Raw genomic sequence first — 57,671 nt, 5'->3', positions numbered from 1 at the left:
CCGTACAATTCCCCCATCGGCAATTTACGTTCCCATGATTTGCTTTGTTCATTGGACCATAATGATTTCATTTGTTTCACATGCTGCAGCATCATGCCAATTGTGAACTCGGCCATCGGGATTTTGTGGATTCCCCTGACATTCGTCACAAGGATTCCCTGTTCTTTACACGCTTCAAATGGCATTTTATCCAAACCGGCAGACATGACCATGATCCATTTGAGCTTATCTGCTTTCCCGATCAATTCATCTGTCAAATCTTCACCATATGTAAGGAAAACCTCTGCTTCTAAAAACAACTCTTCCTTGATTCCTTTATGGAATTCGAAACTCACTTGAGGGAATTCCTTTTTCACCTCTTCCTGCAATGTTTCAGCCGGAAGAATCGAGGAATAAATTTTCATGAGTACCCACCCCTTCGTTCTAGTGTAGTACTATTAATTGTATTAATTTTCACTTAATTAAACAACTTCCAAGCCTGAAAAAAACCGAACCTGGACTTGAGAGCTTAAATATCAATGTTTTTTTCCATAAAAAAGGCGGGCCAGTTAAGCCCGCTAAAATGTTTGAGGAGGTATGCCCTAATACAATGATATTCACTTACGGCTTAAATGAATGGACAGTAGCCTGTATTGATAAAAATAGGCGGAGAATTTATCCCTTCAGGTCATATTTTTTTACGATTGCTTGACGATACAAATCAAGCGATGGCTCGTCGTTGAGATTTGACAGCATTCCCTGGATTACCGGGATACGGGGTGCATCCCTTTCAATCTCACTTTCAAGTACATCCAGTGTAATGAGCAAGTCATCTCTATTCTTAAGATCTGCAACTGCGTTTTTCATTTTATTGATGACCTTTTTCATGTCCTGGCCATCTGTCAGGAAGTATGCCTTTGTTTTTTTTATCAGCTCATCGACTTTTTCTTCTGTTGCCAACGGCTCCTCTCCCTGCAATCCGTCAACCAATGAATCAACTCTTCTCAGCATGTATCCGACTAATTCATCGATTTTGAATCCATCAGGATTGAAAAGAAGCAGCTTTATATAAGAATTAAAGAATCCTTCAAGCATAAGCGCCATATCCCAGAGATGCGGTTCGGCCCTTTTTCCGTAGATTGCTCGCAAACTCCCTTGATAAAACATTTGCGCTTCGTAATACTTACGGATCATCAATTCCTTTACCTCTTCATTCAAAGGAATTGCCTGTTCTCTCGATTGCATGATGATGAATTCTTTATGCTCAAGCATGGTGTTGAATAAGGCTGTCAGCTGAAGCGCAAACTTTTCCCTTGGAGGCAGGTTCTCGTTTTCAAACACTTCCAGCTTATTTTGGATATAATCAAAATAATATTCAAGGATTGCGATCAATAAAGCTTCTTTGGATTTGAAATAAAGATAAAAAGCGCCCTTGGAAATCCCGCTTTCCGTGACGATTTCCTGGATCGAGGTAGAAGCGAACCCTTTCGTCGCATACAGCTTGATCGCTGCTTCGATGATTGCTTTTTCTTTTTCCTTCACCTTTTGTGCCTCCCCAACATACCTTCAATTGACTGACTGGTCATAGTAATAAGATTTTATCCTATTATATCTTAAAACCAGCATCAAAACAGCAATAAAGACAGCCCACTCTGGCTGCCTCTATATTTACAGGTTTTCTTTAATGAATTCCAGCGCCTCTTCCACATGGCCCTTTACTTTAACTTTTCTCCATTCCTTGGCAAGATTGCCGTCCTTATCAATTATGAAGGTTGACCTTTCGATGCCCATGTATTCTTTGCCGAAGTTTTTCTTCAGCTGCCATACCCCATAATCCTCAGCCGTTTTATGCTCTTCATCCGCAAGAAGAAGGAAAGGCAGACCATGTTTTTCGATAAATTTTTCATGCCGGTTAATCGGATCAGGGCTCACCCCAACAATGACAGCGTTCACTCCCTCAAAGCTTTCATGGTGATCACGGAAATCACATGCTTCTGTTGTACAGCCTGGTGTCATATCTTTCGGGTAAAAATAAAGTACCACATTCTTGCCTGCAAAATCAGAAAGTTTTACTGTTTCTCCATTGCTTGCCGGCAGTTCGAACGCCGGCGCTTTTTCACCTATAGCCAGTGCCATTGTGTATCCCTCCATGTGTTAGATCTAGTACCACTAGCGTATCTAATTTCGGATTGGAATACAAATCTAAGGAACACTTCAGGAACGTTTTTGGTCAAACATTGCTCTCGTTACAAACGCAGCCGGAATCGTATAACCAATTAGCGCTTCCAAAACAGCAATTGCCCTGCCGAACCCGACCGGTGCAATATCACCATACCCAACAGAAAACAAGGTGATGGCACTGAAGTACATGCTTGTGGACATCCTTTGATATGAAGAGGTACTAGGGCGCATGCTTACATCCGACAGCACCCAGATTCCCTTCAGATCAAGCAAATAATACAATAAACCAAACCCAGCCATCACCGTCGCATAAATCAATGCAAGCGTGACGAAATTCTCAAACGAGACCTGCTTGCCTTTAATCTTATGAGGAATGAATAACGTCCGCAAACTCAAAAGAATCGCTAACACAATCAAAAAGATCGAAATGTAAAATTGCATTTTCAAGCCTCATTTCCGTCTCTCTCCCTTCACTATACGCTGCTAAAAATAGGAGTATGACAGCTAGTACACTCGTTCTTTGAGGTTAGGGCTTCAGGCGGTTTTCCTCATTACAATCCAAGATCCTTCCAAAATCATAAAAAGACCGCAGCAAAATTCATTGCTGCGGTAACGTGATTTGGGCTTATTGCTCATTAATGTTGCCCTTATAGAGCGGGGGCGGGCTTCATAAGGGCTTCTTTCCTCTGTAATGGTACCCTTATGGAGCTTCATAAGCGCATCTTTCCGTGTAATGATACCCTTATCATGCTAGGTTGGGCTTCATAAGGGCATCTTTCCACTATAATGGTACCCTTATCGTGCTGTTTCGGACCCCATAAGGGCATCTTTCCACTATAATGATACCCTTATCATGCTGGTTCGGGCTCCATAAGGGCATCTTTCCCCTATAATGATACCCTTATCATGCTGGTTCGGGCTCCATAAGGGCACCTTTCCACTATAATGGTACCCTTATCGTGCTGTTTCGGACTCCATAAGGGTATCTTTCTCCTATTAAACTCAGTTCCCTGCTCCCCGGTATCTTTTAACGCCTTCGTTCCAAACGAATACAGACAGAGTGAAAAAGGCGAGTCCGATTACTGGTGTCAAAAATGAATATCCATACCATTCATCACGTCCGAGGAAATAGGCAGCTGGATATACTCCGACGAAGGCGAACGGCAGAATCCATGTCAGCACAAACCGGATTGCTTTGTTATAGATATCAACAGGATAGCGGCCGTAGTTCCCGATATTGTACATCATCGGCATGATCGATGTGCGCGCGTCTGCCCAGAAGCTGATGCAGGCGATCAAAACGAAGATCCCGGCGTATACAAGGACACCGCCCACAACAAATAAGACAAACAAGAAAGGATCTGACCAACTCACCTCGAGACCGAGACGGCTGCCGGCATAAAACATGACAGCCAGGCCAGTCAGCGCTCCGAACAGGGATTCCAGCTCCATCCGTTCGAGGATGATCTGGAACAGGCTGTGAATCGGCCTCGTCAAAATCCGGTCAAGTTCGCCTTTTACAATATAGCGCTCATTGAAATCCCAGATATTGAAGAATGATGAAAAAAGCGCATATGGCACAAGGAAAAAACCGTATATAAAGATGATCTCATCCCGGCTCCAGCCGTTCAGGAATTCGGTATGGTCGAATACCACCAGGATAAAAATCAGGTTGACGGCCTGGAACAATAAATCCGAAAATATCTCGACAACCAGATCTGCCCGGTATTCGAGCCTTGTTTTCATATACTGGGCGACATACTGAAAAAACATGCTAATGTAAAACACTCGTCACCCTCCCTGTATGATCAATTGTTTTTTTGCGATGACCCATAGGATCTGGGTTGGGATCACCAATATCAACACCCATGCTGCCTGAAGCAAAAGGCCTTCAACTGCCTCGCTCCCTGTGAAGCCATTCGTGAAAATCATGCTTGGGACATAGCTGATTCCCTGGAACGGCAGGAACCTCATGATTTCCTGGGCCCAGCCTGGAAAGAAGCTGATCGGCAGCAGCAATCCTGAAAACAAATCAATCAGGACACGCTTTGCCCTTATCAGGCCTGTATTATTATATAAGAAGAAAGTCGTGATTCCTGTCAGCAGGTTCAATTGTGTGTTGATGAAAAAGCTTAGTACAATCGAGATTGCGAACAATCCCCAGGTCGCAGCATCCGCTGAAAATTCCATAGGGAAAATCAGGGCCACGATGACCATGCCTGGCACCGAGAAGAAGAACAGCCTGAAAATCCCTTCTCCCAAACCCTGCATCGTTTTCATGCCGAGGTAGCTGTATGGCCTGATCAATTCAACGGCTACCTTGCCTTCCTTGATTTCCGTCGCCATTTCCCGGTCGATATTGTTAAAATAAAATGCCCGCGCCATCCAGGCAACCGCTACATATGTGGTCATCTGGACGGCACTCAAGCCCTCAATTTCACTCTTCCCGCCATAAATCGCATTCCAAAGAAAGTAGTAAGCTCCGATATTGATGCTGTAGATTAAGATTCCCGTATAGTAGTTAGTCCTGTACGCCAGCATCATCAGAAACCGGATGCGGATCATTTCAATGTATTTATCCATTGAGCGCCATTCCTTTGTCATAGATATTGCGGATGATCTCCTCTGTGGATGGCTCATTGATTTTCACGTCCCTGACCTTATAGGCTGCCACCGTCTGGGCAATGACCTGTGACACAGTTTCCTCATCGTCTCCCGTCATCGCGGTGAAGGTCTGAGTCTTCTCATCCAGCTCCCATTTGATATCAAGGTCGGCCGTCAACGATTCGAGATGGCTGATATCAGCAGGTTCGAGGAACTCAAAACTGATTTCCTTCCCCTCTCCCCATCTCTCCTTCAGACTTTTCAGTGCGCCATCATAGATGATATTTCCTTCATCAAGCATAACGACCCGCTCACATAATGCCTCAATATCAGTCAGGTCATGCGTCGTGAGCAGAATTGTCGTGTTGTATTTTTCATTGATTTCTTTTAAAAACTCTCTGATCTTCAGCTTAACAAGCACATCCAAACCAATCGTCGGCTCATCAAGGAACAGCAGCGGCGGGTTATGAATCAGCGCGGCCGCAAGCTCGCAGCGCATCCGCTGCCCGAGCGAAAGCTTTCTTACTGGTTTATCGAGCAAGGGTTCCAAATCAAGCGTTTTGATGACATGGTCCATATGCTCGTTATACTGAGCATCCGAAACTTTATATACTTTTTTCAGCAGGCGGAACGATTCCTGGACAGCGATATCCCACCAGAGCTGGGAACGCTGGCCGAACACGACGCCAATCGTCTGGACGAATCTTTCCCTTTCCTTATGAGGATTCATGCCATTAACGATGACACTCCCAGAAGTCGGGGTAAGGATCCCGGTCAGCATCTTGATGGTCGTCGATTTCCCGGCGCCATTTTCGCCGATGTATCCGACCATCTCTCCCTGTTTGACATTAAAGTTGATATCGTTCACTGCAGGAACAACTTTATAATTTCGGGTAAAAAGATCACGGAAGGCTCCCGATAATCCGGCACGGCTGGAATAAGCCTTGAATTCCTTCCGCAACCCGTTCACTTCAATTGCGTTCATCTATATTTCCTCCTTTGGTCACTCAAACAGTTTAGCCAATCCTCCTGGCTAAAACAAATGCTATGCCTGATTGCCATCGTCTTTTCAAGGGTAGTTTAACCCTAATAAGGAGGAAAGTTGTTAGTTCATCGAGAACAAAGAGCCAGGATAAATGAACGAAAAATGAAACAATCGGTAAAAATTAAAATTAATGATAAAATAGTTAGGCAGTCTTATTTAGGAGGTTTAATGATGCAAAGAACGAATTCTGAGCGAATACATAATGAAGCACTTGAACATATCGTCGGAGGCGTTAACAGCCCCTCCCGATCCTACAAGGCAGTCGGCGGCGGCGCCCCTGTTGTGATGGAACGCGCCCAGGGTGCCTACTTCTGGGATGTGGATGGCAATCAATATATCGATTATCTGGCAGCATATGGCCCAATCATAACCGGTCATGCCCACCCGCATATTACCGAAGCGATCAAAAGAGCTGCCGAATCGGGAGTATTATATGGAACGCCAACCCCTCATGAAGTCAAATTCGCAAAAATGCTGAAGGAAGCGATGCCTGCTATGGATAAGGTGCGTTTCGTCAATTCCGGCACAGAAGCAGTCATGACGACGATCCGCGTTGCCCGTGCTTATACAGGCCGCGATAAAATCATCAAGTTTGCCGGCTGCTACCACGGCCACTCTGACCTGGTACTTGTCGCGGCAGGTTCAGGGCCGTCCACCCTTGGAACACCTGACTCGGCTGGCGTGCCTAAGAGCATTGCCCAGGAAGTCATTACAGTCCCATTCAATGATATTGAACCTTTTAAGGAAGCACTTGAAAAATGGGGAGACCAAATTGCGGCAGTTTTGGTGGAGCCGATTGTCGGCAACTTCGGGATCGTCGAGCCTAAGTCAGGCTTCCTTGAGGAAGTGAAGGAGCTTACTCATCAGGCTGGATCCCTGATCATTTTCGATGAGGTCATCACAGCCTTCCGCTTTATGTACGGCGGAGCACAGGACTTACTGGGAATTACGCCTGACCTGACAGCGATGGGAAAAATCATCGGCGGCGGATTGCCAATCGGCGCTTACGGCGGCCGTGCTGAAATCATGGAAAAAGTCGCTCCGCTTGGCCCTGCTTATCAGGCTGGCACAATGGCTGGCAACCCGGCTTCCATCCTTTCCGGAATCGCCTGCCTGGAAGTCCTGAAACAGGATGGTGTATACGAGTACCTCGATCAGCTTGGCGCGATGCTCGAGGAAGGGATCACAGCATCAGCAAACAAGCACGGCATCCCAATCTCGATCAATCGCCTGAAAGGTGCTCTCACGATTTACTTTACAACTGAGAAGATTGAAAACTACGAACAGGCCGAGAACACAGACGGCGAAATGTTTGCACGCTTCTTCAACCTGATGCTGCAGCAGGGAATCAACCTTGCACCATCGAAATATGAAGCATGGTTTGTGACGATTGCACATACACAGGAAGATATCGAAGCTACCCTCCATGCAGTTGATCAGGCTTTTTATTCAATGGCAAGTGAATAAATATACAGTTTTTTATACATAACAGGCATCGCTTCGGTGCCTGTTATTTTTTTACTCCTGAATGAAAACGTTTACATTACAAGTTATTTTCATTACTGTTATAACCCTCTCGTCTTTCCTGTCATCCAAAAATATGTATAATTAATTGATTTCTGAAAATTCTTATGATATAGTTGCTATTAATATTCTTAAAATTCGCCATTTAAGTGGCCGCTTTAAATCCCTGCTTTAAATTCCCGTCTAAGTGTTATACCCTCATGTACCAAGCTATCAAACGACAAGACATAGATAATTTTTCAGGAGGTGAACCGGCTTTAAGGAACACTTTATAAGCCGACTTTTTATGACAACACAATGGAACCCTTCCCAATTCAAAGATTTTTCAAAATTCGAACATGATGCATGCGGAATTGTAGCCAGCATCGAAAAAAAGAAAACCCCTACGCGCGAGAATATTTTCCACTGTATTGATGGCCTCGTCACCATGAACCACCGTGCTGGCTTTATCAATGGCGAAGGTGATGGAGTTGGTGTGCACATTGACATTCCACGAGCGCTTTGGAAGGAAAAGCTCTCTGAAGCTGGTGTGGATGCCAGCGCTGTCGACAAAGAAAACTTCGTCGTCGGACATGTTTTTATCTCGAGGACCGACCAGGCCAAGGCAATCTGCGATGAGCTTGAGGCAAAGCTTGCAGAAAACAACTTGAAACTCATCTTTTCTTCTGTTGAAGTGACAAATCCTGAAGCACTCGGCCCAATTGCCATCCAGGAAAACCCTGTATTCTGGCAGTTCGCATTCCTTGCAGACGAAGTAGGACAGGAACTTTCAGGCAAATTGTTTAATATGATCATAGATTTCGAGAAAAATAATCAGGTGCATGTGGCTTCGCTTAGCCAATATCATGCAGTTTACAAGGTAATGGGTGCAGGCGACATCCTGCCAAAATACTATTATGACCTTGCCAGCCCGGTCGTCGCTTCGACCATGACTCTTGGGCACAATCGTTATTCTACTAATACTCTATCAAGCTTTTTTCGTGTACAGCCATTCAGCGTGCTCGGACATAATGGAGAAATCAATACGATCGCAAGGCTCCGTGACGAAGCGCGCATGGTCAATGTCCCGCTCGTTAAGGACGGCAGTGACTCACAGGATTTAAGCCGTACGCTGGAAACATTCATCTGCCGTGATGGCTACTCATTGTTCGAGGCGATGGATATGATGTTCCCGCCAATCATCAATGAAATCAAAGCTTATCCGGAGCATTTACAAGATTTATATACTTATATCCGCGAAGCATGGGGACATTTCGCACAGGGGCCAGCCGGCATCATTTCACGATTTGCCGACGAAGCAGTATTCAGTGTGGATGCACTTGGACTGCGCCCTCTATGGATGGTTGAAACTGAAAGCTCATACCTGTTCTCATCAGAACCGGGAATCATTTCGTCAACGGAATACACAAATGATCCCAAGCCACTTGCACCGGGCGAGAAGGTCGGCCTGAAATGGAACGGCGACACCATTGAAGTATATGAAATGCAACAGTTCCAGAGTGCGGTTTACCAGCGTTTTTCCGGACGGATTTCCTTCCAGGAAGCCCGTCATCGCCTTGATGGTGCAAAGCTTGCCAAAACGGTAACAATGACATACCCGGATAAAATCCATAACGGACAATATAAAGCATTCGGCTGGGAACGTGACCACGTCCAGCTCGTCGAACAGATGGCTGAAAAAGGGGCAGAGCCAATCCGCTCCCTTGGACATGACGCTCCGCTTGCTTCGATGAATCCAGAGCGCAAAAATATTGCTGATTTTATTAAAGAAAGTGTCGCAGTCGTAACGAATCCTGCCATTGACCGTGACCGCGAGGCAGAACATTTTTCCACGCGAACTGTACTCGGCAAGCGCCCTTCGCTTTTCGGAAAAACAGAAACAGGAAAAGTAGTCGAATTGCTCACTCCTCTTTTGATCGAAGGAAAAGCAGGCTATGAGGCTTCGCTGAAAACAGGCCAGCCAAGCATGGACCAAGTCATCCAATGCTACCAGGATGACAAACTTGCAGCCTACCTGGAAACAGTTTTCCGCAATGATGAAACAGTCAAGGATGCACTTGAGAGACTGGCTGCTGAGGCGATTGCTGCTGTGAAGGATGGCAAAACATTGCTTGTTCTTGATGACGCAATGGCCCACCAGGAAAATGCGCTGTGGCTCGATCCGCATCTGGTCGTATCGGCGATCGACCAGGCTCTTGTAAAAGAAGGATTGCGACGCGACTGCTCACTCCTGTTGCGTTCGGCTTCATTAAGATCGCTTCATGATATCATCGTTGCACTTGGCCTTGGCGCAGACGCAGTCAGCCCATATTATATGTTCATGACAGTACTTGATGAATCAATCACGCCGCTTGTGAATCTGTACAGTGCGCTGACGAAGGGTCTTGAAAAGGTCATTTCCACAATCGGTATCCATGAATTGCGCGGATACGGCCGTCTGTTCTCGGCAATCGGCCTGAATGATGAAGTAGCAGATTATTTAGTGGTCGTGAACTTCTTTGGTTCCAAGGAACTTGCTTACAATTTCGAAGCAATGAAAGAAGATGCATTGAAAAGAGCGGAAGATTTCCTGAACGAAAAAGAACGAATCGGCAAGACATTCCACCTTTTCCCTCGTATCTGGAAGGCGATTGGTGAGGTTGCTTCAACCGGGGACTACAGTGTCTACCGCGAGAAAATTTCCGAACAGGAAGACAGCAACCCGACCACGATCCGCCATTTGACTGGATTGAAGAAGGCTGAGACTGGAGTTTCACCAGAAGAAGTTGAAATTGGTGTCGGTGACCACAGCCTTCCATTTGTCATCGCATCGATGTCATTCGGTTCGCAAAACGAAACCGCATTCCGGGCATACGCTGAAGGTGCCGACCGCTTGAACATGATCAGCATGAACGGCGAGGGCGGCGAGATCAAGGATATGCTTGGCAAGTATCCGCGCACGCGCGGCCAGCAGGTTGCTTCCGGACGTTTCGGTGTGAATGCCGAGCTTCTGAACTCTTCGAATCTTCTTGAAATCAAGATTGGTCAGGGAGCGAAACCTGGTGAGGGCGGACACCTTCCTGGTTCGAAGGTTACCGCTAAAATCGCGGAAGCAAGGAATGCGACGATTGGCTCTGATTTGATTTCACCATCAAACAACCATGATATTTATTCAATCGAAGATCTAGCGCAAATGATCCATGAACTCAAGACAGCCAATGACCAGGCTCGTGTAGCCGTTAAGGTCCCTGTCGTTCCAAATATCGGTACGATTGCAGTCGGTATCGCCAAAGCAGGGGCTGACATCATCACCTTGAGCGGTTTTGATGGCGGTACAGGTGCTGCGCGTATCCACGCACTCCAGTTTGTCGGCTTGCCTGCCGAAATCGGCATTAAGGCCGCACACAATGCCTTGCTTGAAGCAGGATTGCGCGACAATGTCGAGCTTTGGGCTGACGGCGGCGTGAAGAGTGCCCAGGATGTTATTAAATATATGCTACTTGGTGCAAACCGCGTTGGTTTCGGGACGCTGTCAATGCTGGCCATCGGCTGTACAACTTGCCGCGGCTGCCATCTGGATACATGCCATGTCGGCATCGCAACGCAAATCGACTCGGAAGCACAAGCAAAAGAACACGGATTGCGCCGTTTCGTACCGCGCCAGTTCGACCTTGCTGTCCAGGGCATCATGAACCTGTTCACGGCATTCGGAACTGAACTTAAGGCCCTTGCAGCCTCTGCGGGAATTAAGAATCTGCAGGATGCTGTCGGCCGCTCGGATTTGCTGGAACAGATCAAAGGAAAAGACTTGCTTGATTTAACCTACCTGCTGAAGCCTCTGGAAATCAAACAGATCATGCAGCAAAAAGAAGCGGCTGCTGACATGGCATCCGCACAGCTGCAAGTCGCTGCAGGCGCAGAGTATCTTGATGCGGTCGACGAAGAGCTTCATCAGTCACGCGAATTCAAGGCGGTCACTGCCGAACAGCGCGTGCTGGCCAGCAGGGTTTCATGCCACCGCGTCCGAGGACGGCTCGATGGTTCCTACCGTAACCTGCAGCCAGTCTCTCTCCGTTACAAAGGTTCCATTCTCGGAAACGGACTTGGCGCCTATAACACGGATGGCATCAATATCGAGATTGACGGCGGCGGCCAGGACGGAGTCGGCAAGACTTCATTTGGCGGTGCGATTTTAATCGCGAAATCGCCGGGCAAGGATGGCGGTTTCTATAATGGTTCAGTCGGTAAAGGCTTTGGATATGGAGCACAAAAAGGTCTGCTCGTCGCTCAGGGCAATGCAGACGCGCGTGCCGGAATCCGCTTATCAGGAGCCGATATGATCATCGGCGGACTTGTCAAGAAGCCAATCCCTGAAAAGGAATTCGGCAACATCGGCACCAATGCCAATATCAAAGGATTTGCGTTTGAATATATGACAAATGGCCGTGGCCTTGTTCTCGGAGATCCGGGACCATGGATCTGCGCAGGCATGACAGGCGGTGTCGTCTACCTGAGACATCAGCCGGAGATGGGACTGACAACAGAAGCCATCAGCCGCCGAATTGCCAAAGGCGCAAAGGTTTCCATCGAGACACTTTCCGTAAAAGGCATACAGGATGTAAAAGAAATGCTCACAACCTATACTGAAATGCTCGCACGACATGGCCAGGAAAATGAGGCCAAAGAGCTTGCATTATTAATGGAGCATCCGGAAGATCACTTTGTCCAGGTTGTTCCTGTCAAAGAGCAGGCAGACCCGGCAGTTTCAACTGAATGATGTAAGAAAATGATAATGGCCCCGTTACTAAAACGGGGCCATTTATTTTTACCAGAATCCCGAATTAGTCCCATCCAGGAATAAACGATAGATTTTCCGGTATCTATTTTGATTTTCAGGAATCTATTTTGATTTTCAGGATTATAATCCGTATTTAAGGAATATTTCTTCTTGTTCAGGAATATCTCAAAACATTTGCAATAATGTTAGAAAAGTTTAGTCTAAGGAAATCCCTCTCCAATAGATATGTAATCACTTTCATTTAAAAAAAGGCTTGGTTTTCGGAAATTGCTGCTTGAACTTATTCGATATCCGTTGTATAGTACATAATTGTTTAGTTTTGAACGAAATGGTTTAAAGTATAAATACTTTCACTATTTTTGCAGTTAACGAATGAGATTTTTTGTCTCTAATGAAAGGAATTCACTCAATGAAACTTGGTGCCCGCATTCTGAAAACGGGAATTGCCATCACTCTTGCTTTATTTTTATCGCATGTTTTCAATCTGCCATCACCGGTATTTGCCGGGATTGCTGCAATTTTTGCCCTGCAGCCAACTGTATACCGCTCTTATCAATCAATCATTGAACATATCCAGGGCAATCTGATCGGCGCCGCGACCGCTGTCTTGTTCGTAATGGCGTTTGGCAACAGCATTTTCATCATCGGCCTTGCCGCGGTACTCGTTATAACTTTGAACCTTAAGCTTAAGCTGGAAAAGACGATTTCACTCTCGATGGTGACCTTGATTGCGATCATGGAGACGCCAGGCGATGATTTTATCCAGTTTGCCTTGATCCGCTTCTCGACCATCATGCTTGGGGTTGTGTCGGCGTTCATTGTCAATCTGGTATTCCTGCCTCCCAAGTATGAAAACAAACTCTATTACAAGAGTTCGATTTTATCAGAGGAAATTACGAAATGGATCAGGCTGAGCACTCGCCACGCCTCCGAGCACCAGCTCCTTAAGGCGGACATCGAGAACCTGCGCGAGGGCATCATCAAGCTCGATCAGCTATATATGATGTACAAAGAAGAACGTGATTATTTAAAGCACAATACACTTGCCAAATCGCGTAAGCTCGTCGTCTATAGACAGATGATCAGCACAGTGAAAAAATCTTTGGAAACATTGAAGAGGCTCCATCGATATGAGAATGAATTCAACCAGCTTCCCATTGAGTTCCAGGAAGTCATCCAGCAGCAGCTGGATTGCCTGATCAATCACCATGAGCAGGTCATGCTAAAGTATGTAGGGAAGGTCCGTCCTGAAGCATCCTATATCGAGGGTGAGGTGTGCCTGAACAAAAAGCAGCTTTTCGAGCTGTTTTTGGCGCAGAGGAACGAATTGGATCAAACAAACGGCCAGATGCTGTACCATGTCATGCAGCTAGTCTCGATCATCATGGAATATGGCGAGCATGTGGAGCATCTTGATAAACTCGTGACAAGTTTCCAATCTTATCATAAAGAAGACGGCAATATCACGATTGAACAAAATACAGAAATTTAAAAGCAGCTGGGTTATCAGCTGCTTTTTGCTTTACCTATTGAATCAACTCTTCATCCTAGGATCCAGTGCATCCCTCAGGCCATCGCCCATCAGGTTGAAACCAAGTACGGTCAGCATGATGGCAAGCCCTGGGAAAATCATGGTCCACGGTGCCTGGATCATATAATCCTTTGCATCTGCCAGCATCTTTCCCCATTCGGGATTCGGCGCGTCTGCACCAAGGCCAAGGAAGCCAAGCGCGGCCGCTTCAATGATCGCGGTTGCAATCGCCAGTGTGCCCTGGACGATGATTGGCGCCATACTATTTGGCAGTATATGCTGGAACAGGATCCGGCTGTCCTTCATTCCGACCGCCTTCGCTGCCATGATGTATTCCTCTTCCTTAACACTAAGTACCCTCGACCGGATCAGTCTTCCGAAGTTTGGAATATTGATGATCGCAATCGCAATGAGCGCATTTCTAAGTGAAGGTCCTAGAACGGCAACAATGGCAATTGCTAATAGGATGCTCGGGAATGCCAGCATAATATCAAAAGTTCTTGAGATAATCGTATCGACCCATCTTCCATAATAACCTGCAAGGATACCGAGAAGGCAGCCTACGATGATTGAGCCCATGACCGCAAAGGTTCCTACCCATAAAGAAATACGTGCACCAAAGACTACCCTGGATAAAATATCTCGGCCAAAATCATCAGTCCCAAACCAGTGATCAGCTGAAGGAGCCTGGAGACGGACCTCCATTTTCTGGTCATTGATGCCTTCCGGAGCAATCAGCGGGGCAAAGATTGCCAGCAAAATAAAGAATAAAACGATCGCTGTTCCAACCAGAGCCAACTTATTTTTCTTGAAACTATACCATGCTTCTGCCCAGGGAGACGCCACTTTTTCCTCTTCCTGCACGATTGGCGGCTGCATTTGTTTTTGCGTTGAAATCTCCATCTGCTCTCTCCCCTTCCATCAACGGTATTTGATCCGAGGATCAATTGCTGCATATAACAAGTCCACTACTAGATTGATCAGTACAAAGATGAGAGCAATGATCAGGATGCCAGATTGGATCACCGGATAGTCGCGGTAATTGATCGCTTCGTAAATATATCGGCCAATCCCCGGCCAGCTGAAGATCGTCTCGGTCAGGATCGCACCGCCAAGCAGAAGGCCTGTCTGCAAACCGATAATAGTTAATACCGGGATTATTGCATTTTTCAGGGAGTGTTTGTAAACAACCCAGAACATGCTCAATCCCTTCGCTCTTGCAGTTCTGATAAAATCAGACCTCATGACCTCAAGCATAGTCGAGCGTGTGATCCTTGCGATGATGGCCATCGGAATCGTTGCCAGAGCCATAGCAGGCAGGACGAGATGCTTAAGTACCTCGACGAACTGATCAGTCCGCCCCTGTATCAATGTATCAATGATATAAAAATTCGTGATTGCATCGACCGGGTTCCTTACTTCTTCTCGCCCGGAGGTCGGAAGGATATCAAGATTGATGGCGAACATCCATTGTTCCATCAAACCCAGCCAAAAGATCGGCATCGATACACCGACTAGTGCAAATATCATTGCACCGTAATCAAACCAGGAATTCTGGAACCATGCACTGATGATTCCCGCATTCACACCTATGACGATCGCGATCAGCATTGCGACAAACGAAAGTTCCATCGTTGCGGCAAGATATGGCCAGACTTCACTGCTTATTTCTGACTTCGTCCTTAGAGATTGTCCTAAGTCCCCGGTAATCAGCCCTCCAAGATAATTAAAATATTGCACATACCACGGCTGGTCGAGTCCAAGCTCTCTCGTTAAATCCGCAATCGCATCTTTAGTCGCTAACTGTCCGAGAATGACTTGGGCGGGGTCGCCAGGGATTGCTCGGATCATGAAAAATACAATAAGTGATAGACCCAACAGTACAGGGATTAGTGAAAATATTCTTCTGACAGAATAGGCAAACACCTTCCCACCTCTTTTCTTGATGTAAAGCGTAAGCGCCTTGGTCAGCCCCGACAAGCACTGGAGGGCCGACCGGTGAAGTCGTTCTTTGACTTCATTGGGCGGACCGAAGTGACTCGAGCTGCTCAAAGCTAACGCTTTTCGCAAGATACTCGAGGATGCTATGTCAGGGATGATAACTGGCTAGGCGCTGGAGCTAGACATTACTTAATTTGAATAATTTCCTTTACCAAAAGAAAAGGGAGAATGCATATGTTCTCCCTCTTCCTGATGCATTATTTTTTGAATTCAACCGTTGCAAGCAGGTCAGATCCTGTCGGATGTGCCTTGAAACCAGTAACGTCAGCTCTTCCTGCAAGTGCAGGCTCAGAGTGGACAAGTGGAATCCAAGGAGCATCTTCTTTGATTAACAATTGAGCTTCTTTATAGAGTTTTTCACGTTCATCCTGGTCATTTGTAGATTGAGCCTTGATGAACAGGTCATGCACTTCCTTGTTGGCATAGCGAGCATAGTTATTGCTGTCGATGTTATCCTGGTCTAAAAGTACGTACAGGAAGTTATCAGCATCTCCATTGTCACCTGTCCAGCCTAACAGGAATGTATCTGCTTCACCGACACGCGTTTTTTCAAGATATGTTGCCCACTCGTAAGAAACGATTTTTGCTTTTACGCCCACTTCAGCAAAGTCTTTCTGAAGTGCTTCGGCAACTTTCTTGCCGTCTGGCATATATGGTCTTGCAACTGGCATTGCCCATAGCTCCATTTCAAAGCCATCTTCATATCCAGCTTCCTTAAGGAGCTCCTTCGATTTCTCTGGGTCATATTCATAAGCTTCTACATCGTCGTTATAACCAGCAACCGTTTTCGGCATAGGGTTCTTGGCCGGTTCTGCAGCACCAGCATAGAAAGCGTCGATCAGAGCTTGCTTATTTACTGCATAATTCAATGCCTGGCGTACCTTTTTATCTTTCATCGGCCCGCGCTCGTTGTTCAACCCAAGGTAGGCAACGTTCAGTGAAGGACGGTAGAAAGTTTGTAAATCTTTATTATTTTCGATTGACTCGACATCACTGAAGTTCACTCCGTCAATAATGTCGACTTCACCAGTGTTCAGCGCATTCAGACGTGCTGAGTTTTCAGGGATGACGCGGAAGATGACTTCATCAAGCTTTGGAAGTCCTTTATCCCAGTACTCTTCGTTTTTCACCAAAGTTACTTTGTCATTGCGTTTCCATTCCTTGAACTTAAATGGACCAGTTCCTACAGGATTTTCAATGAACTTATCACCATACTTCTCGATTGCAGCAGGGCTTGCAATCCCGAAAGGTGACATCGCAAGGTTTTTGTAGAATGGAGCAAGGATACGGTTCAGTGTGAATTCAACAGTATACTCGTCCACTGCTTTCACTTCTTTGATCACATCACCGAATTGTGAGTTGTAGTAATAGAATTGTTCTTTGTTTCCGGCTTTCCAGCGCTCGAAGTTGAAAACGACAGCTTCGGCGTTGAAGTCAGTGCCATCATGGAATTTAACACCTTTACGCAGTTTAAGTGTATGCTTCAAACCATCTTCGGACTCTGACCATTCTTCTGCAAGACCAGGATGGATTTCTGTATCCTGTTCACCGAATTCGATAAGAGTTTCATAGATGTTTTTAGTTACTTTGAAAGCTTCGCCTTCTGTAGTTACAGCTGGGTCAAGCGATGTTGAATCGCCGCCGCGGCCAAATACCAGAGTTCCGCCAGACGATGATCCGCCGTCAGAACTAGATTCCCCGCCTGTTTTCTTGCCGCCGGAATCATTATTACAGCCGGCAAGGCCCATGCTAAGGATGAGGATAAACGCAAAAAACATCAATCCAAAACGCCTTTTCATATTCTTCCCCCTTGTTTTTTCGGACCAGTTTTATTTTTTCCAGTCCATAATATTTATCATCTATGCTGTTTTTCCTGCGAGCATTCCTTTTTGGTCAGGAATACAGATGGCAGGCAGCAAAATGACCAGGTTCAATCTCCCGTAATTCGGGTCTGTCAGTCTTGCAGATTTCCATACACTCTTTGCACCTTGTATGGAATGCACATCCCTTTGGCGGATTCGAAGGGCTTGGGAGGTCGCCGGTCAGCAGCTCCCCTTCCCTTTTGATATCAGGATCCGGAATTGGCACCGCCGAAAGCAATGCCCTGGTATAAGGATGAAGCGGTTTTTCATACAGCTTATCAGCATCGGTGATTTCTACGAGTCTGCCTAGATACATGACTCCCACTCTATCGCTGATATGTTTTACCACACCGAGATCGTGTGCAATGAAAATATAGGTCAACTGGAATTCCTTTTGCAGGTCCTCCAGCAGATTCAATACTTGTGATTGGATTGATACATCCAGTGCTGAAACTGGCTCATCGGCAATGATCAGCTTCGGCCTCGTCATCAGTGCCCGGGCAATCCCGATCCGCTGGCGCTGTCCGCCGCTGAATTGGTGGGGATACCGTTTGGCATGGTAACTGCTGAGTCCGACTACCTCCAGCATGTCCTTGACCATCTGCTTCCTTTCCTTCTTCGTCCCGATTCCGTGGACGATGAGAGGTTCCTCGAGGATCTTTTCAACAGTATGCCTCGGGTTAAGCGAAGCAAATGGATCCTGGAACACCATCTGCATATCCTTTCTGGCCTTTCGCATCTCGTTATCCGAAAGGCTCACAAGATCCTTCCCTTCAAACACGACCTGCCCTTCTGTCGGATTGATCAGGCGCATCAGCATCCTGCCTGTCGTCGATTTCCCGCAGCCAGACTCTCCAACCAGTCCAAGAGTTTCCCCTTTGTTTACCCAGAAGCTGATATTATCAACAGCTTTGACTGCCCCAGTCTGCTTCCCGAGGACCCCTCCTGTAATAGGAAAGTATTTTTTAAGACCATCAACTTTTAACAGTACTTCTGCCATCGGCTACTCCCTCCTTCTCATGCAGCAGGCAGCGAACGGCATGTCCTGGCCTGCCAGTATCATAGAGTTCCGGGTCCACGCTCAGGCATCTGTCCATGACAAATTCGCATCTGGCCGCAAATCGGCAGCCAGTCTTGATTGAACCAGGCTTCGGCACATTGCCAGGTATCGAATATAATCGTTCCTTTTTATCCCGGATGTCAGGAATCGATTTTAGCAGGCCAAGAGTATAAGGGTGCTTAGGATTTTTGAAGATATCCCCGACAAGCCCTTCCTCGACAATCTTTCCGGCATACATGACAGCGACACGCTGGCATACTTCTGCGACGACACCAAGGTCATGAGTGATCATAATAATCGCCGTATCGAGCTTTTCATTCAAATCCTTCATCAATGCCAGGATCTGCGCCTGGATGGTTACATCAAGTGCAGTTGTCGGCTCATCTGCAATCAGCACCCGTGGGTGGCAGCTGAGTGCCATCGCAATCATGACCCTTTGTCTCATCCCGCCTGAAAGCTGGTGGGGGTACTCTTTGACAATTTGCTCTGCCCTGGGAAGGCCGACAAGCTTCAGCATCTCCACTGCCTGCTGATATGCCGCCTTTTTGCCCAACTTCTTATGTATTTTCAACGCTTCCACCAGCTGATCGCCAATTGTGAATAATGGATTCAACGAAGTCATCGGCTCTTGGAAAATCATTGCGACTTCATTCCCGCGGATCTCCCTCATCCTCGACTCCGAAGCGTGCACAAGGTCTTCACCATTGAGAAGGATTTCTCCTCCGGCAATTTTTCCAGGCGGCTGAGGAATCAGCTTCATGACCGACAAAGATGTTACACTCTTTCCGCTGCCTGATTCTCCGACGATTCCGAGGATTTCGCCTTTATTAACCGAAAAGCTGACATCATCTACCGCAGGAACCTCACCTTCCTTCGTCAAGAAAGATGTCCTTAAATTTTTCACTTCTAAAACCGGAGCATGTACCACTTGCCTACTCCTTTCTATTACCGAAATATTATTGCTGAATAAAATTTAATCTGTCTGTTTAAAACATTTTATATTAAATAGTTGTAAATAGTCCACTGATTTTTCTCAATTATTTAAATATAATAATAATTTAGAATAGTTTTAGGTATTTGGTACTATTTGTATGTCAAAAGCTGATAAATAATGACACAAAAGGACTGCTCATAATGGATTGTTTTTACCAGAATGGTCATTCTTTTACAAAGGTTGTTTTCCTTTTGATCTCTGCTATTCGCAGTAGTCCAGTGAGGAAAAACTACGAAAATACCCTTTGGAAATTCACCTGAAAATCTATGACACGGAACAAAAAGCGCAAGCGCCTTGTTCAGCCCCGACAAGCGCTGGAGGGCCTGACAGTGAAGTCGTTCTTTGACTTCATTGGCAGGACCGAAGCGTCTCGAGGGGCTAGGCGCTGGAGCTGGATTAAGAATCCCATATGTAATTATCCACACAAAAATACTTTTATAATTTCCTAAAAAACAAAGAAACCGAAGCCAAATTGGCTCCGGTTTCTCCTTCTATCAGGTTAATTTTCCAGCTGTTGGACCTGGAACAATCTATGATACCCGCCTTGCTTGGCCATTAATTCATCATGGCTGCCGACTTCGACGATTTCTCCATGCTCAATCAGGACAATCCTGTCAGCATGGGTGATGGTGGATAAGCGGTGGGCAACAACGAAGGTTGTCCTGTCCTTAGCCAGCTTTTCAATCGCTTCCTGTATAAGATGTTCACTCTCAAGATCAAGCGCTGAGGTGGCTTCGTCGAGAATCAGAATAGGCGGATTCTTAAGGAAGACACGCGCAATGGCGACACGTTGTTTTTGCCCGCCGGAAAGCTTGACTCCTCTTTCCCCTACTTTGGTATCATAGCCTTCTGGCAGATTCATAATAAATTCATGGGCATTGGCTGCCTTTGCAGCCTGTATCACTTCTTCATCACTTGCTCCCGGCTTGCCCAGGAGAATATTGGTTTTCACCGATTCACTGAATAAAATATTATCCTGCGCAACCATCCCGATTTTATCGCGCAATGAACGGACTTTGAATGAGCGGATGTCCTTGCCGTCAAGAAGGATCTGGCCATCTGTGACATCGAAGAATCTCGGGATCAGGCTGACAAACGATGACTTCCCTCCGCCGCTCATTCCAACGAGAGCGATCGTTTAACCCTTTTCAACCTCTATATTCAAACTCTTCAGTACTGTCTCACCGTCTTCTTCATACGAGAAGCTTACATTTTTAAACGAAATGTCACCATGGACTTTTTGCAATTCCACTGCATCAGGTGAATCCTTAATATCATATTTCTCGTCCATGAACTCGAATACCCGGTCCATTGAAGCGATCGACTGTGTCAGCGTCGTCGATGAATTCACCAGTCTGCGCAATGGATTGTACAATCTGTCAATGTAGGCAATGAACGCTGCCATCTCCCCGATCGTGAGGCTTCCCTGGAGTACCTGATAACCGGAAAAGCCGATGACAAGCAGCGGGGCGATATCAGTGATCGTATTGACTACAGCGAATGCTTTTGCGTTCCAGCTTGTATGCTCAAGCGCTTTTGTCAAAAAGTTTTTATTCTGCCTGTCAAACTGTGTCTGTTCATAATCCTCAATCGCAAAGCTTTTGATGACCGAGATACCCGCCACTCTTTCATGCAGATAGCTTTGTACCCCTGCAAGTGCCTGTGACCGTTCCCTCGTAAGCTTTCGAAGGTTTCCGAAGAAGTATTTTACCGAAAAAGCGTAAAATGGAAACAGGATTAGGGATACGAGTGTTAACTGCACGTCCATCGTAAACATGATCGCAGCGGCGATCACGATCGTCGCAACATCCAGCCACAGATTCATCAGTCCTGTAACAACGAAGGTCTTGGTCTGCTCGACGTCATTGATCATCCTCGAGATGACCTCTCCTGCCCTCGTATTGGAATAATATTTATAACTGAGCCTCTGCATATGGGAAAAAAGCCTGTCCCTTATATCATAGAGGATTTTGCTCGCTGTCCATTGTGCGAAATATTGGCGATAGTATTCTATCGGCGGCCTGAACACGACGAAAATGACGATCATGATGCCCATGACCCAGAATAACTTATCCGTTTTTTCACCCTTGGTCAACGTATCATTGCCGATGACATCATCGAGCACGAATTTAATCAAAAGCGGAATCAATAGCGGAATCGCAAACTTTAGGATTCCAATGATGATGGTGCCAATGATTTGCAGCCTGTAAGGTTTGACGAATTTCAAGTATCTGCGGATGCTGCCCAATTTATAGTTCCCCCTTATGGAGCCTTGCTAGCGCACGAAATAAAAACCTGTTGAATCGAATCAACAGGCTGAAGCTTGTCTATCCTGTATGGTCAGCGGCGATAAGTTAAATACCGCTCATAATAAATGTCGATGAAATCAGGAGCAAAAGGTCCTTTCCTTTGCCTGATCCAGCGTTTAAGCTTTTCAACATTGTATTTCAGGATCTTGTCAATCACATCAGGATATTGCATTTCCTTGCGGTGGCGCTCATATTCATCTTCATCGAGTAGATTAAACGTCATATCTGGAAAAACCTTAATGTCGAGATCATAGTCAATATATTTCAGTGCTTCCCCGTCAAAAATAAATGGAGAACTGATATTGCAGTAATAATATACGCCATCTTCCCGGATCATGCCTATAACGTTGAACCACAGCTGAGAGTGGAAGTAACAGATTGCAGGCTCTCGAGTAATCCACGTCCTGCCGTCCGACTCAGTGACGACAGTCCGGTCGTTTCCGCCAATCACAAGATTCTGTGTGCCCTTTAAAACTGTAGTTTCTTCCCAGACTCGATGGATGTGCCCATTATGCTTATAACTATGGATTTGGATTGGTTCACCTTCTGTGGGTACGCCCATGTTCTTCTCCCCTACTTTCCTTTCCCGGAAACTTTGCAACCTATCAATGTATATTTATCTCGGTTTCTTCAAAACGACAAAAGGCAACAAAGAACGATTCCTATTTTTTATTATTATAACGGTTAACGAGAGAATTTAAAACAAAAGAGCCATCGATTTCCATCGATGACCCATTAAAATTGCTTAAATTTTTATAAAAATTCACTTTTTTCCAAAGGTCTTGTCCAGAAATGATGTTGATTTGATAATTTAAAGTAATGTAACCGCCAGCTGCTGATAAGTATGAATGACATCTTCCGTCTGCTTTTCGAACATCCGGTGGATTTCCTGAAGATCCTGCTTTTTACGATCAATTTCCAAGCGTAGCTCCTCCAACTCTGCACTTTGCTTCAGGGCATCCAGCTGCTTTTCAATCTCCTGGCACCTTTCCAATTCAGACTGCAAATACAGAAGCTTTTCCATTGTTTGCATTTGAGTAGATACCAATTCGTTAAATTTATCCATGCTCATCCACCGCCTGTAAAATTTATCTCCTAATTTTATTCTTGGAAAGACGCTGAATTCCTTTGACTAGTTATGTAGAGGAATTGGAACCTTTGTCGAATTGCGGAATCCCGTTTTGAGGTGGAACACGCTACTTCTTGCCGAGAGTACCCTTTCAGTGAATGAGCATTTTCGATTTAAGCATTTCATTGGTCTCTTTGTATCATGAAGGCAGAATAAAAAGCGCAAGCGCTTTGATCAGCCCCGACCAGCGCTGGAGGGCCTGGCAGTGAAGTCGTTCTTTGACTTCATTGGCAGGACCGAAGCGTCTCGAGGGGTTAGGCGCTGGAGCTGGATTAAGACTCCCATATGTAGTTATCCATATAAAAATACTTTTTAATTCCCTAAACAATGGAAAAGGCACTCTACGAGTGAGAGTGCCTTTCTTTTAGGTGATATTAACGCTGTTGGCCAGAGTTTTGACCTTTGCGCGCTTCAGCCTGCTGGTTTTGCTGACGTACTTCTTGAGCATTTGTTTCGCTCGCGAATTCTGTACCATATTGACCTTGTTTTCCAGCAGATTGAGCGTTTTGCTGGCGTACTTCTTGAATGTTAGTTCCAGCTTGTGATTGATTAGGTTGTTTTGCCATCGTTTATCACCTCCACGAAATATAGATTAACCATCGATGGAGGTTACTATCCGACTAAATTTTACCAAATAACATTTTTTAAACTAACAGCGAAATGCCACCGTCAACGATGATTGTCTGGCCGCGAATCATGCTTGATTCATCCTTTAAAAGGAACATGACGGCATTGATCATGTCATCGATTTCGACCATTCTTCCTGCAGGAGTCTTTTCCCTGGCCTCTGCAAGCAGTTCTTCCCTGTTCGGAAAATGGGTCAATGCTTCCGTATCGACAGCCCCACCCGAGACTGCATTGACGACGATGTTTTTTCGCGCCAGTTCTACAGCCAGATAACGGGTCAGGGCCTCGAGCGCTGCCTTCGATACTCCGACTGTCGTGTAGTTTTCCAAATAACGGATCGAACCAAGTGAACTGATGCTGACTATCTTCCCGCCGCCATTTCTTTCCATTAGCTTCGCTGCTTCCTGGGCACAGAACAACAATGCCTTGCTATTGATGTTCATTGTCCAGTCCCAATGGGATTCTTCCAGTTCCATTGCTGGCCGCAGCACACCTGATGCTGCATTGTTCACGAACACATCCAGCCTTCCAAACTCTGCTTCGATTTGTTCAAACATCGATTTTATCTTACTGACGTCACCAACATTCGCTTTTACGACAAGAGCCTTCCTTCCAAGTGCTTCAATCTGTTCTGCTGTTTCCAATGCTGCCGATTTGCTGCGGGCATAATTGATTACGATGTCAAATCCTTCTTTCGCAAGCCTGATAGCTGCTGCTTTGCCGATTCCACGGCTGCTTCCTGTAATGAGTGCTACTTTTTGTGTCATGTGCAAATTCCCTTCCTGTCCAATCCGGCTAAAAACCGGATTGTGATTTTGTTTCATTTTAGCTTTTTCAGGTATATATGACAATAAGTCTCCGAAAAGAGCCCTGATAAAAAACGGTACCTCTGAAAAGACTAACATTAAGTTTGAACCTAAATGAAAGGATGATCCCTTATGTACGTAGGCCGTGATATGACTGAACTCTCGATGATGTCCAAGACTGACTGGAAAGACAGTGAACTCGCCTTTTTCCACCACTCCCTCCAGCAGATGGTGCCATATTTAAATATTGAAGGCCAATCCATCCACAGAGAAATCGTTGAAGAAATCGAGCGCAGGGGCGGCCTTAGCCGCGGAGAAGCAGATTACACACATGGAACAAAAGTCAGTTACGATTAATACAAAAGGCTGCTAACCACCTAGATGGTTAGTCAGCCTTTTTAAATTCAAGATACTGCTTCAGCATTTTTTGATACGGAACCGGGAAGGCATATTCCTGGATTTCCTCCTCGGTAACAAGTTTCAGCTGAGTGGATTCGATGATATCACCATCAAAGCTGCCGCTGAATACATGAATATTCCAAATCAGATGGGAAAAGACGTGCCCGATTTCGCCCAGGCTTTCACTGATTTTCGGAGAAAAACCATAAATTTCTTCGAAGTGAACCGCCAGCTGTTCTCGCTGTCTTTGGAAGCCGAGGCCTAATTCTACGGTCGGGAACTCCCACAGATTCGCCAGCAAGCCGGTTTCCGGTCTTTTCCGAATGAGGATCCTTCCCTGGTCATCAGTGAAAATCCCTGCTGCCAGTTCGATATTTTTCTGCTTTTTCTTTTTCGTTTTTACCGGAAGCTCATTTTGCACTCCTTCATCGAAGGCGGCACAATGGTCCCTCACCGGACAAAGGAGGCATGAAGGCGAAGTAGGGGTGCAAATCAGGGCTCCCAGCTCCATCAAAGCCTGGTTGAAATACGATGGATTTTCATGGGAGATGATTTCCCTTACAGTTGATTCGAATATTTTACGGGAAGCAGGTTTGGCAATGTCATCCCAGATCAGCAAGATTCTTGATAACACCCTCATCACATTTCCATCGACAGCGGGTTCAGGCTTCCCGTAAGCTATGCTCAGGATGGCACCTGCCGTGTATGGGCCCACCCCTTTTAAAGAGGCTATCTTCTCAGGAGAGTCCGGCACTTGGCCTCCGTAATTTTCACGGACTTCCTTCACTGCGGATTGTAAGTTGCGGACACGGGAATAATATCCGAGACCTTCCCAGGCTTTTAATACCTTTTCTTCATCGGCGGATGCAAGTGCCTCTATCGTTGGAAATTTTTCCAAAAAAGAATTAAAATAAGGGATGACAGTATCTACTCTAGTTTGTTGGAGCATGATTTCAGATACCCACACTTTATAAGGATCCTGGTCCTTTCTCCATGGCAGTTCTCGCTGCTCGCTAACAAACCATCCTATCAAGTCATCCTGAAAGGATTTTTTATCCATTTTATCTACACATTTCTTGATGTCAGTTGCCACTTTTGTTCCTCCAGGTGTTAAACTTTCCGGAAATTTGGGAATATAATATTAACGCTTCTGCTTAATCGCCATGAAGCCGATTCGCTCGAGTCCTCCCGGAACGTAATCCTCAAGCATTCCAAATACAGAATGTTCCCGGGAAAGGCGCATTTTTTTCATTGCATGGTAATGGGCTTCTGTTGGCACATAGAACGATTCAATGAATATATTCCGCTGGTCCGACTGGCTGCATGAGAACATGTCCGCTTCGAAATCAGGAAGCATCGCTGAAATTCGATGTATGGCCTCATGATATTGGCCAAGCAGATTTTGTTTGACTTCATATTGGATAATCATCTGAATCATTACGTCAGCTCCTTTATGGACTAGAAAAGGGACTTTTTTGATTCAGCCCTTTAAAAGTAAACGATTATTCGCATTGTGGCAAGACCTTTTACCTGTCAATTCGTTCAATAGCACTCATTAAATAACAAAAAGAATAGGAGGCGGTTTCCATGGATACAGGTACCCATGTTGTCATGGGGTTCGCACTTGGCGGGTTGGCGACGCTTGACCCAGCTGTCAGCGAAAGCAGCGTAACAGCCAGCAGCGTGCTGATTGCTACGCTCGTCGGTTCACAAATCCCTGATATAGATACTGTTCTCAAACTGAGAAATAATGCAGTGTATATACGTAACCATCGCGGAATCACACACTCTATTCCAGCTGTCCTCTTGTGGCCGCTGCTGATTACCGGAGCGATATACTTCTTTCATCCGGAAGCAAATCTGCTGCACTTATGGATTTGGACATTCATTGCTGTATTCCTTCATGTTTTTGTCGACATTTTCAATGCCTATGGCACACAGGCACTAAGGCCATTTTCGTCGAAATGGGTCGCATTGGGGGTCATCAATACATTTGATCCGATTATATTTGCGCTTCATGTCGTCGGTTTATTCCTATGGGCCTTTGGAACAAACCCGGGGTACACTTTTTTGACGATTTATGGAATCCTTGTGCTTTACTATATTTACCGCTTTATCGTGAAGCATCGCATAAAATGTGCTGTCGAGAAAATCGTTCCGGATGCCACCGAAATCATCATCGCCCCGACAATGCGCTTTAACCAGTGGCGTGTCGCGGTAATGAACAAGCATCAGTTTTTCGTTGGCCGCGGCTACAAACGCCATGTGCGGATCCTCGACCAGTTCAACCGGGTACCGGTCCCTGAGACACCGGTGCTGGAAGCAGCTAAAAAGGATAAGAACCTTTCCGCATTCCTGTCGTTCTCACCTGTTTATCGCTGGGAATGTGATGAATATGATGATTTTTATGAAGTCAGGTTCATAGATTTGCGCTACCGAAGCAACGGACACTATCCATTCGTCGCCGTCGTGAACCTGAACAAGGATCTGGAAATCCTCAGCTCGTACACAGGCTGGATTTACAGCGAGGAAAAACTAAGAAAGAAACTGGAGTTCATTCCAGGAGAAGGGTAAAACCCATGTTCATGAGCTGTACCTTCATTGTTAGACACAGAACTAACAATGGAGGTGCAGCTTTTGTTTGGCTGAATCACTTCCAAACACAAGAAATTCCAACCTTCTCTTCCACTTGGTTAGAGGGGATTTTTCCATTATTAGGATGATGGTGCAATTCCAGCTGTTAACGGCGCAATAAATTAGAATGAGAGTGCAATTATTCTAATTGACGGTGCAATTAGCTTCGATAACTGCAATTATGATTTTGACCGTACAATTATTCAAAAAATCACACCTTTTATGAAACCTGGATGGGCATTGGAGCTGGATTATGAAAACCGCAGTAGTCATTCACACTTTATTGAGCTTATAAAAAACAAAAACCCCCGTTAAAACGGGGATTCTCTTGTAAGATTCATTCTTCTTCCAAAATATGCTTGTACTTAGGATTCCTTGCAACGAACTCGTGCAGTTGGCCACCGTAGTTTTCAATCCACTGGCGGACGACTTTTTCTGTCATTTCGCTGCCCATATATTTATGCCCTGCTTTGGCGTATGTCGCTTCAAAGTCGCTCCATAACAGCTCGACCCATCTCAAAGCCTGCTCATAAGTGATGCCGTTGTTTTTTTCCTGAAGCAGGCTGGCCAGCATTTCGTGTGTTTCTTGCATCCTGATCACCCTTTGCCAATTTTTAATATAGTAATGAATATGTGTCATTGCTCGAATACTATGAATGCGTGCATCCATATTGGCATACACGTAATTTCACCCGTCACGGAGGGCATTATGCGAAATAAAGAAACCAATTTCCCTAACCAGAACAACAACAAGCTCGAGGGCGAGCCTCGGGCGAAAGCGGAATATGCATCAAAAAGAGCCGATGGCACGATTAATACCCATCCTCAGGAGCGCATGTATGCTTCCTCTCACCGTGAAGATGACACTTCAGCTGTCATCAAGGACCATTAAGCAACACCCTGCGGACAGCTTGAGATGTTCCAGCCTTTAACACATGAGCAAGACCAGATGTCTAGGTATTCTGGTTTTGCTCCACTTCCGTCAAAAGGGAAATCGGCAATGCTTCTTCATTACCATCTCCGTTCAGACGTGCCCCCCAGGCAAATACACCATTCAGATAATCGATTTTAAAATAGGATCCTGGATCGCCTTCAATTCCATATATTCCACCCGGCTTGAAATCATCCGGATTCAGCATATAGGATCTAGCCATAGCAATCTTCCGTTCGTAAACGGCCAGTTCACTTACCATTCCCATTTGTTCCGCTTTCCTGGCCTTGTCCCGGAGACCGGCGATTTCCTGGTTCAATTCGTATTCGGTCATTTCACTGTATCGTTTTTCCCTGCCCATATTTATTCACTCCTGGATTGTTCTTGCTTTTAACATTCAAGCATTTAAGTTATAACTAAATTATAGCATGTTATCTTAAGGAGGCTATCATGAAAGCAATCATTGTGACTGGCGCCGGCACAGGTCTTGGAAAAGAACTTTCACTGCTGCTCGCCAAGCAGGATTACCATATGATTTTAACAGGGCGGACAGAAGACAAACTGGCCGCTGTAAAGGAACAGATTGACCAATCAGGGGGAAGTGCGACCGCTCTCCCGCTCGACCTTCGCAATCTGGAGGATATAAAGGAAAAAGCGTTATTGATCAGCAAAACCCATGAAATCTATGGGCTCGTGAATAATGCCGGTCTCGGCTACTTCGGCCCGTTCTCTGAAATCACAGATACAGAAATGGAAGAAATGTTCCAGACCAATGTTTTCGGAACCATCCATATGACAAAAGCCGTCCTTCCTTATCTTGAACAAAATCGCGAGGGACTGGTCCTGAATATTGTTTCTACGGCCGGACTCCGGGGCAAAAAGAATGAGGCTGTCTATTGTTCCAGCAAATTCGCCGTCAGGGGCTTTACTGAAAGTCTCCAAAAAGAGTACGAGGGAACGGAAATCCGTTTTGTCGCTGCCTATATGGGCGGGATGGATACTCCATTCTGGGATGATAGCGAACATGTCGCAGACCCGACAAGATTCAGGTCTGCAGCTGAAGTGGCTGGAATAATCTTCGACAACCTTGAAAAAACCGAAATTGTAATAGAATCCAAAAAATCATGACACTTGTCATGATTTTTTTATTTATTCCTCATTCTCTTTTTCGGTGATGAAAGCATCAATCATATCCATTGGGAATCCCTTTCGGTACAAGGCCATCTTCAGCTTCTGCCTGCCTTCCCGTTCTGGAAGCTTACTGTATTTGCTGTACAGTTTGTCCCCTTGAATCCGCAATGCGTCCATTTCATCCTCGTTTTCTTTCTCAACATCCGTCTCATCCATAGCAGCACGGATGATTGAAAAAGAGTACCCTTTGCGCCTCAGCATCTGTTCAATTTTCTGCTTCAAAATTCTTGTTGAGTCCTTATTGTTTTTCAAAGCGTACTTTTCACTGAGTTTAATCGCTTTTTCCAACTGTTCATCGAATGAAACCTCATCGACCACCTTTGTGATCAGATCGGGGGCAATTCCTTTTTCCTTTAGTTCCATTTTTATCACTTCAGCACCTTTATCGGTCGTATTCAATTTTGTACTGACGAATGCATTGGCAAATTCCTCATCATTCAGGAAATTGAATTCATATAATTTATGGATTGCTTCTTTTATCACCGCATCTGAGATTTCTTTTTTCTTCAGATGTTCACGGACCTCAGACTCTGACCGCATGCGGTGTGAAAGATAATTGATTGCTGTATTATAGGCTTTCCTTATGTCATCCTGAAAAAGCATCTCCGTCACTGCGAAGTCATCCAGTTCCATTCCTTTTTTCAGATTATGCTTGATTAAAACATCTTCGTCGACGCTGAACGCGTATTCCTCTCCACTACCGCTGTCGGTAAAAATGCTGTAACGGTCTTTATTGTGTTTTTGAACGGAAATTTTTGTAATGACTGGCATCTCTTTATCACCTCTATAGAAACTTTAACACATTCAAAGGAGGTATATCATTTTAAAAGCAGTACTATATAGACAAGAGGATAAGTTTAGGAGGATAACCATGAAAATTGCCATCACCGGAGGTACAGGGCTTGTCGGCAGTGCTTTAAGCAGTGAACTGGTCCGCAATGGACATGAGGTAATCATTTTAACCAGGAAAAGTAATGAACAAGACAACCATAACCCAAGGTATGTCCAGTGGCTCAATCCGGCTGACCAGCCAGAAAATGAGCTTGAAGGCATAGATGCCATCGTGAACCTGGCAGGGGCGACCATCAATGACAGATGGACAGATGAGTACAAACAAAAGATCATTGACAGCAGGATTAAGGCAACCACCGAAGTGAACAGGATCATCGAGGCACTTAAGAATAAGCCACCTGTCTTAATCAATGCAAGTGCAGTGGGGTATTACGGCACGTCGATGACAGAAGTGTTCAATGAACAATCGGAGACTGGAAATGACTTTTTGGCTGACACGGTTCTCCGCTGGGAGGCTGCCGCAAACCAGGCTAGAGAATTAGGCACCCGGGTGGTGCTTTGCCGATTCGGTGTGATCCTTGATAAAAATGGCGGGGCCCTGCCAAAGATGATACTGCCTTATAAATTTTTTGCGGGCGGAAAGGTCGGCTCTGGTGCCCAATGGCTTTCATGGATCCATATAGACGATGTCATCCAGGGAATTATCTTTGCAATCCAGCATGCTCAATTGAACGGTCCGGTAAATTTTGTTTCTCCTTCACCAGTAACTATGGATCAGTTCGGAAAGATTTTATCGAAAGTGCTGAGACGCCCCCACTGGCTTCCAGTTCCCTCCTTTGCCCTGAAAATCGCCCTTGGAGATATGAGCATGCTTGTCTTGGAAGGTCAGAATGTCATGCCGGCTAAGCTGCAAAACGCCGGATTCAGTTACAAATTTCCTGAACTCGAAAAGGCTCTCAAAGAAATTTTAGGCAATTAATCCTGTTTAATCCCTTTCAACAAGGAAATACTGCTAAGGTACATCATATTGAAAGGGTGAATTAATTTGGATAAGAAAAAAAGGGAAAAGACAAAGAGTTCATTATCAAGCATGCAGGAAGTTACATACAGCCGTGAATTCAAGAAAGCAGACAGAGCAGCCGGCTATGCAAATGGAAAGAGATATTAGGCATTAACAGGCTTCTTTTGGAGGAACATAAAAGTACGGGAATGGTTCATTTCCGTACTTTTATCATTTTGAAAGGGGTTTTTTCGAATGGGAAGAGGACATGGACACAAAACACGTGATCGTAACAAAGCATCGCTTCCACAAGTACCAAAGAACATGAAATCCGATGGCCTTGATGTGGAGTTTAACCGCGAGTTAGCTGACCACGATGACCTTGAAGCAATGGCCCGCTCAAAAGCTGCGGATCAGCGTGCAAAAAGCAGGAGAAAATAACCCTCTCATAAAAGGAAAAAGCAGAATCAGCAGATTCTGCTTTTTCCTTTTAAGGGGAGGGGGAGATATCTTCGGTTAGCAAAAAAGGGAGTTGCATGCTTTGTGAATGTTTTCACTAACTTTCGATAATTCTACTTTACTCCCTCTGGCACCATTTAACAAGTCTTTTCACCAATTGTTCAAAACTAATGATATCCACACACTTGTGAATAATGTTAATAAAAATCAAAAAAGCTTTTTATATAAGGATTTACTATACAACAATAATAACGATCTTATTTCTGTGGATAATGTGGATAAACCTGTGGAGTACTCAATAATACGGAGTTTCACCTGTGAATAACTATGAGGATAAAATTTAGCCTATTATATTTACCCTTATTCAGAACAGACAAAACCTATATCCGGCAATCCGAAATGAAGCTATTTAAATAATAAAGTTATTTATAACAAATAATAATTGTTAAGGAATCGATACATCACCATGGAGGGACCAACAATGACAAGAAGGAATAAGATCCTTGTACCGGAAGCCAGGAGAGCACTTGATGATTTGAAAGCGCAGGTTGCCGGAACGATGAACGCGGAGGATGCCAAATTCGAAACAGCAAGAGAGGTTGACGTTCCCCTTAATAAGGGTTATAACGGCAATCTTTCAACCCGGGATGCAGGAAAAGTCGGGGGGAAACTGGGTGGAAGCATGGTCCGTGAGCTCGTGAAAATGGCACAGAAAAATTTACGGAAACAGTAAAGACTTCAAACATTTGTAAATAACGTTTGACATCTGCTGGAAAATGAAATATAATGAATAAGCTTCGCCAAAAGAAAGTAACTTGAATCACAAACAATACTATGTAAACAATTAATGGCGTTCTGCTTTTATTTTTAGGTAACAACTTATTCACACTGGATCGGCTTCGGAGCCGTAAGGATGCAAGAGAGGTAGGGCTTGCGTCGTTTAGGTTTAAAATGGTCAAGTGGAATTTTGTACCGCGGCAAAGTTTATAAATGGATGATTTTTTATACATCTTGTGGAGTAGCAAGTTACTTGAAAGCGAACCGGATCCGGTTCGCTTTTTCTATTTCTTCGATTATACCTCAGCTACCGCTTTAAAAACTTCCAAAGAAAGATTTGAAAGAATGAATGGTTACCTGGCGATTTAAGTGAGCAATCGATGTAGTCAATGGGATGCCTTTCGGACAGACTTCCACACAGTTTTGAGAATTGCCGCATGTGGTGATTCCTCCTTCACCCATTATTTCTGCAATCCGTTCTTCCTTATGCATCGCTCCTGTAGGATGTGCGTTAAATAAACGGACTTGAGCTATTGGTGCTGGTCCGATAAAAGGTGATTGGGTATTGACATTCGGACAGGCTTCAAGGCAGCAGCCACAAGTCATGCACTTTGAAAGTTCGTAAGTCCACTGCCTAGTATTTTCAGCCATTCTCGGTCCTGGTCCTAAGTCATGTGTGCCATCAATTGGTATCCATGCTTTCACCTTTTTCAGGGCATCGAACATGCGCTGTCGATCGACAGCTAAATCCCTCATTACAGGGAAGGTACTCAGTGGTTCAATCCTGATTGGCTGTTCAAGTTGATCAATCAGTGACGAACAGGCTTGCCTTGGCTTTCCATTGATGACCATTGAACAAGCACCGCATACCTCTTCCAGGCAAACAGACTCCCATATCACTGGCGTTGTCGCTTCTCCTTTTCGGTTTATCGGATTCTTTTGAATCTCCATCAAAGCGGAAATGATGTTCATATTCGACCGATATCCTATATTGAACTCTTCATAATAAGGAGGAGAACTTGCATCCTTTTGCCTTTTAATAATCAGATGGATTTGGTTTTTGGATGACATGCTCATTTCCCTCCCTTCTTGGACTTAGTGTAATCACGCTTTCTAGGCTCAATCAGTGAAACATCCACTTCTTCGTAAAAAAGCTCTGGGAGTTTTGTATTTCCATCAAACTTCGCCATTGTCGTTTTCAGCCACTCATCATCATTCCTGTCAGGGAACTCAGGTTTGTAATGGGCACCTCGACTTTCATTTCTCTGATATGCTCCCAAGGTTATCACATGTGCTAAGTTAATCATGCCCTCTAACTGTCTAGTAAAGCTCGCACCAGCGTTACCAACTAGCTGTGTCTTCAATATTGATGTTTTGATAGCGCTCTTTGATTTCCTGAAGCTTCTCATATGCGGCCTTTAGTTTTTTATTTTCTCTAACGACTGTGACATTAGCCGTCATCAATTCCCCAAGCTCTTTATGAAGGAGATAGGCGTTCTCTTTACCGTCCATTTTAAGGATGGACTTATATTTTCTCTCATCTTCCTGAACCATTTCCGAGTAGAAATTTGGCGAGAATGAATCCGCGGATTTATCCAAGCCATTTATATATTCCAGGGCAGAAGGGCCGGCAACCATACCACCGTAGACTGCGGAAAGCAATGAATTGGCGCCTAATCGGTTTGCTCCGTGCTGTGAGTAATCGCATTCTCCTGCGGCAAATAAACCATGGATATTTGTCCTTTGTCGATAATCAACCCATAGACCCCCCATAGAATAATGGACAGCCGGAAAAATTTTCATTGGCACTTTACGCGGGTCGTCCCCCATGAACTTTTCATAAATCTCCATAATTCCACCAAGCTTGATATCCAGCTGCCGTGAATCAATATGTGACAAATCCAGATAGACTTTATTCTCCCCATCAATTCCTAGCTTTTGGTTCACACATACATCGAAAATTTCTCTCGTTGCGATATCTCTAGGAACTAGGTTCCCGTAAGCAGGATATTTTTCCTCGAGAAAATACCATGGCTTTCCATCTTTGTATGTCCAGACACGGCCTCCTTCCCCACGGGCTGATTCACTCATTAAACGATTTTTATCGTCACCTGGAATGGCTGTCGGGTGGATTTGAATAAATTCTCCATTAGCATAATAAGCCCCTTGTTCATACAACCTTCCAGCAGCGTAACCGGTATTAATGGTTGAATTCGTTGATTTGCCAAAAATCACCCCGGGACCACCCGTTGCAATGATGACAGCATCAGCGCTGAAAGCCTTTATTTCCATAGTCCGGAGATTCTGAGCAGTAATCCCCCTGCAAACCTCGGTATCGTCTATAATTGCGGATACAAATTCCCAATTCTCGTATTTCGTTACAAGTCCTTGTGTTTCAAACATCCTCACCTGTTCATCCAATGCATAAAGCAATTGCTGCCCTGTTGTTGCACCAGCGAATGCGGTACGGTGATGCTGCGTTCCACCAAATCTCCTGAAATCAAGCAGACCTTCTGGTGTACGATTGAACATGACACCCATCCTGTCAAACATATGGATGATTTTTGGCGCGGCTTCACACATTGCCTTTACAGGAGGCTGATTAGCCAAAAAATCCCCGCCATACACTGAGTCATCAAAATGTTCCCACGGAGAATCATTCTCTCCCTTAGTATTAACGGCTCCATTGATTCCGCCTTGCGCACAGACTGAGTGTGACCTTTTGACAGTAACAATTGAAAATAAATCAACCATCGTCCCTTTTTCAGCAACCTTGATCGCTGCCATCAGCCCTGCAAGACCACCGCCTACAATCACGATTCTTCCTTTGCCCATTTGAATGCCCTCCTATCCAGCTATTAAGCAAATGCTAAAATTGCGCGTACACCAATGATGGATAGTACGACAAATAACCCGAATGTAATATAAGAAAAAACTTTTTGTGATTTTGGCGATACAGTGATTCCCCACGTAATGAGGAATGTCCAAACACCATTGGCAAAATGGTATATTGCCGAAACAATTCCAATGATATACAAGGTCAAAGAAAATGGGTTATCTACAATATTGGCCATCAAATGAAAGTTGGCTTCTACGCCAAAAAACTCTACCTGGATTTTCGTTTCCCAAATATGCCAGGTAACAAAGATAAACGTAATAACTCCAGTAATTCTTTGGAGATAGAACTTCCAATTGCGCACATATCCATATTGGCCAACATTGTTTTTTGCCTGGAGCGCAATATAAAGTCCATAAATAGCATGAAAATACATAGGGATAAAAATAATAAACGCTTCTAGAAAGTATTTGAATGGCAGATTCACCATGATTCCTGCTGCAGTATTATAAGCATCCTGCCCCCAAGTTGCTGTGTAGTTCACGAAGAGATGAACAGTCAGGAACACCCCTACCGGGATAATTCCTGACAATGAATGTAGCTTTCGATATAAATGCTGGTTTTTACCGCGCTCTAACATCAATCTGCCTCCCTTATCTTCACTCATTAAAGCAAAACGGTTTCTCTCTGACTTTTCCTTTCCATCAATTCCTTGCCTGCTATTCCCGGATGGGTCATCTCAAATGGATTTAGAATGGTTTCTAACTCTTCTGCCGTTAACACTCCCCGTTCAAGCACGATATCACGGACGGCTCTGTTGGCTACTATCGCTTCTCTCGCAACAGATGCAGCTGTCTCATACCCAACATGAGGATTGATGGCAGTTATCACACCGACACTATTATTCACATAAGCCTCCATTCTCTCTTTATTGGCTGTGATTCCACTCAGGCAATGTTCTTGGAATACAGTGAAGACATTTGTCATGATTTTAATTGACTGCAGTAAGTTAAACACAATGACAGGCTCCATGACGTTCAGCTCGAATTGTCCAGCTTCTGAGGCCATACTGATCGTCAAATCGTTTCCTACAACCTGGAAAGCACTCTGATTAAGAACTTCCGCCATAACTGGATTTACCTTGCCCGGCATGATGGAAGAACCAGGCTGGCGTGCAGGGAGGTTTATCTCACCAAATCCGCACCGTGGTCCAGATGTCATCATCCTTAGATCATTCGCAACCTTTGACATGTTTAACATACAAACCTTCAATGCTGCCGAAACTTCTATATAGCAATCTGTATTCTGTGTTCCGTCGACTAGATTCTCAGAACCGGATAATGGCAAACCAGTGAACTCAACCAGATATCCGATTGCTTTATCAATATATTCTGGATCGGCATTTAGCCCTGTTCCGACTGCCGTTGCTCCCATGTTCACTTCATATAGATGTTCCCTTGTCGCTTTGACTCTCTTAATATCTCTTTTTAGTACTTTTGCATATGCATTAAACTCCTGACCAAGACGAATGGGTACAGCATCCTGTAAATGAGTCCTGCCCATTTTGATGATTCCATCAAACTCATTCGCCTTGTCTATGAACCCTTGATGTAATTCATCCATAACTTTTAACAATTGATTTAGGGTCGAAAGTGTAGATAAGTGAATGGCAGTTGGAAAAGAATCATTCGTTGACTGTGCCATGTTCACATGGGAATTTGGACTGATGATTTTATAATTGCCTTTAGCTTCTCCCAACAATTCGAGAGCACGGTTTGCAATTACTTCATTCGTATTCATATTGATTGAAGTACCGGCGCCTCCCTGGATTGGATCTACAATATACTGGTCATGCAGCTTGCCTTGGATCACTTCATCAGCTGCATGTGCTATCGCTTCAGCAAGTGCTCGATCGAGTTGCCCAATATCCGCATTTGCAAGTGCTGCTGCTTTCTTTACCATCGCCATCGCCTTGATTAAAGATTCATCGATCCTTGACCCTGTGATCGGAAAATTTTCAATGGCTCGTATTGTCTGCACACCATAATATGCTTCAATAGGGACCAGCTTCTCCCCCAAGAAATCCTTTTCAATCCTAAATTGATCCATCATTTCAACCATCTCTTTTCCTATTAAAATTAGACAGCCGCCCTCATGGAGCGGCTGCTTCTCAAAGGCGTGATTTTAAAGAACGATCGTGCTTAAGAGGATGCCGATACTGACTGCCCCTATCGTTGCAACTAGTCCAGGAATCATAAAGCTGTGGTTTAAAACGTATTTTCCGATTCTTGTCGTGCCCGTACTGTCAAAGTTAATTGCCGCTACTACAGTAGGATAGTTCGGAATGAAGAAATATCCATTTACTGCAGGGAACATTGCGATTAACAGTGCCGGATTGATACCAAGTGTAATCCCTAGCGGCATTAAAGTTCGGACTGTAGCTGCTTGGCTGTACAGAAGGATGGAAAGTGCGAATAGCGCAACTGCGAATAGCCACGGAGCTGCCGTTACCAGATCAGAAATCGAACCGGAAATCAGAGCCATGTTTCCCTGGAAGAATGTATCCCCCATCCAGGCAATCCCAAAGATGGCGACAACTGCAGCAGCACCAGCTTTGAACACGCTGCCGGAAACGATATCTTCAACTTTTGGCTTCGCAAAGATAATGATCATGGCTGCGATTGTTAGCATGACAATCTCAATTGCCGCAGGCATACTCATTCTAGTGAATACACCCTCAATTTCCCAGCCAGGGCGCAATTCCTGGAAGGAGCCAAGAATAACAACGAGTACTGCTGCCAATAAGAACAGAATGACGGATAGTTTTGCACCTGGATTTGGATTGAACGCCTTTTTGTCTTTCTTGATAGGAGCGAGTCCTTCTTCCAGTCGTCTGAGATAATCTGGATCCATATTCAGTTCCTTGCCCATTTTGCTAGCAACAAATGCTGCTCCCATGCAAGCGAGGAATGTCGACGGAATACAGATTAGAAGAATCTGCAATAAGCTAATGTTGAAGTCTGCAAGAAGCGCAAGAAGCGCGACTGTTGCAGCGGAGATTGGACTGGCTGTAATAGCCTGCTGAGATGCGATAACAGCAATAGACATTGGACGTTCCGGCCGGATACCCGATTCTCTGGATACCTCTGCTATTACTGGCAATACTGAGTAGGCAACGTGGCCAGTACCAGCACATAAAGTAAATAAATAGGTGACCATCGGCGCAATGAACGTGATTCTTTTAGGATTTTTACGCAATGCTTTCTCTGCAAGGTAGACAAGATATTCCATTCCTCCAGCTGCCTGAAGTGCTCCAGCCGCTGTAATGACTGCCAGTATCATCAGCATTACGTCAATCGGTGCAGATGTTGGCTGGAGTCCGAAGCCGAAAACAAGGATTCCAAGACCTACACCGCCCATAACCCCAAGTCCAACACCACCAAGCCTGGCTCCTATGAAGATACATATCAGGACAATTAAAAATTGGATCCAAAACATATTGATGACCTCCTTGATATTTTCAAATGATTTCTTAATGTTAAATGAAGGATGAACATGTTTTTTAGATTATTTGCAAAGAACAACCCCCTCCGCTCAACTTAGTGAAACATTTCACAAGTGTAAATCTAATTGCGTTTAGTGTCATTTAGCATTAGAGTGAAATAAATTCTGTTTCCTTTGACACCCATAGAATAATTCCTGCCCTACTGAAAACTACAAAAAGTAACAAACCAAATTCTCTTCTTAATAATATTGTCAAAATTACACATTACAAGTTCCCTCAGGTAGATTAAAATATTATTGTTTCCCAATTTATATAAGTCATGCAAGAATACTAACATTATAGATTTTGAAATGAGGCGGGATGATGAAAGAAAAACTGCTCCTTTACTTGGCAATTGTTATTGCGGTTCCGATTGGCGGGGAGATGAAATTTTATCCTTTTGAAGGCGATATGAGAGTAAGTCTTGGAACGCCGGTCTTTTTCTTTATTTTGTTATGGTCCAGAAAGTTGCATCCATTATTGGCCGGTATGGCTGCAGGTACGGCAGTTGTCCTGTTTAGAGTTACATTATTTGGTTTCACTGAAGATACTAGCCTGCTTTTTGAAGCGTTTCTTCTGCACTTCCCTGTCTTCTTCTATTATTTGAATTTTGCACTATTATTTTATTTTTTTAAAATCAATACATTTTATAGCAAGCCGATTTTTGTTGGATTGCTTGGAGTCATAGTTGAGATTGCAGCAAGTATGACCGAAATTTTTCTCCGTTCCTTTATCTCACATTCTCAAATCAATCTAAGTACATTCTTGACCATTGGTATGATTGCAATTTTCCGAAGCTTTTTTGTATTAGGCTTTTTTAATATCTTCGTCATCAGAGAAGCTAAATTATCTGAAGAGCAACAAAGAAAACGGAATGAACAAATGCTCATGCTAATATCTAATTTATATGTAGAAATGATTCAGCTAAAGAAGACAATGAAAAATGCCGAAACCCTGACAACTGGATGTTATTCATTTTATAGAGAGTTAAAAGAGGAACAACAAGAAAAACATGCTCATACAGCACTAAGAATCGCAGGTGAATTGCATGAAATCAAGAAAGACAACCAGCGAATATATTCCGGTCTGACTAAGCTGATGGTCAAGGAAAACCTTAGTGACTTTATGGAAATTGATGAAATTCTGGAAGTAGTCAATAAATGTAATAGAAACTATGCAGATTCATTAGGCAAATCGATTGAAATTATAAATAATGTTTCCGGGGAGCACCCTCCCTATCATACATTCATGCTATTATCTGTGATTAATAACCTTGCAACAAATGCCGTGGAAGCCATTCAACAAACAGGTGAAATCCATCTGGATATTAGCACTTTGCATGATACCTTGGTGATTCAGGTAAAAGATAATGGACCAGGTATAACTGATCGGGATAGGCCTCTCGTTTTTGAGCCTGGATTTACCACTAAGTTCACTCAGGATGGGGATGCATCAAACGGCATCGGACTTTCTTATGTCAAGAATGCTATTGAGAACCTTGGCGGAAAAATCATCCTTGAACAGAAGAGTATAAGCAGTATCTTTAGTACGGTTTTTATCATTGAGGTTCCAATTCGAAGTCTTACAATGGGAGGCTAATCATAATGCGTTTTTTTATTGTAGATGATTCACCGGCTATAAGAGCGATGCTGGCAAACATAATTGAAGACCAGGATTTGGGGTCAGTTGAAGGAGAGGCTGAAGATGGTTCTGAAGTTTATCCTGACATTCTCGAAGTAAAAGGTATTGATATATTACTGATTGATTTATTGATGCCAAATCGTGATGGGCTTGAAACCATAAAGGAGATAAGTAATTCATTCAATGGAAGTATCATTATGATTTCTCAAGTGGAATCGAAGGAACTGATTGGGGAAGCTTATGGACTTGGTGTCGAGTATTATATTACCAAACCCCTTAACAAGCTTGAAGTCTCTAGTGTCATCAAGAAAGTTTGCGAAAATTTGATACTAAAAAAATCCCTTATGGATATTCAGCGTTCACTCAACATGCTCCCGGGATTCAAAACAGAAACAAGTCTACCTCTGAGCAAACATTCGATCGTCAGTGCTGGGAAGAATATCCTATTCGACTTAGGTATTATCAGCGAAAGTGGCAATAAAGACCTGCTAGACCTGCTAAGTATCCTCTACAAACATGAGCAGAATGGTGTCAAAGAAACACCTCCGTTAAAAGATTTATTTGAAGAGATGATAAATAAACGCTTAGGAACAAGCGCTTCTGCTGCAGATGTACGAAAAGAGGTAAAAGCGGGAGAACAGCGTGTCCGAAGGGCATTGCAACAGGCCTTAGAACATCTAGCTTCATTGGGACTGACGGATTATTCAAACCCTAAGTTTGAGCATTATAGCAGTTCATTTTTCGACTACACACAGGTACGAATGAAAATGCTGGAGTTAGAAGGTAAAACTGAAACGTGTGCAATTCCTCCCCGTTCCAACATTAAAAAGTTCTTGCAGGCCCTATATATGGAAGCGCGAAAGTCACTTAAATCATAAATGCATGCATAAAAATAATAAGATCCAGGGGGAAGCCTCTGGGTCTTTATTTCATTTCAGCACCAAGTTCAACAGGGTTCTGCCCTTTATTTGAGTAAGTTTTAAATGACGGCAATATAATCGTCACCTCTGTGCCAACTCCTCTTTCGCTCTTGAAGGAGATCGTACCGCCCATTGCCTCAATGATTTTAATCGACACTGAAGTCCCAAGTCCTGTACCTTTATCTTTTGTTGTATAAAATAATGTACCGAGTCTCGCAATTTGCGCACTATCCATTCCTTTTCCATTATCCGAAACCACAATATATGATTCATTACCGACCGCAGCCTGGCTAATGATGACTTCACCGCCATCATCGGTAGCCTCAATTGCGTTCTTTATAATATTCACAAGAGCTTGTTTCAGCTGGTTCCTGTCTGTTTTTGCAAAAACCCCCCACTCAAGCCTGACATTTACCTGCACCCCTTCTTTTGCCGCGAAGGCTTCCAGCAGGATAGTCACTTCTGAAATGATATCCGCAAGCTCTGCGTCCTCCAGCTTTTCAAATTGGGGTTTTGCGAAATTCAGGTAATCATTTATGATGGATTCCGCCCTTCCAAGCTCGGTCAGCACGAGACTCAAATAGTAAAAGTTATCTCCCTTTTCCTGCTTGTGCATCATTTGCAGAAAACCTTTCACTACAGTGAGTGGATTCCTGATTTCATGGGCAATGGAGGCTGCAAGTTCCCCTAATGTATTAAGTTTTTCAGCCCGGAGGATTTCTTTCCTCATCAGCTCCTTTTCAAGCAATGCCTCATTAAGGACCGCTGCCAGCCATACAGAGAAGATTTGAATGACACCAAAGATCGAAACATTCATCAAGATTTTATTCGCATCTTCAGCCGCGGCATTATTGATGACAATATTGGTGACCAAAATGATGAGCATAGAAAGTGAGGGCCAGAAACCAACAATGACAGCAGTCCTGACCCTCTTCTTTGCATCAAAGGTCCAGAACCTCTTCATGAAAAGGAAGGGAATGAACGCTGCCAAAAAGCCGCTCGAATAACCAAGAAGTATATCCCCTCCCATGAAGGTCCTAGTAGCCAGATATGTAAGCAACACCATGCCTCCGGCAATCGGCCCTCCATACAGGAAGGCAACCACCATCGGCACATAACGAAGATCCCAATATAGCCCGCCAAGTTCATATGAAAACACCAGCGAGAGAAACAGAGCAAGACTTTGGAGGATCCCGCATAAATATGGTGATTTCCCAACGCTTTTGTTATCAAAAAGGACACTGTGAATAAAAATAGGCAGCAAAATGATCAAAACATTCAACAGGAGTTTTTCGACGAGCATTTTATCTTCTCCAATCGAAGAGAGTTAAATAGTATAGCCCAAACGTAGTATCTTCTTTTTAGGAATACGACAAAGTTTTCATGATTCCTCTATTCCCCGGGAAATTTGTCATATATTAGTACAAAAAAAGGAGCCCTGAGGCCCCTGCTAAGAATTCATTAACATTTTCTTTTCAAGCTGGCTTGTATACAGGTCATGGTAAAAACCTTTCTGTTCCAGCAATGATTCATGGCTGCCTTTTTCAATGATTTGCCCGCTTTCTATGACGATGATCTGATCAGCATTTTTGATCGTATTCAAGCGGTGGGCAATGATGAAGCTTGTTCTTCCCTTCAGCAGATACTGGAGGGCTTCCTGTATTTTCAGTTCCGTGATTGTATCAATGCTGCTGGTTGCTTCGTCGAGTATCAAGATTGCAGGATCAGCAAGGATGGCTCTGGCAATCGACAATAATTGCTTTTGCCCCTGGCTTATTCCTGCGTCATCCTGGCTAAGCTCAGTATCATATCCTTCCGGCAACCGTTGGATGAAGGAATGGGCATTCGCAGCCCTGGCAGCATTCTCCACTTCCTCGTCTGTTGCATCCAGTCTTCCATAGCGGATATTCTCCCTGATGCTTCCCTGGAACAGGAATGAATCCTGAAGGACGAAACCCATCTGTTTTCGCAAGCTTTCGCGAGTTATCTTTTTGCTGTCGTGCCCATCAATTAAGATTTCCCCTTGATCCGGTTCATAAAAACGGGAAATCAAGTTGACGATCGTCGACTTCCCAGCACCGGTCGGGCCGACCAATGCAATCGTCTGGCCAGGTTTCGCCTGGAAGTTCAATTGAGATACAGTATCTCCTCCTTTTTCATAGGAAAAAGATACATCCTTGAACTCGACCTTCCCGAGGATATTCTGGAGTGGCTCTGCTCCATTTTCATCTACAGCCTCTTCTTCCGTATCAATGATGTCAAAGACACGGTCGGCTCCTGCCACAGCTGACAGCAATGTATTGAACTGGTTCGACAGATCATTCAATGGCCTTGTGAACTGCCGGGAGTATTCGGTGAAGATGACGATTGTCCCGATCGTTACGTATCCTCTTAAGGCGAAGAAGCCGCCTACCCCTGCCACAATGGTAAAACTGAGGTTATTGAGCATATTCATCAATTTTGGGATAAAGCCGGTAAATGTCTGGGCCCAGTAGCCTGAGTCCTTCAGCTGCTGGTTTTTCATTCGGAACTCTTCGATGACTTTTGCTTCCTGGGAAAAGGATTTGATGATCTTTTGTCCAGAAATTGTTTCCTCAATATACCCATTCATCTCTCCAAGCCGGCGTTGCTGTTCCTTATACAATTTGCCGGTACGGCTCGTAATCCATTTCATGCCCATGAACATCAATGGAACGATCATCATCGTCACCAGGGTAAGTAACGGACTCAGCCAAATCATGACTGCCAGTGTTCCCACGAGCGTAAGTACGCTTGAAAATATCTGGATGACAGAGGAGTTCAGAGTCGCACTGACATTTTCAATATCATTGGTGACCCTGCTCATCAGTTCTCCATGCTGGCGCTTGTTGAAGAAATCAATCGAGAGCTTGTGAAAATGGCTGAATAGCTGCCTCCTCATTGTATAGACGGTTTTCTGGGCAATTCCGATCATCCAGTAGCTTTGGAACCACAATGATAAGGAATGCATTACGTAAACGGCTGCAAGGCCGATTAACAGCCAGATGAAACCATCCGTCGAATTTGTCGCAAAATACTCATCGATGCCCCATCCGATCAGGAATGGGCCCAGCAATCCAAGTGCAGAACTCGCGACAACCATTAAAAGGACGAGGATCAGCAGGCTCCGCTGGTCTGCAAGATAGGACCAGATCCGCCTGATTGTCGGCGCAATCCCTTTTACAGTATTCTTTTGGCTGCCTGTCATGTTTTCTTTTCGCTTCCTTAACATCCTGCCTGCACCTCCCCGAACTGGGAGTTGTAGATTGCTTGATATAGAGAAGAATGCTTAAGCAGGTATTGATGGTCGCCATAGCCAATGATAGAGCCGTCTTCAAGCAAGAGGATTTTATCTGCTTCCTTGGCGGTGCTGATCTTTTGGGTAATGATGACTGTCGTACAATCATATTTGCTTATCGCATGCAGCAGCTTTGCTTCTGTTTTTAAATCCAGCGCACTTGTGCTGTCATCGAGCAGAAGGATTTTCGGTTTTTTAATCAATGCACGAGCAATAGATAAGCGCTGCTTCTGGCCCCCTGAAAGGTTGACACCTTTCTGTCCAAGAAGCGTATCGTACTGGTTCGGCAATTTCTTGATTGTTTCATGGATTTGGGCATCTGATGCTGCCTTGACCATCTCTGCCTCAGTCGCATCCTGTTTCCCCCAGGCGAGGTTCTCCTTGATCGACCCGGTGAACAGTAATGCCTCCTGGGGAACATAGCCGATTCCCTCCCTGAGACTTTTAAGCTTCAGATCCTTGATATTATGGCCGTCAATCCGGATTTCTCCAGTGGTCACATCATATAAGCGCGGAATCAGCTGGAACATGGACGTTTTGCCTGCACCGGTCGCTCCAAGGACTGCTACGGTTCCACCCTGATCGATTTTGAACGACAAATCATCAAGAATTGGTATATTGGTGTCCGGAAACTGGAACGAGACTTTGTCAAACTCAATTTTGCCTTCAGAAATCCCATAGACATCCCTGCTTCCATCGGTATCTTCAAGATCGATTCCCTCATTCAGGACTTCGGTTACACGTTCAGCTGAAGCCCGGGCACGTGAAAATACCATGATGATCCATGAGAACATTGAAAAAGCAGCAGTAATCCTGGCAGCGTAGTTGACGATCGCAACGACTTCACCTACTGAGACTCTGCCTGACTGGACATCTATTTTTCCAAACCAGAGAACAGCAATTACGCTCAGGTTCATGAAAAGCAGCAGAACCGGTATCGTAGCCTCAGTGACCCGCAAGGCAAAAACTGTGCGTTCTTTTAGATTGTTGTTCGCTGTTTCAAATCTTGTACCTTCATAGTTCCCCCTGGCATAAGCCTTGATCAGTCTCATGCCAACAAGGTTTTCTCTCATGACGCCATTTACTCTGTCAAGACGTTTTTGGACACTTTTAAACAAACCCCCAGCCTTTCTCATGATCCATATAAGGAAAATCAGCAAAGGCGGGATGATGATGACAAATGGAAGAGCCAATTTCACATGGACCATCATGGCCATGATGATTCCCCCGATTACCAGCAACGGAGCGCGCATTGCAATCCGCAGGCTCATGAAGAACGTGTTCTGGAGCTGTGTCACATCATTGGTGATCCTCGTGATCAATGACGAAGATGGGAAATGGCTGAAGTTTGTGAAGGAGAAAGCCTGGACCTTGGAAAACAGCTTTTCACGAATGTCAAAGCCAAAACTTTGCCCTGCATGAGCAGCTATAAACGAATTTGCGATACCCGATGCAAAGGCAAGGATGGAGATCCCGAGCATGACTCCGCTCCATTTGATGACCGTGTCGAGGTCACGTGCAACAATTCCTTCATCGATGATCTTCGCAATTAAAAGCGGCTGGAAAAGCTCCACAGCCAGTTCGATGAGCATTAAGCTAAGCGCAGCCGCGATTGGGATGCGATACGGTTTTACAAATGAAAATATATTCATGAAGATGGTACCCCCAGTTGACCAATGCCGTTATTTCGTCTTCCGAATTTTATATCTACTATCATACTCCTTTTAACGAATTTTTTGAATTAAAAGATATAAAAAACGGTCCATTTTCAGGACCGTCCATACTTTCATCCAGTTTGTTGTCCCTGCCCGGTTTCAGGTTGTGCTGCTTTTACTGCGTTGATTAGAGGTTTCTTTTGAATAATAAATAAGAATAAATATAAGGTGCAACGATAGTCAAAGCTATGACGGTGAATAATACCGGTACCTTCCAACTGACAGGTGCGAAGGTAGCCAGGATCATCACTAGACCGCCAAAAAAGAAGATTTTTGAAGCAGCCCGATGTGTCTTTTTCCAAACTTCATCACTGCTTAGTGTCCACGGAGTCCGAATTCCGATGAAAAAGTTAGACCGGACCTGCGGCATATAGTTTCCAAGGATCATAAAAATAATTCCGACCACCAATGGTCCGATACTGCCAATAGGGACATCATAACCAATTGCATTTGCCAGCATCAGGATGTTGATGACAAAAAGGACTCCTAAAATGGCATTCAATATAATATTATAGCTTTTCGAGAAGTACTTATAATTTGTTTTCCTCGGATCCACTTTTGGCAAGAAAACCATGGATAAATAGAGGATCACCATGATCCCAAGCGTAGAGAACATCGCATTGAGTTTAGAAGCAAATCCATTTGCTTCGCCATTCACATCCCAGTGGATTGGCATTTGTTCAGGCAGCTTCGGAAACGCAAGGATCCACGCAAGAATCAAAAGACCAATCATAGTCAAAGGCAGTACATGCTTTTTCATTTTATTTTTCCCCTTCCCGGTCTTTATTATTTTCAGTGAAGCTGAACGCCCAACTGATGAGCTCCTGGAAGACTGTCGTATGAAGAGAATAGATGACGTATTGTCCCTGCTTCTCATCCTGGATCAGCCCGGCATTCTTCAACAGTTTCAAGTGTTGTGAAATGCTTGGTTTTGTCATGTTAAAGTGGTCTGCGATTTCTCCAGCTGTCATATCCCTGTCCTTCAACAGATCGAGGATCTTTCTTCTGGTAGGGTCCGAAAGTGCTTTAAATGCATCATTCAAGCTAAAGACCTCCCTTTACGTGATTTAGGTATTTAGTTATTTAACTAAATACTAAACCGTTTTCCTGATTTTTGCAATTCTTTTTCATGATAAAACCGGCTGCACTTTGACAGCCGGCTAATTTATTGGAGGAAAAGGTTGATTACTATATTGGTTTTCAGGAACCAATAATGCCCTTATGCAACAGTTTCCTTTCCCATAAGGGCATCTTTATGACCTAATGNTTCCCTTATGCNGGAGTTTCCCCTCTCATAAGGGCATCTTTATGACCTAATGGTATCCTTATGTAGGAGTTTCCCCTCTCATAAGGGCATCTTTATNGCCTAATGGTACCCTTATGCAGGGGTTTCACTTATCATAAGGGCACCATTAGGAACTATGCGCACTCACAAGCAGCGCTTTCTCTTTTTTTTATCCATTATGAATTCTGCACTAGGTGGTCTTTCAATTGGTCCCTCAATGCACGCTTCAGGAATTTTCCTACTGAGGTTTTCGGGATCTCTTCCATGAACACCACATCATCTGGCAGCCACCACTTGGCGAACTGCGGAGCAATGAAATCAAGCAGCTCCTGCTTGTCGACTTGACCCTTGTATTGTTCTTTAAGGACGACACAGGCAATCGGGCGTTCCTGCCATTGTTCATGTGGAACAGCGACGACACTTGCCTCGAATACGGCATCATGCGCCATAAGAGCGTTCTCAAGGTCAACAGACGAAATCCATTCACCGCCGCTCTTGATCAGGTCCTTTGTCCGGTCAACAAGCTTGATGACGCCTTCTTCATCCACGGTGGCGACATCGCCGGTATATAGCCAGCCATCACGGAATGCATCTTCTGATCGTTCATCCTTGTAATATTCATCGGCAATCCATGGGCCACGCAGCAGCAGCTCTCCCATTTCCTCGCCATCCCATTTCACTTCACCATTTCCGCCGATGACTTTCATCTCAAGACCTGGTACGAGCAGGCCCTGCTTTGAACGGATATCGAGGATTTCATCTTCCTCAAGCCCAACCTGATAGCTCTTCAGGCGGGAAACCGTGGCCAATGGCGTAGTTTCAGTCATGCCATATGCGTGCAGGAATGGAATTTTGTACTTCGTTTCGAATGCTTTGATCATGCCGCGCGGTGCAGCAGAACCTCCACAGACGATCGACCTTAATGAAGAAGTATCATAGCTTCCTTTTTCCAATTCATTCAGCAGCCCTAACCAGATCGTCGGCACTCCTGCGGTGAAGGTGACCTTTTCCTGTTCAATCAGATCTGCCAGCAGCTTAGGCGTGAACAGCGGACCCGGCAGCACCTGGGTCGAACCGAACCATGTCGCGGCAAATGGCAGGCCCCAGGCATTGGCATGGAACATCGGGACAACCGGCAGTACGACATCGGTTTCCGACAATGCAGCAGTATCGGCCAGGCCAAACGCGAAACTGTGGAGGACGATGCCTCTATGGGAGTAAACCACTCCCTTTGGATTGCCGGTTGTTGCCGAAGTGTAGCACATTCCGGCCGGTTCATTTTCATCTATATCTTTTACGAATTCAAATTCAGGGCTGGATTCCCGCAATAGTTCTTCATATGAATAGACAGGTTCCAATGTTGTTTCCGGCAGCTCGTCTTTGTCGGTCATGATGATATATGCTTCCACCGTTTTAAATTGATCCTTGCTCCGCTCAATCAGCGGCACCAGATCCTCATCGACAAGCAACACCTTATCTTCCGCATGATTGATAATGTAGGAGACATGCTCGGGAGATAACCGAATATTGATCGTATGGAGCACAGCCCCCATTCCAGGTGCAGCGAAATAGACTTCCAGGTGACGATGGTGGTTCCAGGCAAAAGTACCGACACGGTCACCTTTTTCGACACCAAGCTTTTCAAGCGCGCTGGCAAGTCTGCGGGTCCGCTCGCCAATCTCCTTGTAGGTGAATCGGTGAATACCTGATAGAGTCCTCGACACTACCTGCTTTTTCGGGAAAAATTTTTCTGCTCTTTCCAATAGTGATCCTACTGTCAATGGAACATTCATCATAACCATCCATTCCCCTTCCGCTCACTAAGAATATTTATTTACCCTGTTCTCTAAACCAAGCCACTCTTTCAAAACTTCTTCTGTCTGCTCTCCTTTTTCGGGTGGAGTTAAACCCTTCCGTGTTGGCAAATCACCGTGCATTTTAATTTGGCCTTCTGGCAGGATGAAGCTCTTTTCCTTCCAATATGGATAATCTGACAACTCCCCGGCCTCGAGGACAGGGGTCAGGCAGCAGTCAACCTTCATGCCGAATTCTGCCCACTCTGACAATGATTTGCTTTTAAACAACTGAACGAGCTCGACGTATACAGGATTCGATTCTTCCGGTCTCGAATAATGCGCTGGCTGCCAATCCGTCCGCCCGACACCCTGGCAAAAATTGTCCCAAAACTTTGGCTCAAGAGCACCCAGGCTGACATAGCGGCCATTCTTGGTTTCGTAAATTCCATACCCGATGACCGTACCATTAAGGACGGACACGCCATGCTGGTATCCCGTTTCTTTTCCAATCAGCACATGGTTCGCCATCAGTGAAGCCATACTGTCGGCAATCGAGAGGCAGTGATAGCTTCCCTCCCCGGTTTTCCCCCTGGCCACAAGCCCTGCGAGAATCCGTTCACTCGCAGCCAATCCTCCGATATAATCGGAAAAAGTATGGGTTGGATGCACCGGCCTTCCTGTACTGTCTTTCAACTGGGCCAGAGCCCCGCTCAGGCTCATATAATTCAGGTCATGGCTGCCAAGGCTGCTCATTTCTCCTTTGGCGCCGTAGCCAGTAACCGAGCAATAGACGATGCCCGGGTTGTGCTTTTTCACGGCCTCATAGCCAAGCCCCAGCTTTTCCATAACACCAGGCCTAAAGCTTTCAACAACAACATCCGCCTCCGCAAGTAAATCGAGGGCAAGCATTTTCCCTTCGGTTTGCTTCAAATCGATTACGATGCTTTTTTTGCCGCGGTTATGGGCGCTAAAGACATATCCATGCCCAGTGTTCCTTGCCGGATCCCCGCCAGGCGCTTCGATCTTGACGACCTCCGCTCCGAGCTCCGCCAGCCTCAGCGTTGCAAAAGGACCCGGGATATAATTCGTGAAGTCGACGATCTTGATATCATTCAACATGTTCGAAAATCCTTTCCACTAAGTCGGCTGTCCTTTTGAAAACAATTCTTCCATTTGTTTACGCAGCATGAATTTCTGGATTTTTCCGCTCGCATTCCGTGGCAGCGCCTCAACAAATAGGTACTTGCGCGGGCGTTTGTAATTTGCCAGGCTGTCACTGTTCTTACACCATTCATCCAGGGTTTCTTCTGTTACATGGGGATCTTTTTTCACGACAAAAGCTGTAACGGATTCACCCCAGCGGTCATCCGGCTGCCCGACAATCGCCACATCAAGCACACCTTCATGGGCATGAAGTACATCCTCAACCTCGCGTGGATAAATATTTTCACCGCCGCTGATGATCATGTCATCCACCCTGTCCTTCACCCACAGATAACCTTCTTCATCGAGGTAGCCAATATCACCGGAATGGTACCAGCCTTTGTACATCGCTTTTTCCGTCGCTTCCTCACGATTGAAATAGCCGGACATCATGCATGGACCCTGGACGATTATTTCACCGCTTTCGCCTGGCGGAAGGACGTCTTCCGGATCGGACGGTCCATTCTCATTCGGGCGGACAATCCGGATTTCGTGATTCAGGCAAGCCTGGCCAGCGGCACCTGCTTTTGTCAGCTGGTCATCCTCAGAAAGGAAAGTGATTGCTGGGCCCATCTCCGTCATTCCATATGCCTGGACAAGCTTGATTCTCAGCTGGTCATGGCAGGCATGGACTAGGGACGGCGCCATCGGGGCTGCTCCATATAATCCAAGTTTCAGGCTTTCGATATTATAGTCTGATAGATTCTCCTGTAAAAGCATATTCCACATGGTTGGCGCGGCGAAGAACTTGGTGATTTTCTCCGAATCAATCAGCTCGAGTACTTTCTTTGGAGCGAATTGATGGAGGATGACATTGCTGCCGCCGACATGGATTCTAGGCAGGAATGCACAATGCAGTTCAGCGCAGTGAAACATTGGTGCAGTCACCAGTCCTTTATCATTCGCACCCAATTTCGTTGAACCGACAACAATCATGCTCTGCTCGACCATATTGCGATGTTTGTGCATGACTCCCTTTGGCCTGCCCGTCGTGCCGCTGGTATACATGATTGCGTACAGGTCGTCTTCATGAACGTCCATTTCAACTGGCTTTGGCTCAGCAGCTTTTACCTTTTCATGATAGCTCTGGGCATATTCTGGCGTATCTTCGTCGATATACCAGAAAGAGATATGCGGGAACCTGTTTTCAATCGAAGCAATGACTGGTTCCACTGTTTTTTCAAAAAGGACAACCTTAGGCGCTGCGTCCCCGAGGATGAACGCAACCTCTTCCCCCAACAGCCTGAAATTAATAGGATTGAAGACTGCGCCAATCTTCGCACAAGCAAAGAACGCGGTACCCAGCTCCTCGGTATTGAAAGTGAACGTAGAGACCCGGTCCCCCTTCTTCACTCCTTCAGAAAGAAGCGCATTGGCGAGCCTGTTCACCTCATCATTCCATTCACTGTACGTAAAACGGACATTCTTGCGGACATCATAGAGGGCTTCCTTATTCGGGAACTTCATTACGGTCAGGTCAAAAATCTTGCCGATCGTTGTGCTCATTTGCATTCCTCCTAATCAAATGTCGTTTTTTTGCTTTTCAGAGTAGCTGTATATGGAAATACCTTTGGTGACCTTTTTTTCTTTTTTCTGCTTTTTTCAGGCTCCAATAGCTCTTATTGGTGACCTGTTTTTCTAATTTCTGTGAATTCGGGGCGTCAATGAAGGATAGGAATCTATTAATCTAACCGCTCAATAATGGTTGCGTTCGCCATGCCGTGTCCTTCACACATTGTTTGCAGGCCATACCTGCCGCCGGTACGCTCTAGTTCATGAATCATCGAAATCATCAGGCGGGCGCCGCTTGCTCCAAGAGGGTGTCCGAGCGCAATTGCTCCTCCATTTGGATTCAGCTTCGCAGGGTCTGCGCCTGTTTCCTTTAGCCATGCCATTGGGACAGGTGCGAATGCTTCATTCACTTCGAATACATCGATGTCCTCAAGCTTCAGGCCGGCTTTTTTGAGGACTTTTTCTGTGGCAGGAATCGGACCTGTCAGCATCAGTGTCGGGTCTGAACCTACCACTACCCTTGTGTGGACTTTGAAGCGCGGTTTCAAGCCCAGCTCTTCTGCCTTTTCACGGCTCATCAACAGCAGTGCTCCTGCTCCGTCACTGATCTGGCTCGAGTTCCCGGCATGAATGACGCCGTCTTCCTTGAACACTGTTTTCAGTCCGGCCAATACTTCGGCTGTCGTTCCTTCACGCGGGCCTGAGTCCTCCGTCATCAACGTCGTTTCACCATTTTCAAGGGTGACCTCGAGCGGCATGATTTCTTTTTTGAAATAACCTTCAGCCTGGGCCTTCAAAGCACGGCGATGGCTTTCAGCAGAGAACTCATCGAGCTCCTGGCGGGTAAAACCGTATTTCTCCGCGATCCGTTCCGCGGACAGTCCCTGATGGATCATCTCGTATTGTTCTCTTAATTTAGGACTGAAAGGGTTGGCATCCTGGTAATTGGAGCCCATTGGAACACGAGTCATATTTTCAACGCCGCCGGCAATGACGACATCCATGTCTCCCGCAAGAATCGCCTGGGCAGCAAAGTGGACTGCCTGCTGGCTGGAGCCGCACTGGCGGTCAATCGTCGTTCCTGGTACTTCGATCGGGAAACCGGCAGTCAAAGCGGCCACTCTGGCAATATCTCCCGCCTGTTCTCCCGCTTGGGTCACACAGCCGAGGATGACATCTTCAACAAGCCCGGCATCGATTCCAGCCCGTTTCACAACCTCCTTCAAAACTCCAGCAGCCAGTTCATCCGGCCTGATATCCTTTAATAAACCCTTTCTTCTGCCGACAGGCGTCCTGACAGCTTCGACAATTACAACCTCACGCATGCTACATCTTCCTTTCTGAAAATCTAATTATCTATAATCCAAGGTTTTTAGCAATGATGGTTTTCATGATTTCATTCGTTCCTGCATAGATGCTGGCAACCGGAATATCACGGAACCTTCTCGCAATCTCGTATTCTTCCATATATCCATAGCCGCCATGCAGCTGCATGCATTCGGCAGCGATTTTTTTCGCGCTGTCTGTCAGCTTCCATTTGGCCATCGATACCTTTGTCACAACATCCTTGCCTTCGATATGCTCGGCAATCAGCTGGTCAAGGAAAGCCCTGCTCATCTCTATTTCTGTTGCCATCTCGACAATCTTGAATTGTGTATTCTGGAACTTGCTCACTGGCTTGCCGAATGCTTCTCGGCTTTTCACATATTCGATCGTCTGCTTCAGCATGACTTCAGATGCGGTCTGTGCGGCAATCGCGACAAGCAGGCGTTCCTGCTGGAGTTTTTCCATTAGATAAAGGAAGCCCTTCCCTTCTTCTCCAAGCAAATTCTCTTTTGGCACACGGCAATCCTCGAAAATGAGTTCCGCTGTATCCTGGCAGTGCAGCCCGACCTTATTCAATTTCCTGCCTCGTGAAAAACCTGGTGTATCGCGCTCAACGACAAGCAGGCTGACACCTTTATGCTTCGGGTTCGCCTTAGGATCTGTTTTACAGGCAACGACAATCAAATCAGATTGGATGCCGTTAGTAATGAATGTTTTTTGCCCATTTAAAATATAATGGTCGCCATCAAGGATTGCTGTCGTCTGGATATTCGCCAGATCCGAACCTGTCCCCGGCTCTGTCATCGCAATCGCGGTAATGATTTCACCTGTCGTACATTTCTGCAGCCATTTTTGTTTCTGTTCATCCGTACCATATGCGGTGATATACGGAACTACGATGTCATTATGGAGCCCAACACCAACCAGGCCTGAGCCTACCCGCTCGAGCTCTTCATTGATGACAACCGCGAAGCCCCAGTCTACTTCACTTCCGCCATATTCCTCATCAATGTCCGGGCAAAGATAGCCCTGCTCGCCCATCTTCTCCCAGAAAGATCGCGGGATCATTCGCTCTTCCTCCCACTGGTCGTAAAAAGGATATGCCTCCTTTTCTAAAAACTTCCTCAGTGACCTGCGGAAAATTTCATGGTCATCGGTTAAATAAGGGTGTTTCATTTTTGTATCTCCCCTTTTCTCTAAAACTATTAAAGCTTTACTTCATTCAGTTTCTGGCGAAGCTGGTATTTCAGGATTTTTCCAGAGGCATTACGTGGCAATGCTTCTTCGATAAAAATTCTTCTCGGAACTTTGTACCCGGCTAATTTTTGGCGGCAAAAGCTCTTAAGCTCCTGCTCATCAACAACTGCCTGCTGCTTTGGCACGATGACTGCACAGACTGCTTCTCCCCAAACTTCATCCGGAAGACCTATGATTGCTGCCTCCAGTACGGCAGGGTGTTCATAAAGGACTTCTTCGACTTCAATGGAATAGACATTTTCGCCGCCGGAAATGATCATGTCTTTTTTCCGGTCAACAAGAGTGATATATCCTGCTTCATCGATCGTGGCCAGATCACCTGTATAAAGCCAGCCATCTTTAATCGTTTTTGCCGTCTCTTCCGGCTTCTTGTAATATTCCTTCATGATGGATTCGCCTTTGATGACAAATTCACCCACAGCTCCAGGTTTAATATCCTTGCCTTCTTCATCCACCACTCGTGCTTCTGTCAGGAATGCCGCCTTTCCTCCCTTTCCGAGATGATGCTTATGCCCTTCAGGCCCAAGCAGGATGCCGCCGGGACCTGCCTCGGTCAGACCGCATAGATTGTAAAACTGATCAGTCCTGAATAATTCCATGCTCTTCCGAACCAGTTCCGGAGCCATTGGCGCGGCTCCATACCCGCATCTTTTTATCGATGAAAGATCGTAATCTGAAGCATTTGGAACCTGCAGCATAAAGTTGAACATTGCCGGGACACCGAAGAAATGAGTAATTTTATGTTCTTGAATCGCCTGCAGCGTTGTGACCGGGTGGAAATCACGGTGGATGATATGGGATGCGCCCAGTACGACACCAGAGATCAGGAATAAATTAAGCTGTGCCGAGTGGAACAGCGGGGCGATGTGGAGGATTCGTTCCTCCTGGTTAATGCCCATGCTGATCATCATCGTCAAACCGACATTGAAGACTCGTTTATGGTCAAACAGGGCACCTTTTGGCCTCCCGGTCGTCCCGGATGTGTACAGGATTTCAAGGTCATCGTCATCACTGACTAGAATTTGTGGTTCTGTAAAATTTTCAGATAGGACATTTTCGAATGAATGATGTCCAACTCCTTTAGGGGTTCCAGTCGTGATGACATGTGCCGCATTTGTTCCTTCACATGCTGAAGTGATGACCTCCTCGAACTCATCATCGCAAATAACCAGCATGGCACCGGACTGTTCCAGTATGTAATGGACCTCGGATGATGTCAGGCGGAAATTCACCGGCACGATGACCGTCCCGATTTTAGCTCCTGCAAAAAAAGCAAACACAAACTGATCAGAGTTCTTCATCATTAATGCCATTCTATCGCCTTTGTGAATGCCCAGACTGAGCAATCCGTGAGCAAGCTTGTTCACTTCCTCATTGAACTGCCGGTACGTATAACTTCTTCCTTCACAAACAATCGCAAGCTTCTCTGGTGTTTTCCTGGCATTTTGCGCTAAATATGACCCAATATCCATACAAACTTCCCCCCAGTGGTTATTTTAGAAAACGCATTCATCTTTTTGCATGCAATAATTATGCCAATTTTCCGAAAATGATAAATGCAGTTAAACCAAGTACTAGTCATTAATCGTGTTTATGGAAGTGTCCGGAAATTGAACACCTTGTTTGGACATATTGATGGGCAGTTTATTGGAGAAATCCTTGTTTAACGGCCAAATTCACAACTTTATTGGCTATAAACTTATTGGCGAACTGAAAAAAAATTGTTTTTTCCAGCTCGCCAGGAAATACAAAGTTAATCTTTATTTTTTCGACGGCTATGTACCCACGAATAATAGACACCCCAAAAAATCAGGGGCAGCAGAAATATCAGAAACCAGTTTTCTTTCGGCAGAAAGACGAAAAGTAGTATTCCTGCCAAAAAGAAAGGCGGCATCAGTAGCCAATATATTTTTGTGTCCATAGAGCCTCCTATACGCTCAGTTGGTATTTCTTTATTTTTTCATAAAGGCCTGAACGGCTGATGCCCAAAAGTCTGGCTGCCTTTGCCTTGTTGCCGTTTGTCTGGAAGAGGGCCTTCCTGATCGCACCAAGCTCGGCATCTTCCGCCAGGCTGATTTGTTCGATAAGTGGGCTGGATAGCTGCGAGAGTAAGTAATCCGGCAGGTCCTCTGCCTGTATTTTTCCATGCTCGGCAAAGGTCATGGCGCGCTCCAGGACATTCCGCAATTCACGCACGTTGCCTGGCCATTCATAGCGAAGGAGTGCGGTTTTTGCCTGTGATGAGATGCCGGTGATGCTCGTACCCAGCATTGAGTTCAGTTCTTTCATTAATCCCGTGATCAAATATTCGACATCCTGAACGCGGTCCCTTAACGGCGGAATATTCAAGGAAATGACATTCAATCGGTAATATAGGTCTTCCCTGAACTCCCCCTGCCTCACCATCTCTTCCAGGTTGCGGTTTGTCGCCGCGATAATCCGGACATCGACCTTTACCCTCACGTTTCCGCCTACCCTGTAAAACTCACGCTCCTGCAGGACTCTTAGCAATTTTGCCTGGAGAGACAGGGACATATCGCCGATTTCATCGAGAAAAAGCGTACCGCCATTGGCAAGGTCAAACTTTCCAATTTTGCCGCGCTGCTTTGCTCCCGTAAAGGCCCCTTCTTCATAACCGAAGAACTCTGATTCTAGCAGGTCCTCCGGGATGGCTGCGCAATTGACGACAACGAATTTACCTTCACTGC

At 45.2% G+C, this 57,671-nt stretch carries 50 protein-coding genes and 2 pseudogenes (2 of these 52 cut by a window edge); 13 read left to right on the top strand and 39 right to left on the bottom strand.

Annotated elements, in window-relative coordinates; all coding sequences use genetic code 11:
- The 7 genes from ACNAZ4_RS19550 to ACNAZ4_RS19520 form a co-directional block, all read right to left on the bottom strand.
- Window positions 1–404, bottom strand: the 5' portion of a protein-coding gene (locus ACNAZ4_RS19550; RefSeq protein WP_415817248.1) for a D-2-hydroxyacid dehydrogenase. The gene continues 541 nt to the left of window position 1, outside the view; the window shows 404 of its 945 coding nt (coding positions 1–404); the start codon lies at window positions 402–404; its stop codon lies beyond the left edge, outside the window.
- Between the two features lie 250 nt (window positions 405–654).
- On the bottom strand, window positions 655–1,521 hold the full coding sequence (locus ACNAZ4_RS19545; RefSeq protein WP_415817246.1) for a TetR/AcrR family transcriptional regulator: 867 nt from the start codon (window positions 1,519–1,521) through the stop codon (window positions 655–657).
- 126 nt (window positions 1,522–1,647) lie between these two features.
- Window positions 1,648–2,115, bottom strand: a complete 468-nt coding sequence (gene bcp / locus ACNAZ4_RS19540; protein WP_415817244.1) for a thioredoxin-dependent thiol peroxidase — start codon at window positions 2,113–2,115, stop codon at window positions 1,648–1,650.
- A 78-nt stretch (window positions 2,116–2,193) separates the two neighbouring features.
- Entirely contained in the window at window positions 2,194–2,601 is a 408-nt protein-coding gene (locus ACNAZ4_RS19535) for an ion channel (RefSeq protein WP_415817242.1), read from the bottom strand.
- Window positions 2,602–3,162: 561 nt separating this feature from the next.
- A complete protein-coding gene (locus ACNAZ4_RS19530) occupies window positions 3,163–3,948 on the bottom strand; it encodes an ABC transporter permease (RefSeq protein WP_415817240.1) in 786 nt (261 codons plus the stop codon).
- A gap of 3 nt (window positions 3,949–3,951) precedes the next feature.
- The gene (locus ACNAZ4_RS19525; RefSeq protein ID WP_415817238.1) at window positions 3,952–4,743 is read right to left on the bottom strand and encodes an ABC transporter permease; all 792 of its coding nucleotides are present in this window, start codon (window positions 4,741–4,743) and stop codon (window positions 3,952–3,954) included.
- Window positions 4,736–5,749 (bottom strand): ABC transporter ATP-binding protein, encoded by a 1,014-nt coding sequence (locus ACNAZ4_RS19520; protein ID WP_415817236.1) that lies wholly within the window; start codon window positions 5,747–5,749, stop codon window positions 4,736–4,738. Before ACNAZ4_RS19520 ends, ACNAZ4_RS19525 begins: the two co-directional genes overlap by 8 nt.
- Before the next feature lie 231 nt (window positions 5,750–5,980).
- Between ACNAZ4_RS19520 and ACNAZ4_RS19515 the strand changes: the two genes are divergently transcribed.
- The 3 genes from ACNAZ4_RS19515 to ACNAZ4_RS19505 all read left to right on the top strand — a co-directional run bounded on the left by ACNAZ4_RS19515 (window position 5,981) and on the right by ACNAZ4_RS19505 (window position 13,602).
- Window positions 5,981–7,276 (top strand): glutamate-1-semialdehyde 2,1-aminomutase, encoded by a 1,296-nt coding sequence (locus tag ACNAZ4_RS19515; RefSeq protein WP_415817264.1) that lies wholly within the window; start codon window positions 5,981–5,983, stop codon window positions 7,274–7,276.
- 343 nt (window positions 7,277–7,619) lie between these two features.
- Window positions 7,620–12,089 carry a glutamate synthase-related protein gene (locus ACNAZ4_RS19510; RefSeq protein WP_415817234.1) on the top strand — a complete coding sequence of 1,490 codons (4,470 nt, stop codon included), beginning with the start codon at window positions 7,620–7,622 and terminating at the stop codon, window positions 12,087–12,089.
- A gap of 430 nt (window positions 12,090–12,519) precedes the next feature.
- The gene (locus tag ACNAZ4_RS19505; protein ID WP_415817232.1) at window positions 12,520–13,602 is read left to right on the top strand and encodes an FUSC family protein; all 1,083 of its coding nucleotides are present in this window, start codon (window positions 12,520–12,522) and stop codon (window positions 13,600–13,602) included.
- A 42-nt stretch (window positions 13,603–13,644) separates the two neighbouring features.
- Here the strand turns inward: ACNAZ4_RS19505 and ACNAZ4_RS19500 are convergent, their stop codons facing one another.
- From ACNAZ4_RS19500 to fabL, 10 genes and pseudogenes are all read right to left on the bottom strand, one after another.
- On the bottom strand, window positions 13,645–14,544 hold the full coding sequence (locus tag ACNAZ4_RS19500; RefSeq protein WP_415817230.1) for an ABC transporter permease: 900 nt from the start codon (window positions 14,542–14,544) through the stop codon (window positions 13,645–13,647).
- Window positions 14,545–14,562: 18 nt separating this feature from the next.
- Complete coding sequence (locus ACNAZ4_RS19495) at window positions 14,563–15,567, bottom strand: ABC transporter permease (protein WP_415817228.1); 1,005 nt, start codon at window positions 15,565–15,567, stop codon at window positions 14,563–14,565.
- A 272-nt stretch (window positions 15,568–15,839) separates the two neighbouring features.
- Window positions 15,840–17,441, bottom strand: a complete 1,602-nt coding sequence (locus ACNAZ4_RS19490; RefSeq protein ID WP_415817226.1) for an ABC transporter substrate-binding protein — start codon at window positions 17,439–17,441, stop codon at window positions 15,840–15,842.
- Between the two features lie 94 nt (window positions 17,442–17,535).
- Complete coding sequence (locus tag ACNAZ4_RS19485) at window positions 17,536–18,504, bottom strand: ABC transporter ATP-binding protein (protein WP_415817224.1); 969 nt, start codon at window positions 18,502–18,504, stop codon at window positions 17,536–17,538.
- Entirely contained in the window at window positions 18,479–19,492 is a 1,014-nt protein-coding gene (locus ACNAZ4_RS19480; protein ID WP_415817222.1) for an ABC transporter ATP-binding protein, read from the bottom strand. The genes ACNAZ4_RS19485 and ACNAZ4_RS19480 overlap by 26 nt, the downstream gene beginning before the upstream one ends.
- 565 nt (window positions 19,493–20,057) lie before the next feature.
- Window positions 20,058–21,806, bottom strand: a pseudogene (locus ACNAZ4_RS19475) (ABC transporter ATP-binding protein).
- A 92-nt stretch (window positions 21,807–21,898) separates the two neighbouring features.
- Window positions 21,899–22,429 carry a nucleoside tri-diphosphate phosphatase gene (ntdP, locus tag ACNAZ4_RS19470; RefSeq protein ID WP_041967592.1) on the bottom strand — a complete coding sequence of 177 codons (531 nt, stop codon included), beginning with the start codon at window positions 22,427–22,429 and terminating at the stop codon, window positions 21,899–21,901.
- 249 nt (window positions 22,430–22,678) lie between these two features.
- Window positions 22,679–22,933 carry a YgaB family protein gene (locus tag ACNAZ4_RS19465; protein WP_415817220.1) on the bottom strand — a complete coding sequence of 85 codons (255 nt, stop codon included), beginning with the start codon at window positions 22,931–22,933 and terminating at the stop codon, window positions 22,679–22,681.
- A gap of 437 nt (window positions 22,934–23,370) precedes the next feature.
- A complete protein-coding gene (locus ACNAZ4_RS19460; RefSeq protein WP_415817218.1) occupies window positions 23,371–23,562 on the bottom strand; it encodes a gamma-type small acid-soluble spore protein in 192 nt (63 codons plus the stop codon).
- Between the two features lie 78 nt (window positions 23,563–23,640).
- Window positions 23,641–24,390 (bottom strand): enoyl-[acyl-carrier-protein] reductase FabL, encoded by a 750-nt coding sequence (gene fabL / locus ACNAZ4_RS19455; protein ID WP_415817216.1) that lies wholly within the window; start codon window positions 24,388–24,390, stop codon window positions 23,641–23,643.
- A 171-nt stretch (window positions 24,391–24,561) separates the two neighbouring features.
- Here fabL and ACNAZ4_RS19450 point away from each other — a divergent pair, with 171 nt between their 5' ends.
- On the top strand, window positions 24,562–24,786 hold the full coding sequence (locus ACNAZ4_RS19450; RefSeq protein ID WP_415817214.1) for a hypothetical protein: 225 nt from the start codon (window positions 24,562–24,564) through the stop codon (window positions 24,784–24,786).
- 28 nt (window positions 24,787–24,814) lie between these two features.
- Here ACNAZ4_RS19450 and mutY read toward each other — a convergent pair whose 3' ends face one another.
- Window positions 24,815–25,888, bottom strand: a complete 1,074-nt coding sequence (gene mutY, locus ACNAZ4_RS19445) for an A/G-specific adenine glycosylase (RefSeq protein ID WP_415817262.1) — start codon at window positions 25,886–25,888, stop codon at window positions 24,815–24,817.
- A gap of 81 nt (window positions 25,889–25,969) precedes the next feature.
- The gene (locus ACNAZ4_RS19440; protein ID WP_415817212.1) at window positions 25,970–26,266 is read right to left on the bottom strand and encodes a hypothetical protein; all 297 of its coding nucleotides are present in this window, start codon (window positions 26,264–26,266) and stop codon (window positions 25,970–25,972) included.
- 149 nt (window positions 26,267–26,415) lie between these two features.
- On the opposite strand from ACNAZ4_RS19440, the gene ACNAZ4_RS19435 reads away from it, so the two are divergent.
- Window positions 26,416–27,402: a metal-dependent hydrolase gene (locus tag ACNAZ4_RS19435; RefSeq protein ID WP_415817210.1), complete on the top strand. Its 987-nt coding sequence runs from the start codon at window positions 26,416–26,418 to the stop codon at window positions 27,400–27,402.
- A 397-nt stretch (window positions 27,403–27,799) separates the two neighbouring features.
- Here the strand turns inward: ACNAZ4_RS19435 and ACNAZ4_RS19430 are convergent, their stop codons facing one another.
- On the bottom strand, window positions 27,800–28,054 hold the full coding sequence (locus ACNAZ4_RS19430; RefSeq protein ID WP_415817208.1) for a YfhJ family protein: 255 nt from the start codon (window positions 28,052–28,054) through the stop codon (window positions 27,800–27,802).
- A gap of 117 nt (window positions 28,055–28,171) precedes the next feature.
- Between ACNAZ4_RS19430 and ACNAZ4_RS19425 the strand changes: the two genes are divergently transcribed.
- Window positions 28,172–28,354 (top strand): small, acid-soluble spore protein K, encoded by a 183-nt coding sequence (locus ACNAZ4_RS19425; RefSeq protein WP_415817206.1) that lies wholly within the window; start codon window positions 28,172–28,174, stop codon window positions 28,352–28,354.
- Window positions 28,355–28,415: 61 nt separating this feature from the next.
- Here ACNAZ4_RS19425 and ACNAZ4_RS19420 read toward each other — a convergent pair whose 3' ends face one another.
- Complete coding sequence (locus tag ACNAZ4_RS19420) at window positions 28,416–28,754, bottom strand: YfhH family protein (RefSeq protein ID WP_415817204.1); 339 nt, start codon at window positions 28,752–28,754, stop codon at window positions 28,416–28,418.
- 89 nt (window positions 28,755–28,843) lie between these two features.
- Here ACNAZ4_RS19420 and ACNAZ4_RS19415 point away from each other — a divergent pair, with 89 nt between their 5' ends.
- Window positions 28,844–29,521, top strand: coding sequence for an SDR family NAD(P)-dependent oxidoreductase (locus ACNAZ4_RS19415; protein WP_415817202.1), 678 nt, complete (start codon window positions 28,844–28,846; stop codon window positions 29,519–29,521).
- Window positions 29,522–29,542: 21 nt separating this feature from the next.
- Here the strand turns inward: ACNAZ4_RS19415 and recX are convergent, their stop codons facing one another.
- Entirely contained in the window at window positions 29,543–30,355 is an 813-nt protein-coding gene (gene recX, locus ACNAZ4_RS19410) for a recombination regulator RecX (protein WP_415817200.1), read from the bottom strand.
- Window positions 30,356–30,455: 100 nt separating this feature from the next.
- Between recX and ACNAZ4_RS19405 the strand changes: the two genes are divergently transcribed.
- The 4 genes from ACNAZ4_RS19405 (at window position 30,456) to ACNAZ4_RS19390 (ending at window position 32,568) form a co-directional block, all read left to right on the top strand.
- Window positions 30,456–31,355, top strand: coding sequence for a TIGR01777 family oxidoreductase (locus tag ACNAZ4_RS19405; protein ID WP_415817198.1), 900 nt, complete (start codon window positions 30,456–30,458; stop codon window positions 31,353–31,355).
- Window positions 31,356–31,421: 66 nt separating this feature from the next.
- Window positions 31,422–31,544 (top strand): YfhE family protein, encoded by a 123-nt coding sequence (locus ACNAZ4_RS19400; protein WP_415817196.1) that lies wholly within the window; start codon window positions 31,422–31,424, stop codon window positions 31,542–31,544.
- A gap of 87 nt (window positions 31,545–31,631) precedes the next feature.
- The gene (locus ACNAZ4_RS19395; RefSeq protein ID WP_415817194.1) at window positions 31,632–31,817 is read left to right on the top strand and encodes a YfhD family protein; all 186 of its coding nucleotides are present in this window, start codon (window positions 31,632–31,634) and stop codon (window positions 31,815–31,817) included.
- A 499-nt stretch (window positions 31,818–32,316) separates the two neighbouring features.
- Window positions 32,317–32,568, top strand: coding sequence for a small, acid-soluble spore protein, alpha/beta type (locus tag ACNAZ4_RS19390; RefSeq protein WP_415817192.1), 252 nt, complete (start codon window positions 32,317–32,319; stop codon window positions 32,566–32,568).
- A 359-nt stretch (window positions 32,569–32,927) separates the two neighbouring features.
- On the opposite strand, the gene sdhB is transcribed toward ACNAZ4_RS19390, so the two are convergent.
- The 5 genes and pseudogenes from sdhB to ACNAZ4_RS19365 all read right to left on the bottom strand — a co-directional run bounded on the left by sdhB (window position 32,928) and on the right by ACNAZ4_RS19365 (window position 38,946).
- The gene (gene sdhB, locus ACNAZ4_RS19385; protein WP_415817190.1) at window positions 32,928–33,683 is read right to left on the bottom strand and encodes a succinate dehydrogenase iron-sulfur subunit; all 756 of its coding nucleotides are present in this window, start codon (window positions 33,681–33,683) and stop codon (window positions 32,928–32,930) included.
- A 2-nt stretch (window positions 33,684–33,685) separates the two neighbouring features.
- Window positions 33,686–35,399 (bottom strand): annotated as a pseudogene (gene sdhA, locus ACNAZ4_RS19380) (succinate dehydrogenase flavoprotein subunit).
- 71 nt (window positions 35,400–35,470) lie between these two features.
- Window positions 35,471–36,088, bottom strand: coding sequence for a succinate dehydrogenase cytochrome b558 subunit (locus ACNAZ4_RS19375; protein ID WP_415817188.1), 618 nt, complete (start codon window positions 36,086–36,088; stop codon window positions 35,471–35,473).
- Window positions 36,089–36,114: 26 nt separating this feature from the next.
- Window positions 36,115–37,560 carry an aspartate ammonia-lyase gene (aspA, locus tag ACNAZ4_RS19370; protein ID WP_415817186.1) on the bottom strand — a complete coding sequence of 482 codons (1,446 nt, stop codon included), beginning with the start codon at window positions 37,558–37,560 and terminating at the stop codon, window positions 36,115–36,117.
- 72 nt (window positions 37,561–37,632) lie between these two features.
- Window positions 37,633–38,946 (bottom strand): anaerobic C4-dicarboxylate transporter family protein, encoded by a 1,314-nt coding sequence (locus tag ACNAZ4_RS19365; RefSeq protein ID WP_415817182.1) that lies wholly within the window; start codon window positions 38,944–38,946, stop codon window positions 37,633–37,635.
- 370 nt (window positions 38,947–39,316) lie between these two features.
- On the opposite strand from ACNAZ4_RS19365, the gene ACNAZ4_RS19360 reads away from it, so the two are divergent.
- Window positions 39,317–40,591 carry an ATP-binding protein gene (locus ACNAZ4_RS19360; protein WP_415817180.1) on the top strand — a complete coding sequence of 425 codons (1,275 nt, stop codon included), beginning with the start codon at window positions 39,317–39,319 and terminating at the stop codon, window positions 40,589–40,591.
- A 5-nt stretch (window positions 40,592–40,596) separates the two neighbouring features.
- Window positions 40,597–41,511, top strand: a complete 915-nt coding sequence (locus tag ACNAZ4_RS19355; RefSeq protein ID WP_415817178.1) for a response regulator — start codon at window positions 40,597–40,599, stop codon at window positions 41,509–41,511.
- 46 nt (window positions 41,512–41,557) lie between these two features.
- On the opposite strand, the gene ACNAZ4_RS19350 is transcribed toward ACNAZ4_RS19355, so the two are convergent.
- The 12 genes from ACNAZ4_RS19350 to ACNAZ4_RS19295 form a co-directional block, all read right to left on the bottom strand.
- Entirely contained in the window at window positions 41,558–42,856 is a 1,299-nt protein-coding gene (locus ACNAZ4_RS19350) for an ATP-binding protein (RefSeq protein WP_415817176.1), read from the bottom strand.
- A gap of 147 nt (window positions 42,857–43,003) precedes the next feature.
- On the bottom strand, window positions 43,004–44,803 hold the full coding sequence (locus ACNAZ4_RS19345; RefSeq protein ID WP_415817174.1) for an ABC transporter ATP-binding protein: 1,800 nt from the start codon (window positions 44,801–44,803) through the stop codon (window positions 43,004–43,006).
- Window positions 44,797–46,521: an ABC transporter ATP-binding protein gene (locus ACNAZ4_RS19340; protein WP_415817172.1), complete on the bottom strand. Its 1,725-nt coding sequence runs from the start codon at window positions 46,519–46,521 to the stop codon at window positions 44,797–44,799. Before ACNAZ4_RS19340 ends, ACNAZ4_RS19345 begins: the two co-directional genes overlap by 7 nt.
- Before the next feature lie 190 nt (window positions 46,522–46,711).
- Complete coding sequence (locus ACNAZ4_RS19335) at window positions 46,712–47,344, bottom strand: SdpI family protein (protein ID WP_415817170.1); 633 nt, start codon at window positions 47,342–47,344, stop codon at window positions 46,712–46,714.
- Window position 47,345: 1 nt separating this feature from the next.
- The gene (locus ACNAZ4_RS19330) at window positions 47,346–47,627 is read right to left on the bottom strand and encodes an autorepressor SdpR family transcription factor (protein WP_415817168.1); all 282 of its coding nucleotides are present in this window, start codon (window positions 47,625–47,627) and stop codon (window positions 47,346–47,348) included.
- Window positions 47,628–48,045: 418 nt separating this feature from the next.
- Window positions 48,046–49,665 (bottom strand): long-chain fatty acid--CoA ligase, encoded by a 1,620-nt coding sequence (locus ACNAZ4_RS19325; protein ID WP_415817260.1) that lies wholly within the window; start codon window positions 49,663–49,665, stop codon window positions 48,046–48,048.
- Window positions 49,666–49,689: 24 nt separating this feature from the next.
- Window positions 49,690–50,784, bottom strand: coding sequence for a CaiB/BaiF CoA transferase family protein (locus ACNAZ4_RS19320; RefSeq protein WP_415817166.1), 1,095 nt, complete (start codon window positions 50,782–50,784; stop codon window positions 49,690–49,692).
- Between the two features lie 18 nt (window positions 50,785–50,802).
- Entirely contained in the window at window positions 50,803–52,374 is a 1,572-nt protein-coding gene (locus ACNAZ4_RS19315; RefSeq protein WP_415817164.1) for a fatty acid--CoA ligase, read from the bottom strand.
- A 176-nt stretch (window positions 52,375–52,550) separates the two neighbouring features.
- Entirely contained in the window at window positions 52,551–53,705 is a 1,155-nt protein-coding gene (locus ACNAZ4_RS19310; protein WP_415817162.1) for a thiolase family protein, read from the bottom strand.
- 31 nt (window positions 53,706–53,736) lie between these two features.
- On the bottom strand, window positions 53,737–54,882 hold the full coding sequence (locus ACNAZ4_RS19305; RefSeq protein WP_415817160.1) for an acyl-CoA dehydrogenase family protein: 1,146 nt from the start codon (window positions 54,880–54,882) through the stop codon (window positions 53,737–53,739).
- 29 nt (window positions 54,883–54,911) lie between these two features.
- Window positions 54,912–56,435 (bottom strand): class I adenylate-forming enzyme family protein, encoded by a 1,524-nt coding sequence (locus ACNAZ4_RS19300; protein WP_415817158.1) that lies wholly within the window; start codon window positions 56,433–56,435, stop codon window positions 54,912–54,914.
- Window positions 56,436–56,892: 457 nt separating this feature from the next.
- A protein-coding gene (locus ACNAZ4_RS19295; protein WP_415817156.1) for a sigma 54-interacting transcriptional regulator crosses the window boundary here: on the bottom strand, window positions 56,893–57,671 show its final stretch. The gene runs 1,270 nt beyond the window's last position; only the last 779 of its 2,049 coding nucleotides appear in the window; the start codon falls outside the window, past its right edge; it ends in the stop codon at window positions 56,893–56,895.

The sequence above is a fragment of the Mesobacillus thioparans genome (assembly GCF_965138835.1).
Taxonomy (GTDB): Bacteria; Bacillota; Bacilli; order Bacillales; family Cytobacillaceae; genus Mesobacillus; species Mesobacillus thioparans.
This window is presented reverse-complemented; position numbering and strand designations above follow the sequence as displayed.

What these genes read in the sequence shown, in the direction of transcription:
- bcp (WP_415817244.1), bottom strand. Translation starts at nt 2,115, where the DNA reads ATGGCACTGGCTATAGGTGAAAAAGCGCCGGCGTTCGAACTGCCGGCA.
- ACNAZ4_RS19535 (WP_415817242.1), bottom strand. Translation starts at nt 2,601, where the DNA reads ATGCAATTTTACATTTCGATCTTTTTGATTGTGTTAGCGATTCTTTTG.
- ACNAZ4_RS19525 (WP_415817238.1), bottom strand. Translation starts at nt 4,743, where the DNA reads ATGGATAAATACATTGAAATGATCCGCATCCGGTTTCTGATGATGCTG.
- ACNAZ4_RS19520 (WP_415817236.1), bottom strand. Translation starts at nt 5,749, where the DNA reads ATGAACGCAATTGAAGTGAACGGGTTGCGGAAGGAATTCAAGGCTTAT.
- ACNAZ4_RS19515 (WP_415817264.1), top strand. Translation starts at nt 5,981, where the DNA reads ATGCAAAGAACGAATTCTGAGCGAATACATAATGAAGCACTTGAACAT.
- ACNAZ4_RS19510 (WP_415817234.1), top strand. Translation starts at nt 7,620, where the DNA reads ATGACAACACAATGGAACCCTTCCCAATTCAAAGATTTTTCAAAATTC.
- ACNAZ4_RS19505 (WP_415817232.1), top strand. Translation starts at nt 12,520, where the DNA reads ATGAAACTTGGTGCCCGCATTCTGAAAACGGGAATTGCCATCACTCTT.
- ACNAZ4_RS19500 (WP_415817230.1), bottom strand. Translation starts at nt 14,544, where the DNA reads ATGGAGATTTCAACGCAAAAACAAATGCAGCCGCCAATCGTGCAGGAA.
- ACNAZ4_RS19490 (WP_415817226.1), bottom strand. Translation starts at nt 17,441, where the DNA reads ATGAAAAGGCGTTTTGGATTGATGTTTTTTGCGTTTATCCTCATCCTT.
- ACNAZ4_RS19485 (WP_415817224.1), bottom strand. Translation starts at nt 18,504, where the DNA reads ATGGCAGAAGTACTGTTAAAAGTTGATGGTCTTAAAAAATACTTTCCT.
- ntdP (WP_041967592.1), bottom strand. Translation starts at nt 22,429, where the DNA reads ATGGGCGTACCCACAGAAGGTGAACCAATCCAAATCCATAGTTATAAG.
- ACNAZ4_RS19465 (WP_415817220.1), bottom strand. Translation starts at nt 22,933, where the DNA reads ATGGATAAATTTAACGAATTGGTATCTACTCAAATGCAAACAATGGAA.
- ACNAZ4_RS19460 (WP_415817218.1), bottom strand. Translation starts at nt 23,562, where the DNA reads ATGGCAAAACAACCTAATCAATCACAAGCTGGAACTAACATTCAAGAA.
- fabL (WP_415817216.1), bottom strand. Translation starts at nt 24,390, where the DNA reads ATGACACAAAAAGTAGCACTCATTACAGGAAGCAGCCGTGGAATCGGC.
- ACNAZ4_RS19450 (WP_415817214.1), top strand. Translation starts at nt 24,562, where the DNA reads ATGTACGTAGGCCGTGATATGACTGAACTCTCGATGATGTCCAAGACT.
- mutY (WP_415817262.1), bottom strand. Translation starts at nt 25,888, where the DNA reads ATGGATAAAAAATCCTTTCAGGATGACTTGATAGGATGGTTTGTTAGC.
- ACNAZ4_RS19440 (WP_415817212.1), bottom strand. Translation starts at nt 26,266, where the DNA reads ATGATTCAGATGATTATCCAATATGAAGTCAAACAAAATCTGCTTGGC.
- ACNAZ4_RS19435 (WP_415817210.1), top strand. Translation starts at nt 26,416, where the DNA reads ATGGATACAGGTACCCATGTTGTCATGGGGTTCGCACTTGGCGGGTTG.
- ACNAZ4_RS19430 (WP_415817208.1), bottom strand. Translation starts at nt 28,054, where the DNA reads ATGCAAGAAACACACGAAATGCTGGCCAGCCTGCTTCAGGAAAAAAAC.
- ACNAZ4_RS19425 (WP_415817206.1), top strand. Translation starts at nt 28,172, where the DNA reads ATGCGAAATAAAGAAACCAATTTCCCTAACCAGAACAACAACAAGCTC.
- ACNAZ4_RS19420 (WP_415817204.1), bottom strand. Translation starts at nt 28,754, where the DNA reads ATGGGCAGGGAAAAACGATACAGTGAAATGACCGAATACGAATTGAAC.
- ACNAZ4_RS19415 (WP_415817202.1), top strand. Translation starts at nt 28,844, where the DNA reads ATGAAAGCAATCATTGTGACTGGCGCCGGCACAGGTCTTGGAAAAGAA.
- recX (WP_415817200.1), bottom strand. Translation starts at nt 30,355, where the DNA reads ATGCCAGTCATTACAAAAATTTCCGTTCAAAAACACAATAAAGACCGT.
- ACNAZ4_RS19405 (WP_415817198.1), top strand. Translation starts at nt 30,456, where the DNA reads ATGAAAATTGCCATCACCGGAGGTACAGGGCTTGTCGGCAGTGCTTTA.
- ACNAZ4_RS19395 (WP_415817194.1), top strand. Translation starts at nt 31,632, where the DNA reads ATGGGAAGAGGACATGGACACAAAACACGTGATCGTAACAAAGCATCG.
- ACNAZ4_RS19390 (WP_415817192.1), top strand. Translation starts at nt 32,317, where the DNA reads ATGACAAGAAGGAATAAGATCCTTGTACCGGAAGCCAGGAGAGCACTT.
- sdhB (WP_415817190.1), bottom strand. Translation starts at nt 33,683, where the DNA reads ATGTCATCCAAAAACCAAATCCATCTGATTATTAAAAGGCAAAAGGAT.
- ACNAZ4_RS19375 (WP_415817188.1), bottom strand. Translation starts at nt 36,088, where the DNA reads ATGTTAGAGCGCGGTAAAAACCAGCATTTATATCGAAAGCTACATTCA.
- aspA (WP_415817186.1), bottom strand. Translation starts at nt 37,560, where the DNA reads ATGATGGATCAATTTAGGATTGAAAAGGATTTCTTGGGGGAGAAGCTG.
- ACNAZ4_RS19365 (WP_415817182.1), bottom strand. Translation starts at nt 38,946, where the DNA reads ATGTTTTGGATCCAATTTTTAATTGTCCTGATATGTATCTTCATAGGA.
- ACNAZ4_RS19360 (WP_415817180.1), top strand. Translation starts at nt 39,317, where the DNA reads ATGAAAGAAAAACTGCTCCTTTACTTGGCAATTGTTATTGCGGTTCCG.
- ACNAZ4_RS19355 (WP_415817178.1), top strand. Translation starts at nt 40,597, where the DNA reads ATGCGTTTTTTTATTGTAGATGATTCACCGGCTATAAGAGCGATGCTG.
- ACNAZ4_RS19350 (WP_415817176.1), bottom strand. Translation starts at nt 42,856, where the DNA reads ATGCTCGTCGAAAAACTCCTGTTGAATGTTTTGATCATTTTGCTGCCT.
- ACNAZ4_RS19345 (WP_415817174.1), bottom strand. Translation starts at nt 44,803, where the DNA reads ATGTTAAGGAAGCGAAAAGAAAACATGACAGGCAGCCAAAAGAATACT.
- ACNAZ4_RS19340 (WP_415817172.1), bottom strand. Translation starts at nt 46,521, where the DNA reads ATGAATATATTTTCATTTGTAAAACCGTATCGCATCCCAATCGCGGCT.
- ACNAZ4_RS19335 (WP_415817170.1), bottom strand. Translation starts at nt 47,344, where the DNA reads ATGAAAAAGCATGTACTGCCTTTGACTATGATTGGTCTTTTGATTCTT.
- ACNAZ4_RS19325 (WP_415817260.1), bottom strand. Translation starts at nt 49,665, where the DNA reads ATGATGAATGTTCCATTGACAGTAGGATCACTATTGGAAAGAGCAGAA.
- ACNAZ4_RS19320 (WP_415817166.1), bottom strand. Translation starts at nt 50,784, where the DNA reads ATGTTGAATGATATCAAGATCGTCGACTTCACGAATTATATCCCGGGT.
- ACNAZ4_RS19315 (WP_415817164.1), bottom strand. Translation starts at nt 52,374, where the DNA reads ATGAGCACAACGATCGGCAAGATTTTTGACCTGACCGTAATGAAGTTC.
- ACNAZ4_RS19310 (WP_415817162.1), bottom strand. Translation starts at nt 53,705, where the DNA reads ATGCGTGAGGTTGTAATTGTCGAAGCTGTCAGGACGCCTGTCGGCAGA.
- ACNAZ4_RS19305 (WP_415817160.1), bottom strand. Translation starts at nt 54,882, where the DNA reads ATGAAACACCCTTATTTAACCGATGACCATGAAATTTTCCGCAGGTCA.
- ACNAZ4_RS19300 (WP_415817158.1), bottom strand. Translation starts at nt 56,435, where the DNA reads ATGGATATTGGGTCATATTTAGCGCAAAATGCCAGGAAAACACCAGAG.